The 57,671-nt window shown below is 65.4% G+C and carries 46 protein-coding genes and 1 tRNA gene (1 of these 47 running past the window's edge); 23 read left to right on the top strand and 24 right to left on the bottom strand.

From position 1 onward, the window contains the following. The 3 genes from gnd to M9921_10415 form a co-directional block, all read right to left on the bottom strand. A protein-coding gene (gene gnd, locus M9921_10425; protein MCO5297260.1) for a decarboxylating 6-phosphogluconate dehydrogenase crosses the window boundary here: on the bottom strand, positions 1-894 show its 5' portion. It extends 114 nt beyond the left edge of the window; only the first 894 of its 1,008 coding nucleotides appear in the window; the start codon lies at positions 892-894; the stop codon falls past the left edge of the window. Positions 895-984: 90 nt separating this feature from the next. Continuing rightward, positions 985-1,995, bottom strand: coding sequence for a HupE/UreJ family protein (locus M9921_10420; GenBank protein ID MCO5297259.1), 1,011 nt, complete (start codon positions 1,993-1,995; stop codon positions 985-987). Beyond that, the gene (locus M9921_10415; protein ID MCO5297258.1) at positions 1,996-3,210 is read right to left on the bottom strand and encodes a YHYH protein; all 1,215 of its coding nucleotides are present in this window, start codon (positions 3,208-3,210) and stop codon (positions 1,996-1,998) included. It abuts the gene before it with no gap. 184 nt (positions 3,211-3,394) lie between these two features. Here M9921_10415 and M9921_10410 point away from each other — a divergent pair, with 184 nt between their 5' ends. Both M9921_10410 and M9921_10405 read left to right on the top strand, forming a co-directional pair. Next, entirely contained in the window at positions 3,395-4,015 is a 621-nt protein-coding gene (locus tag M9921_10410; protein MCO5297257.1) for a DUF642 domain-containing protein, read from the top strand. 158 nt (positions 4,016-4,173) lie between these two features. Further along, a complete protein-coding gene (locus M9921_10405; protein ID MCO5297256.1) occupies positions 4,174-6,369 on the top strand; it encodes a hypothetical protein in 2,196 nt (731 codons plus the stop codon). A gap of 18 nt (positions 6,370-6,387) precedes the next feature. Here M9921_10405 and M9921_10400 read toward each other — a convergent pair whose 3' ends face one another. Next, complete coding sequence (locus M9921_10400) at positions 6,388-8,052, bottom strand: bacterial transcriptional activator domain-containing protein (GenBank protein ID MCO5297255.1); 1,665 nt, start codon at positions 8,050-8,052, stop codon at positions 6,388-6,390. Positions 8,053-8,307: 255 nt separating this feature from the next. On the opposite strand from M9921_10400, the gene M9921_10395 reads away from it, so the two are divergent. The 4 genes from M9921_10395 to M9921_10380 all read left to right on the top strand — a co-directional run bounded on the left by M9921_10395 (position 8,308) and on the right by M9921_10380 (position 10,825). Then, positions 8,308-8,730, top strand: a complete 423-nt coding sequence (locus M9921_10395; GenBank protein MCO5297254.1) for a sulfatase-like hydrolase/transferase — start codon at positions 8,308-8,310, stop codon at positions 8,728-8,730. A gap of 55 nt (positions 8,731-8,785) precedes the next feature. After that, positions 8,786-9,256 carry an excisionase family DNA-binding protein gene (locus M9921_10390; protein ID MCO5297253.1) on the top strand — a complete coding sequence of 157 codons (471 nt, stop codon included), beginning with the start codon at positions 8,786-8,788 and terminating at the stop codon, positions 9,254-9,256. A gap of 3 nt (positions 9,257-9,259) precedes the next feature. Further along, on the top strand, positions 9,260-9,730 hold the full coding sequence (locus M9921_10385) for a PIN domain-containing protein (protein ID MCO5297252.1): 471 nt from the start codon (positions 9,260-9,262) through the stop codon (positions 9,728-9,730). Between the two features lie 84 nt (positions 9,731-9,814). Beyond that, on the top strand, positions 9,815-10,825 hold the full coding sequence (locus M9921_10380) for a hypothetical protein (protein MCO5297251.1): 1,011 nt from the start codon (positions 9,815-9,817) through the stop codon (positions 10,823-10,825). 1,892 nt (positions 10,826-12,717) lie between these two features. Here M9921_10380 and M9921_10375 read toward each other — a convergent pair. Further along, positions 12,718-14,577: a sialate O-acetylesterase gene (locus M9921_10375; GenBank protein MCO5297250.1), complete on the bottom strand. Its 1,860-nt coding sequence runs from the start codon at positions 14,575-14,577 to the stop codon at positions 12,718-12,720. 165 nt (positions 14,578-14,742) lie between these two features. Between M9921_10375 and M9921_10370 the strand changes: the two genes are divergently transcribed. Both M9921_10370 and M9921_10365 read left to right on the top strand, forming a co-directional pair. Then, a tRNA-Ala gene (locus tag M9921_10370) sits at positions 14,743-14,818 on the top strand. Between the two features lie 81 nt (positions 14,819-14,899). Beyond that, positions 14,900-16,243 carry a sulfatase gene (locus M9921_10365; protein ID MCO5297249.1) on the top strand — a complete coding sequence of 448 codons (1,344 nt, stop codon included), beginning with the start codon at positions 14,900-14,902 and terminating at the stop codon, positions 16,241-16,243. An 81-nt stretch (positions 16,244-16,324) separates the two neighbouring features. Here the strand turns inward: M9921_10365 and M9921_10360 are convergent, their stop codons facing one another. The 5 genes from M9921_10360 to M9921_10340 form a co-directional block, all read right to left on the bottom strand. Further along, positions 16,325-16,576 carry a hypothetical protein gene (locus M9921_10360; protein MCO5297248.1) on the bottom strand — a complete coding sequence of 84 codons (252 nt, stop codon included), beginning with the start codon at positions 16,574-16,576 and terminating at the stop codon, positions 16,325-16,327. An 87-nt stretch (positions 16,577-16,663) separates the two neighbouring features. Then, positions 16,664-18,724 carry a hypothetical protein gene (locus tag M9921_10355; protein MCO5297247.1) on the bottom strand — a complete coding sequence of 687 codons (2,061 nt, stop codon included), beginning with the start codon at positions 18,722-18,724 and terminating at the stop codon, positions 16,664-16,666. A 4-nt stretch (positions 18,725-18,728) separates the two neighbouring features. Then, a complete protein-coding gene (locus M9921_10350; protein ID MCO5297246.1) occupies positions 18,729-20,195 on the bottom strand; it encodes a DUF1501 domain-containing protein in 1,467 nt (488 codons plus the stop codon). 2 nt (positions 20,196-20,197) lie between these two features. Then, on the bottom strand, positions 20,198-22,726 hold the full coding sequence (locus M9921_10345) for a PSD1 and planctomycete cytochrome C domain-containing protein (GenBank protein ID MCO5297245.1): 2,529 nt from the start codon (positions 22,724-22,726) through the stop codon (positions 20,198-20,200). Positions 22,727-22,812: 86 nt separating this feature from the next. Then, positions 22,813-23,265 (bottom strand): SRPBCC family protein, encoded by a 453-nt coding sequence (locus M9921_10340; GenBank protein MCO5297244.1) that lies wholly within the window; start codon positions 23,263-23,265, stop codon positions 22,813-22,815. 112 nt (positions 23,266-23,377) lie between these two features. On the opposite strand from M9921_10340, the gene M9921_10335 reads away from it, so the two are divergent. Beyond that, on the top strand, positions 23,378-24,154 hold the full coding sequence (locus M9921_10335) for a PEP-CTERM sorting domain-containing protein (GenBank protein ID MCO5297243.1): 777 nt from the start codon (positions 23,378-23,380) through the stop codon (positions 24,152-24,154). Here the strand turns inward: M9921_10335 and M9921_10330 are convergent. Further along, a complete protein-coding gene (locus tag M9921_10330) occupies positions 24,151-24,861 on the bottom strand; it encodes a DNA alkylation repair protein (protein ID MCO5297242.1) in 711 nt (236 codons plus the stop codon). The genes M9921_10335 and M9921_10330 overlap by 4 nt on opposite strands. A 29-nt stretch (positions 24,862-24,890) precedes the next feature. Here M9921_10330 and yaaA point away from each other — a divergent pair, with 29 nt between their 5' ends. Further along, the gene (gene yaaA, locus M9921_10325) at positions 24,891-25,100 is read left to right on the top strand and encodes a S4 domain-containing protein YaaA (GenBank protein ID MCO5297241.1); all 210 of its coding nucleotides are present in this window, start codon (positions 24,891-24,893) and stop codon (positions 25,098-25,100) included. Here yaaA and M9921_10320 read toward each other — a convergent pair. Continuing rightward, positions 25,097-27,436 carry a glycoside hydrolase family 88 protein gene (locus tag M9921_10320; protein MCO5297240.1) on the bottom strand — a complete coding sequence of 780 codons (2,340 nt, stop codon included), beginning with the start codon at positions 27,434-27,436 and terminating at the stop codon, positions 25,097-25,099. The genes yaaA and M9921_10320 overlap by 4 nt on opposite strands. 206 nt (positions 27,437-27,642) lie before the next feature. Between M9921_10320 and M9921_10315 the strand changes: the two genes are divergently transcribed. The 4 genes from M9921_10315 to M9921_10300 all read left to right on the top strand — a co-directional run bounded on the left by M9921_10315 (position 27,643) and on the right by M9921_10300 (position 30,096). After that, positions 27,643-28,077 carry an Hsp20/alpha crystallin family protein gene (locus M9921_10315; GenBank protein MCO5297239.1) on the top strand — a complete coding sequence of 145 codons (435 nt, stop codon included), beginning with the start codon at positions 27,643-27,645 and terminating at the stop codon, positions 28,075-28,077. 45 nt (positions 28,078-28,122) lie between these two features. Continuing rightward, positions 28,123-28,545: a CBS domain-containing protein gene (locus M9921_10310; protein ID MCO5297238.1), complete on the top strand. Its 423-nt coding sequence runs from the start codon at positions 28,123-28,125 to the stop codon at positions 28,543-28,545. Positions 28,546-28,668: 123 nt separating this feature from the next. Continuing rightward, positions 28,669-29,481 carry an MBL fold metallo-hydrolase gene (locus M9921_10305; GenBank protein MCO5297237.1) on the top strand — a complete coding sequence of 271 codons (813 nt, stop codon included), beginning with the start codon at positions 28,669-28,671 and terminating at the stop codon, positions 29,479-29,481. 141 nt (positions 29,482-29,622) lie between these two features. After that, positions 29,623-30,096, top strand: a complete 474-nt coding sequence (locus tag M9921_10300; protein ID MCO5297236.1) for a hypothetical protein — start codon at positions 29,623-29,625, stop codon at positions 30,094-30,096. Between the two features lie 8 nt (positions 30,097-30,104). On the opposite strand, the gene M9921_10295 is transcribed toward M9921_10300, so the two are convergent. Then, positions 30,105-33,059, bottom strand: coding sequence for an indolepyruvate oxidoreductase subunit beta (locus M9921_10295; GenBank protein ID MCO5297235.1), 2,955 nt, complete (start codon positions 33,057-33,059; stop codon positions 30,105-30,107). Between the two features lie 2 nt (positions 33,060-33,061). Beyond that, positions 33,062-34,654, bottom strand: a complete 1,593-nt coding sequence (locus M9921_10290) for a thiamine pyrophosphate-dependent enzyme (protein ID MCO5297234.1) — start codon at positions 34,652-34,654, stop codon at positions 33,062-33,064. A gap of 113 nt (positions 34,655-34,767) precedes the next feature. Here M9921_10290 and M9921_10285 point away from each other — a divergent pair, with 113 nt between their 5' ends. Both M9921_10285 and M9921_10280 read left to right on the top strand, forming a co-directional pair. Beyond that, entirely contained in the window at positions 34,768-35,232 is a 465-nt protein-coding gene (locus M9921_10285) for a (2Fe-2S)-binding protein (GenBank protein ID MCO5297233.1), read from the top strand. Then, positions 35,229-37,268, top strand: coding sequence for a molybdopterin-dependent oxidoreductase (locus M9921_10280; GenBank protein ID MCO5297232.1), 2,040 nt, complete (start codon positions 35,229-35,231; stop codon positions 37,266-37,268). Before M9921_10285 ends, M9921_10280 begins: the two co-directional genes overlap by 4 nt. A gap of 72 nt (positions 37,269-37,340) precedes the next feature. Here the strand turns inward: M9921_10280 and M9921_10275 are convergent, their stop codons facing one another. The 3 genes from M9921_10275 to M9921_10265 all read right to left on the bottom strand — a co-directional run bounded on the left by M9921_10275 (position 37,341) and on the right by M9921_10265 (position 40,646). Further along, the gene (locus M9921_10275) at positions 37,341-38,234 is read right to left on the bottom strand and encodes a hypothetical protein (protein ID MCO5297231.1); all 894 of its coding nucleotides are present in this window, start codon (positions 38,232-38,234) and stop codon (positions 37,341-37,343) included. Continuing rightward, a complete protein-coding gene (locus M9921_10270) occupies positions 38,227-38,571 on the bottom strand; it encodes a helix-turn-helix transcriptional regulator (protein ID MCO5297230.1) in 345 nt (114 codons plus the stop codon). The genes M9921_10275 and M9921_10270 overlap by 8 nt, the downstream gene beginning before the upstream one ends. 77 nt (positions 38,572-38,648) lie before the next feature. Next, complete coding sequence (locus tag M9921_10265) at positions 38,649-40,646, bottom strand: hypothetical protein (protein ID MCO5297229.1); 1,998 nt, start codon at positions 40,644-40,646, stop codon at positions 38,649-38,651. A 54-nt stretch (positions 40,647-40,700) separates the two neighbouring features. Between M9921_10265 and M9921_10260 the strand changes: the two genes are divergently transcribed. The 5 genes from M9921_10260 (at position 40,701) to M9921_10240 (ending at position 46,703) form a co-directional block, all read left to right on the top strand. Beyond that, on the top strand, positions 40,701-40,886 hold the full coding sequence (locus M9921_10260; GenBank protein ID MCO5297228.1) for a hypothetical protein: 186 nt from the start codon (positions 40,701-40,703) through the stop codon (positions 40,884-40,886). After that, a complete protein-coding gene (locus M9921_10255; protein MCO5297227.1) occupies positions 40,883-41,470 on the top strand; it encodes a hypothetical protein in 588 nt (195 codons plus the stop codon). The genes M9921_10260 and M9921_10255 overlap by 4 nt, the downstream gene beginning before the upstream one ends. 66 nt (positions 41,471-41,536) lie before the next feature. After that, positions 41,537-44,683: a DUF1553 domain-containing protein gene (locus M9921_10250; protein MCO5297226.1), complete on the top strand. Its 3,147-nt coding sequence runs from the start codon at positions 41,537-41,539 to the stop codon at positions 44,681-44,683. A gap of 2 nt (positions 44,684-44,685) precedes the next feature. After that, on the top strand, positions 44,686-46,146 hold the full coding sequence (locus M9921_10245; GenBank protein ID MCO5297225.1) for a DUF1501 domain-containing protein: 1,461 nt from the start codon (positions 44,686-44,688) through the stop codon (positions 46,144-46,146). Positions 46,147-46,304: 158 nt separating this feature from the next. Then, on the top strand, positions 46,305-46,703 hold the full coding sequence (locus M9921_10240; GenBank protein ID MCO5297224.1) for a hypothetical protein: 399 nt from the start codon (positions 46,305-46,307) through the stop codon (positions 46,701-46,703). A 56-nt stretch (positions 46,704-46,759) separates the two neighbouring features. Here the strand turns inward: M9921_10240 and M9921_10235 are convergent, their stop codons facing one another. Further along, positions 46,760-47,146 (bottom strand): type II toxin-antitoxin system death-on-curing family toxin, encoded by a 387-nt coding sequence (locus tag M9921_10235; GenBank protein ID MCO5297223.1) that lies wholly within the window; start codon positions 47,144-47,146, stop codon positions 46,760-46,762. Positions 47,147-47,148: 2 nt separating this feature from the next. Next, the gene (locus tag M9921_10230; protein MCO5297222.1) at positions 47,149-47,355 is read right to left on the bottom strand and encodes an AbrB/MazE/SpoVT family DNA-binding domain-containing protein; all 207 of its coding nucleotides are present in this window, start codon (positions 47,353-47,355) and stop codon (positions 47,149-47,151) included. Positions 47,356-47,643: 288 nt separating this feature from the next. Here M9921_10230 and M9921_10225 point away from each other — a divergent pair, with 288 nt between their 5' ends. Beyond that, on the top strand, positions 47,644-48,573 hold the full coding sequence (locus M9921_10225) for a cysteine synthase family protein (protein MCO5297221.1): 930 nt from the start codon (positions 47,644-47,646) through the stop codon (positions 48,571-48,573). On the opposite strand, the gene M9921_10220 is transcribed toward M9921_10225, so the two are convergent. Genes M9921_10220 through M9921_10205 form a run of 4 tightly spaced genes read right to left on the bottom strand, consistent with a single transcriptional unit; the run spans position 48,515 to position 54,773 of the window. Next, positions 48,515-50,500 (bottom strand): right-handed parallel beta-helix repeat-containing protein, encoded by a 1,986-nt coding sequence (locus tag M9921_10220; GenBank protein ID MCO5297220.1) that lies wholly within the window; start codon positions 50,498-50,500, stop codon positions 48,515-48,517. The genes M9921_10225 and M9921_10220 overlap by 59 nt on opposite strands. A gap of 56 nt (positions 50,501-50,556) precedes the next feature. Beyond that, positions 50,557-51,903 (bottom strand): hypothetical protein, encoded by a 1,347-nt coding sequence (locus M9921_10215; GenBank protein MCO5297219.1) that lies wholly within the window; start codon positions 51,901-51,903, stop codon positions 50,557-50,559. 34 nt (positions 51,904-51,937) lie between these two features. Continuing rightward, positions 51,938-53,041 (bottom strand): mandelate racemase/muconate lactonizing enzyme family protein, encoded by a 1,104-nt coding sequence (locus M9921_10210; protein ID MCO5297218.1) that lies wholly within the window; start codon positions 53,039-53,041, stop codon positions 51,938-51,940. Between the two features lie 58 nt (positions 53,042-53,099). After that, complete coding sequence (locus M9921_10205; GenBank protein MCO5297217.1) at positions 53,100-54,773, bottom strand: DUF885 domain-containing protein; 1,674 nt, start codon at positions 54,771-54,773, stop codon at positions 53,100-53,102. Between the two features lie 74 nt (positions 54,774-54,847). Between M9921_10205 and M9921_10200 the strand changes: the two genes are divergently transcribed. Next, a complete protein-coding gene (locus M9921_10200) occupies positions 54,848-56,119 on the top strand; it encodes a hypothetical protein (GenBank protein ID MCO5297216.1) in 1,272 nt (423 codons plus the stop codon). A 1-nt stretch (position 56,120) separates the two neighbouring features. Here the strand turns inward: M9921_10200 and M9921_10195 are convergent, their stop codons facing one another. Next, positions 56,121-57,428: a Gfo/Idh/MocA family oxidoreductase gene (locus tag M9921_10195; GenBank protein MCO5297215.1), complete on the bottom strand. Its 1,308-nt coding sequence runs from the start codon at positions 57,426-57,428 to the stop codon at positions 56,121-56,123. Between the last annotated feature and the right edge of the window lie 243 nt (positions 57,429-57,671).

Genomic DNA, 57,671 nt, shown 5'->3' with positions numbered 1-57,671 from the left:
GGCGGCGCTCAGGACGGGTGCCGGCACGGAGGCGTCCACCGCGGCTTGTACGGTCCAGCGTCCCTCTCCCGAGTCCGACACGCGTCCAGCGAACTTCTCGAGACCCGGGCTGTCCAGAAGCGCGGCCGCGGTGAGGTCGAGCAGCCACGAGGAGATCACGCTCCCGCGGCGCCAGACTTCGGCGATATCCGGGAGGTTCAGATCGTACTGGAAGTGCTCCGGGTGGCGAAGGGGGGTGGTCTCGGCATCTTGAGTTCGCTCGCGCTTCCCCGCGTTGGCGTGGTGCAGCACGTTCATCCCTTCCGCGTAGGCAGCCATGATGCCGTACTCGATGCCGTTGTGCACCATCTTCACAAAGTGCCCGGCTCCGCTCGGACCGCAGTGGAGGTAGCCGCGGGTCGCGGTTCCGCCTTCGCGGCCGGAAGTCGGCGGCACCTCGCCCTGGCCCGGCGCCAGGGTTGCGAACACGGTGTCGAGCCGAGCCACGGCCGCCTCGTCGCCCCCGATCATCAGGCAGTAGCCGCGCTCCGCACCCCACACGCCTCCGCTCGTTCCGACGTCGAGGTAGTGGATTCCACGCTGCTTCAATTCGGAGCTGCGGCGAAGGTCGTCGTGGTAGTAGGAGTTTCCGCCGTCCACGAGCACGTCACCCTCCTCAAGCAGCGGAACGAGTCCTTCCAGAGTCGCGTCCACGACTCCCGCGGGGACCATCATCCAGACCGCGCGCGGTTTCGCCAGGGTTTGGACGAACTCTTCGAGCGAGGCCGCGCCCACGGCGCCCTCGCCTTCGAGAGCCTTCACGGAGCCTGGCTGGAGATCGTAGACGACGCATCGATGCCCGCCCTTCATGAGCCGGCGCACCATGTTGGCGCCCATCCTTCCGAGTCCGATCATTCCGATTTCCATTTGCATTGGCCCCCGTCACTATGAACGCACAGCGGCGCGCCTTCGCACCATTGCCAACGCGTTGCAAGAGGCCGAACGCTAGCCGATCATTCGGGTCACGAGCCAGAACGTGCCCAGACCGATGACGCCCAGGGCAGAGGCCGCCTTCATCCACGCTGTCGGGTTCGGGTGCCGCTTCAGCAGACCGGCGAGGAGCGGGAACGTGGCCAGAATGATCGCGACCTGGCAGACCTCCACCCCCAGGTTGAACGAGCCCAACGCGACCGGGAGCGCCTCCCGCGGGATGCCGGCCTCCGCAAACGCCCCGGCGAACCCGAACCCGTGGATGAGCCCGAACAGGAAGGTCAGCACCGGCCGCCAGTTCTCTTTGAGCGAGCCGTGGAAGTACTCCACGCCCACATAGACCACGCTCAGCGCGATGAGCGGCTCCACCAGGCGCGGCGAAAGCGACGCGTAGCCCAACGCGGCGCACGACAGGGTGATGCTGTGGGCCACGGTGAACGCCGTGACGGTCTTGAGCAGCGAGCGGACGGTTCCGCCGAGCAACACCAGCCCGACGATGAAGGCGAGGTGGTCGTACCCCTGGGCGATGTGGCTGATTCCCATCAGGAGAAACTCCACAAACGGGCTGCGCGAGGGTGCGTCCTCGCTGCCCGGGTGGGTCCGGTCCAGGACCGTCTCGCCGACCACCTGCCCGTTCCGAATCACGGTGAACACCGTCACGGATTGCGGTTGCTCGGGGTAGAAGCGGGCCCGAAGCGAGGCCGCCGGGAGGGCGCCTCGGTACGACCGCTGGAGGGTGACCTTGTCTCCGGCGACATCGAGCATCACTTGGCTCGAGACGCGCTCGCCCGAGGCAAGATCCAACTTGAGGCGCGCATCGAGGGCCTGCTCGGCGCGGCCGAGGTCGATGGACTCGACCTTCCACCCTGTGCTCTCCGCAAGCTTGGAAAGGGGCGTCTGCGCCACGACCAAGAACCCGTCGGGCCCTTCGATGAGGCGGACCGATGTGAGGTTCAGGTCGTGCGCGATCGACGCGGCGGGAAGAAGGACCGCAACGACCAGCCACAGGGGAATCCGGAGTCTCATCTACCCGCCACCGGGGCCCCGCCCCCCGTCCGCGATCCGTCGCTGCTCCTGGGTCAACACCTGGTCGGGTTTCTCACCCTTTCCGAGCCTTTCGATCTGGCCCGAGGTGAGTTTCAGAGGTTCGACGAGGTGGGGCATCACGCCCGCGTCGCGCAGAGCGGCGACGGCTTTCTTGTAGGTGGCCAGCCGCACTTTCTGTTCCGCGCTGAGTTGGAGGTACTCGCCCAGCGCGTCGGCAGGCACAAGGCCCGGAGGGGGCCCCATGGGTCCGCCTGGGCCGCCAAAGCCGGGCCGTCCAGGTCCACCCTGGCCAGGTCCTCCGGGACCACCCGGTCCCCCGCCGGGGCCACCGGGACCCTCGCGTTTGAGGAAGCTGGGATCCACCTGTCCCTTGAGTTGCCGCGGGATGAACGGGAACGTATCCGTTAGCACGTAGTAGTAAGTGCCCGCGGGGAAGTCCGGGGTGACCCCGGTGCGGCCGTTGAACCCGTCGAGGTCGCCCGCTCCCTTCACGTACTCGAAATCCGAGGCGAAGGAGCCGTCGTAGGCGCCGCCGGGCCCGTCGGGTCGGGTGCCGGTCTTCATGCGGTAGCTCGACGTGAGCTTGCGCATCGGGCTCTTGGGGTCGTTCGGATCGGTCGTGCCGTAGTTTCCGTAGACCGGGTAGCCGTCGGCCGCCCACCCCACGATCGCCATCTTGTTCTTGTAATCGAGTTTGGCGAGGAGCCCCATCGGGAGACCGTGGTAGTGGTAGGCCCCGTTGGGCTGGACGTGGGCAAAATTCGCGTCGACGCCAAGTCCGCGCCCGTTGGCGATCTGCCCGCTCAGCGCCTCGTAGTGCCAGGCGAAGTCGTTGTTCCAAAGCTCCGCGGTGCCGGGATCGAACGGAACGCCGTTGACGGCGACTCCGAACAAGGCGCCTCGGGCCTGACGTGTGGCTGGAGTCGGCTTCAGCGGGACTTCGAACTTGTAGTTCTGGGGCCGAATGGCGTTGGGGTTTCCCGCATTCGGGAACCGACCGACGGCGTGCTCGGGGATGCCGTTGGCCGTGATGACGCGCTTGCCGCCTTCGACAACGATTTTGACCTCGCTGGCGTACGCGGGCTGTTGCGTGGCCGGTACGAGGCGTGTGACCTGGGCGACGATCACCGCCGCCAGTGCGGCGAGGACCACCGTGAGCACGATCAGTTTGGGGGAGTCCATCGTTGGTTTCATGGCTGGGGCAACTCTAACGGGCGGTTGTTAGGGTTCCGTGAGTCTACTGATGCTCCATCATCGCCCAACTTTTCGAAGCCCGGTAAATCTACCAGCTAAGGAGGGTGCGGGCTCTCCCGGTGCCAAAAACCTTGTATAGTCAAGGCGTACGCGGTGCGGTTGGTACTGCGTTTGGAGGAGAGTGATGCGATCGACCTTTCGGATGGTAGGCATAGGCGTTGTCCTCGGGGCATTCGCCGCCGTTAGCCACGCCGCGGCGTTTCAAAACGGCGGTTTCGAGTTCAACAACGTACCTGCAGGCGACTACAAGTACGCACCAGGCGTCAGCGCGCCGGGCCATGAGAACGTGGCCGCGACGGGTTGGACGTTCGTCGGAGGCACGGGGGTCAGCCACAACTCGAGCGCGTGGACGAGTTTCACCGCTCCCGAGGGCACCTCGTACGCTTTCATCCAGGGCGGCTCCGGCTCCGTGCTCACGCAGACCTTCGACGTTGCGAACGGCCAGACCTACCGGGTCACCTTCAAGTCCCTCACCCGCGTTTACCAGAACAGCAGCGGCACCTACACGTACGGTATCGGCGCCACCGTCTACGGCAACTCGCCGGTGGATACGAGCGGATGGAGAGACAACTCGTTCGATTTCACCGCGACCGGCGCGAGCGCCACGCTGACCTTCACCGGTGACAGCACCGGAGACAACAGCGCCTTCTTGGATCAGATCACCCTGACGCCGGTGCCCGAGCCCTTCACCATGGGCCTTGGTGCGGCGGCCATCGCCGTCGCCCTTCGCCGGCGCAAGAAGTAGCAACCGCTTCTCTTCTCCGGGCCCCCGAAGCGACGCTTCGGGGGCTTTTTTTGTTGGAGGCAGAGGGAGCGCGCAAACCGGTTTAGCGCGGATTTAGCGCGAGCGGGTTATTGTCTTCGTGCCCTGCCGCTCGGGCAGCGCGCCTATCGGAACTCGCAATGGAACAGATCTCTCGACGCACGTGCCTCATCACCCTTGGCTCTTCGACCCTCCTTGCCATGGGTGGGTGCGGCGGCTGGCTCGGCGGCTCGTCGGGGGGCTTTGGAGCGGGAACACTTGCGTTGCGGTCGTACTCCGGGACCGTCCTGTTGCCTTCCGGCATCGACACGGCGAATCTCCGCGTGATGGGACCGTTCTCGACCTCGAAGATCACGGGATCCACGTTTGCGGCAAAGGGGATTCGGGACTTTCCGGGCCCGGTCTCGATCGTCGATATCACCACTGGGAAGACCATCCTGGTAGGCACCCTCGATCCCGACACGAACAACCAACTCCTCGATGCGGCGAACTGCGCGGCCACCTTGCTCCTCTACGCGCTTGGCGGCTCCCAACTCTTCGGAGCAGAGCGGCAGACCGCTTGGAGTGCCCTCTTGGCAGACACGGCAACGTCCGGGCTGGCCGACGTCGTTGCGGCCCGCCTTGCAGCGAATGCCCTCGCCCTCGAAGACGGCGACGCGGCGATCGTGGATGCGCTTGACCAAGCCGCGCACCAGGCAGGTCCTATTGGCCGTGCGGCGAGGCGTCCTACCGGCGCCCAGTCCGGCACTCGGGAGCCCTCGTCGCTGGAGATCGCCATCCCGAACCTGTATCCCGTCAACGGCCTCGATCTGATCAACGACAACGACCAAGGCGTGTTCGCGAGCAACTTCACGCGGCGCGAGGGCATGGCACGGATCTATTTGGCCCTCAAGACGGACGAGAACAACGTGGACACGGTCCCCGATCCACCTCGACAGATCGTCGAACCGATGATCGTTCCCCCCAAAGGCAACACCAAGGAAGTTCCGATCCAGCTCGATGGACAGGATGTCGCGGACAAGTTCGAAATCATCTATGTGACCCCCGTGTTCGACGCCCCCGAACCGGGGATCTACACCAACAACGCGTACGAAGGGGAGAAGGCCGCTTGGCGGGCGGACCACGCGAAGCTCTTCCAGCGAGCGGAGATCGGCCTCGTTTCGAAGATCCTGCTCGAGTCGGTCGGGGTATGCGGCATCCCGCTGGACTCGGCGGCGCTCGAACGGACGATCGACGCGATGCAGGCGATTAGTCCTGCCGCTTCGGATCTCGTGCTGGCGGCCCGCAACGGCACCGGTCTGTCTGCGGGTGTGAAGAGTCTGATTCAGTTGGCAAGCGGCAGCGATCAGGGCGCCCTCGACTTTCTTGCGGCCGTCGCGCCCCTCATCGAGAAGGTCCATCCGGTTCTGGCGAGGGACTTGGCGCAGCGGAACTTCAAGTCCGCGGACCTGGCCCGGGTCCGAAGCGCCCTTCGGCTCGTCTCGATCCTTGGCGCGATGGCGCTCTCGCTCGAACTGGGGCCGGAATACAAGGACTTGACCGAGGGGGAGAGCGGCAACCTGTTGCACTTTCTGGCCTACCTCCCCCACGTCAGGCTCAGCCCCAATGGCGGCAACTACACTCCGGGGGACACGATCCAGTTCACGGCCACCGCCGATCACGCGAGCCCAAACGCCACGTACAAATGGAACCTCTACGGGATCTCCGCGGCGACACTGGACGATCAGAACGGCCAAACGGGCATTGAGTTCGAGACCTCGCACAACCAAGTTCTGCTCAAGACGAATCCGAGTTCGATCGGCAACGCCGCGGTAAACGTGGAGGTCTTCGAGGGCACCGGGTCGGAGAGGTATTCGATCGGCAACGCCACCACGATTCTTCTTCACACGGGAAGCGCAAGCCTCTTCATCGAGGAGTTCACCCTGGGCGGCACCACCTATGTGGACCTCATGGCGGTCTTGCCCAAGCCGCATACGCCGGAAGGGGGCAACCACTACGTGGGTGGCACCGTCCGAGCGGACATCATCTACAGCGACCTCGCGCAGAACATCCACGACACCCGGCACATGGAGTTCATCGTGCCACCTTTCACGGGCTTGCCTGGAAGTTCCGAGACGCCGCCGCAGTTTGCGGGCCCGAAGATCAACCCCTCGGTGGGTGGCGGGACGAGCGGATTTGCCGGCATCGATTGCTACGACCTCGGCGACCGGCTTGTGTTGATCAAAATGGTCGGCATCTTCTTCCCCGGCAGCAGCACGCCCGACCAGATCCAGCAAACCCGCGAGGCGGTCATGAGGCATCAGACGAACACCACCCTCTCGGCAACCTTCCCATAGAAGCGGGGCCGTTGGGCGCTAGGGCCGGTCCAGGGCATCGCACGCCCGGGCGACCACTGCGGCCACTCGCGCTTGCGCAGAAACCGATCCGTCCGGCACCGCGTCGCCGCATTGAGCCTCGACCCACGACGCGAACCGACACTCGGAGACCGATCTGGCATGGCTTGTCCGTTCGCGAAACGACGCGTACACGTTCAGCACGGCCAATGCCAGGGGCTCGAAGCCTGTCCTGGCCAGCGCGCCTGCGGCATAGTCGGCGGCCACTTGGTGCGCTCGACGATAGTGGGATCGGAACGTATGGCTCATGCCGAGCGATACCAATCGGCGCCCTTCGGACTCCCTGCCTGCCATGATCAGCGAGAGCCCGTGTGGCGCCATGACGAGACCTCGGACGTGGTCGAACTCGTTGGCGAGCGCCATGGAGTAAGCCTGAGAAAGCGACTCCCTCGCTCCGACCCAATCTCCCATGACGGTCAAGAGGATACCGATGTTCGCCCGCAACGTCGCCGAGTTGTGGAGGCCGCGCGTCGTGGGGTCGTGGTCGAACAAGGCGAGTTGATCGCGGTATTGACCAAGGGCAAGTTCCAACTCGCCTCGATGCCAATGGAGCGTGGCGATCTGACTCCTCGCGGTCGCGATATCCAGTGGGTCGCCATGCGCTTCGGCCAGTTGTTCGAACCGGCGAAGATACCTCCAAGCGTCGTCCCATTCGCGTACATCGAAGCTGATAAACCCCAGGATGTTGATCGCGTACCGATGTTCTCGTCGCCCTTCGGGGAGGTTATCCACCAGCCACTCTGCGTATTCGAGCCCTTTGCGGTATGCGTCCACCATGTCGGCAAGGCTGAGGGCGAGCATCATGACTGCGACGCGTTCCTCCGATATCCCGGAGGTGCTGTCCACGGCTTGCTGAACCAGCTCCCACGCCTGGGTGGGCGAGCCAAGAGCCTCCTTTCGAAACGAATCGCTCGCAAACAAGGGCAGCAACGAGTTGGGATCCGTGGCGAGTTGGCGCTCCATCGTCCTCGCCATCAGTTCCCGCGCCGGTGCGCTGGTGGTTGGAGTCCGCCGTCTCGCTGGAACTTGGCCGAGGGACACACGCCTCGCCAGGTTGAGCAGGTCGGGCGAGAAGTCGAACCCAAACTCCGCAAGATGGCGCCGGCGCGCCGACTCGAACCGCTTAGCCGCTGCCGGGGATTTCCCCGCCGCGGCAAGAGTATGCAAATAGGTGGTCCAGGCTTCTTCATGATGCCCGTCCGTTTCCAGCGCCCGAAGAGACTCCGACTCGGCGAGTTCCAACTCGTCCTGGGAGATGCCGATGCGGGCAAGTCGAAGCGCGACCTCGATCCGCCTTTCGCGCCAATGTCCGCGCAGCTCGTCGGCCCACGTCCATCGTTCCCCTTCGAGGAAGTCCACCCCGATCATGTCGAGCAGTCTCTCGAGGCTCCTCTTCTCCTCCTCCAGACTCTCCGCGATCCGACCGCACCTGTAGAGCCCTTCGGCTGCATGGACATCGATCGATGCTTCGACGCTCGAGAAACAGAGGGTGCCGCCCTCTGCCCTCAGAGGTTGCCAAGGGGCAAGACCCTGGCGCGCATGGACCAGAGCGGTGCGCAGTCGGTTTGCCGCCACCTCGATCTCGACATCCGGCCAGATTGCTGCGGCGAGCTCAAGTCGAGGCACGAGCCGATCGGCGCGACTGGCAAGGAACGCAAAGACACTCGCTGTCGGACGCGTTGAGAATGCAACGACCTCGCCGTCCCGGACCACGCGAAAGGCTCCGAACAACTGAACGATGCAACTCAAAGAAGATCTCCGCCCCGAATCATATCACCGGCGGATCGTCAACACGTCCCCGCGCTCCGTACTCGCTCGTGCGGGAAGGACCTTCGCATGCCGAGTGGAATCTGACGGGGTGGGAGAAGATCGCCGCCGACCATGATGCTCACCCTTGCCCTTCTCGCAGGAACGCTCGCTTCGCCGGACCCGGTCCATGCCCCTGCGCCGGACAAACCCAACATCGTGGTCATCCTCGCCGACGACCTGGGCTACGGCGATCTGCGCTGTTACAACTCGGAATCCAAAGTGGCCACCCCGAACGTGGACCGGCTCGCGCGCGAGGGGATGCGCTTCACCGACGCGCACGCGCCCTCCACGGTGTGCACGCCCAGCCGGTACGGCCTGTTGACGGGCCGGATGACCTTCCGCATCCCCTACCGCAGCGTGTTCGAAGGCGTGGGCGGACCGTGCCTCATCACAAAGGACCAGCTCACGTTGCCGCAGATGCTTCGCACCCAGGGCTACGCCACGGCGATGACCGGCAAGTGCCATGTCGGCCTGACGTTCTTCGAGGGAACCTAAGGAACCCGCAACCCTACTAGTTGCGTTTATAGCGAATAGAGGCAATAATGGAACTATGAGCGCACTCGTAGAGAACCGAATCGGACCGTCTGACATGTCGGACGAGCAGTTGAAGAATCTCCTTCAGGTCGTGGAAGGAGGTGCCCGCCCGGTGCTTATCGGGCCGAACGGCGACCCGATCGCGCTGCCCAAAGTGCTGAACGACCTGTTCGTCGCCGTCATCGAAGCGATGAAGCGCAAGGAGGCAGTGTTCCTCATGCACGAGAATGAGGCGTTCACCACGCAAGCGGCTGCGAACTTTCTCGGTGTTTCTCGGCAATACCTTGTTCGACTCCTTGAGGACGGCAAGATTCCGTTCCACCATGCTGGAACCCATCGAAGAGTCTTCTTCAAGGACCTGGTGCGTTTCCAACACGATCGAAGCATCGCCAGGCGTGCGAAGCTGGATTCGATGACCGATGAACTCGTCGAGGCGGGCGTCTACGATCGGCACGTCCCACTGGAGCGTGAAGGTTCGGAGAAGTAGCCATTGAGGGCCGACTTCCCAGTCGTCCTTGACGCTTGCGTCCTTGCTGAAGCAGCCGTCTCGGATCTCTTCCTGCGGCTCTCCGAAGAGCCGCGCCTTCTCTTGCCCAGATGGTCCGAACCGATCTGGCAGGAAACCCGCAGGGTCTTCATCGACAAACTGGGCTGGCCCGAGGCACTGGCCGACTCACGCATCCAAGCCGCCACAGAGGTCTTTCCGGAAGCGATGGTCTCCGGATTCGAGCACATCATTCCAGCCTGCACGAATCATCCCGACGACCGCCATGTGCTCGCGGCCGCGATTCACTCCAAGACCGAGACGATCGCGACCTTCAACGTGAAGGACTTCAAGCCGGATGCGCTCGACCCTTGGGGAATCAACGCGACGCATCCGGGAGATTATTTGAAGGTGCTCAACGACCGATTTCGGAGACACTTGACGTCCAGGTTCGCTCGCCTTCGTTCGAGAGAGTGAATGAGTGGGTCTTCCGCAACAAACCCAAACCGATGTACACTCTACGCATAATAGTCCCCTGGCATCGGATGCCACGGTTCGGTAATGACCCACGTGCTCGCATTTCTGATTGCTTTGCTGATTGCGCATCAAGGCGCCTGTGTGGAAAGGCTGGGATTGGCGGCTGAGCCTCGCTTCGTCGAAGTTGGGCATCGCGCCGAATCTGCCCCTTTGCAGCCTCAAGGCCTCTCAAACGCCGCCTATGAAGAGTTGCGAACACGCCGCCCATGTGCTGGTGCCTATACGCTGACCTACAACGTCGTCGTCGACGCGTACGACCCGTCCGACAAGGTGGCGCCCCAGCATCCCAAATCGACCGCGAGCTACTCCGTGGTCCTCGCCATCGACGGGCGCCGCGTGTCGTATGTGGCCAAGGCTGGGCAACCGGCGCGGATGCCGGAGGTTTGCGTCTACTACAACGGAATCCGAACCTATGCCTTTCTTGGAGGGCACCTGACGGTGCACACAGGCAAGCAGCTTGGGGGAATCCAGCATCCGCCCCTCTTCGGCACATCCATACTTGGATCGCCCTTGTTCCAAGCAAACGCCAATCCCGAGCTGTACGAAAAGCTCCACCTGCCACCAGGCCCCCACCGCGCCGACGTCTACTACCAACCGGGCAACCTCGATCCCCCGTCCTACCTGGTCGGCTTCGTGAAGGCGACCGAGGGCCCGTCGGGTCCCCGCCTTAGCGCGCTTTATGCAGTGAGTCCGACGCAGCCGCTACAGTCGATTGCGTTCGAATACACGCGAACCTGGGCCGGCTTCGCGCCGATGGCGTCCAAGACCGTGGTTACCATGTTCCGCCACGACGATCCAAACTCGATGCCGACTAATCTCAAGCTCAGGTCGGAGTCCTATTCGCTCGAGCAGGCGTCGAAGGCCTATCAGGGCTATTCGATCAAGGACGTCCTGTCGAGAATGCACGCAGGCGATACCTTCGAGGTCGTCGACGAGGCAGGCCATGCATCGAGCCTGCCCTTCGTTCCGGGAAGCCTCGGGATCAAAGAGCTTTTTGCCGATCCTCCCATTCGACCGGAGGCCGTCGAAGAGTAATGCTGGCCTGTTGCCTGGCCCTGATCGCCGTGGGGAATGCACGCGCCCCCGCCCCATCCCTAACCCTGGAACGCCCTGCAGTCTCCCTGCGCCGACTCCTTCTCGAAGTGAGCGACCGCACCGGAGGCGACCTCCGATGCGACGACCGGCTCGCCTCCGAAATCCTCGTCACAGCAGTTCAGAGTGTCCCGGTCGAGGAGTTCCTCGATCGACTCGCTGCCGTCGTAGGTGCCCATTGGCGCGACGGACAAGGCTACAGGGTCCTATCCCAGACCTCGGACGACGTCAAGGAGGAGGAGAAGGTCTCGCTCAAGGGACGGGTTCAAGCGATCAATGCGGCACTGGAACGTGGCCCGAAGCTTGACGACGCTGGGCTCTCGGACGACGAGGCGCGGGCGACGATCAAGAACCTCCTCGTCCTGCGCGGCCAGATGGACGCCGAACCGACGAACGACACGTACCGTGGCGCCTACGCCTCGTCGATTGCCCGTTCTCCGATGAGCAGGTCCCTCGCCTTGCTCGTTCGAACGATCCCCCCTGAAGCATTGGCCAACATCGGTCGGCGCAGCGTGTTCTCCCTTCACCCAACTTCAAAGCAGGGGAGGCTGGGCACCGGCGCCGAAGCCATCTTCGATCAGATGCGAAAGGAGCAGTCTCTCTGGGCAAAAGAGCTGGCTCAGCAGGACCCCGACGGACGGATACTGCCGATCGGAACGCCGTTGCGAAGGGGGCGGGACCCGGTGCCGCCAGAGTCGGACTTCAGGGTTATCGCGACCGAGGTTGGACCCGGAAACATTGCCTTCGAACTGGCTCTCGTCGAGCCCGGGTCTCCCGAAGTGGGCGAGGTCGTCGCAATCTGGCAACTCCCTTTCCCAAGGATCACGAGGGAAAGCGGGCAGGAGAAGGACCCTGCTGGAGATTCGCCCATCACCCTCTCTCATCTCTCCTCGGAGTTTGCCGTCTGCTTCAACGAGGTGTTCGGCCAGAAGCAGATTCACCTGCCCGCGGACCTGCGGGCGGTGCTGCTCGATCCGGTGGCCCACGACCCCCTGCAACTGCTCGCATCCGACTGTCTGATCGGTGTCGGACGGGTACGGGAAAGGCCCCTCATCGCGTGGGTGTCGGACAGCGAGTTCTTCACGTTCAACGCGGCGGCGAGCCGGCCCTTGCGCTGCCGCGACGTGGAGAGGCTTTTGGAGGCGAGGCCGTACGGGTTGGCGCTGCGGGAAGAGGACGGGTGGCTGCTAGGCCGTCCGACCGACCCGGTAGGTGCCCGAAGGCTTCAAACGAACCGAGAGGCGCTTGGGGTCTTTGCCCGAGCGGTGGATTCGAAAGGCCGCGCTACGTTGCGAGATTACGCAGCCTTCGCGCAAAGCCTGCAGGAGCGCACAGGGCATCTCGGTGCGATCCCCATGCAGTTCTTGGGCGCCTATCCTTCGCTGATGCAGTTCACGGCCGATTGGGAGGGTGTCCGCGTCTTTGGAGCCCTTACGGATGACCAGGTGAGAGCCCTTGAGGGCGGCCGGACCCTGCGGTACGGCGAGGCGCCCCCGCGCCTAAAGGAGTTGATCGCGGAGTGGGCATTCTCCCGCGAGATTCAAGCTGGCGTCGACTATTCAGACCCCTCAAAACCTCGACGGGTGGTTCTCGAACCCACTGTGACCTTCGCGTCGGGAATCCCGGGGGACACCGAGATTTCGCTCGAGAACCTAAGGTCGCCAACTCCGATCGCCTTTATCAGGCGAGGCGAGACGGTGGTTCCCTTTCGAGGCGTGTCGCCAAGCGACATCGCAGGCTATGAGTCACCTAGCGCCATCGCTCGATACGGTGGCCCATTTGCGGCAGGTTACGCGATGGGCCAGGTCGAGCAGTTCCATCTTCGCGTCCGCTACTCAGACCGGGCCGGACAAGAAGCGGTTCTGTCGGATTTTGAGGTCGACGATCACGCGAGGCCCGTCCCTTGGAACGAACTGCCAGATCCAGTCGCCACCGCGGTCAGGGAGATTGTGGGGCGGCAGAAGCCACCGCCCGTATTCCGGGGTAGAGGTCCCTTCCCTAACTCCCGGGGAGCGCTGAGCAATCCCGGTTCCTAACGGCTCCGGCCTGCGGTCGAGGTAGCTTCGGGCAAGCAATTCCCCCAACTGGACGATCCCGGGCGTGGTCACGACCAGTTGCTCGGGTTGGGGTGGCAGATCGAAGGCCTTGAGGTGGATGAACGCGGGGTCGGCGGCCGCGAGGGCATCGAGATCCGCGGTCACGTCGATGGCGTTCAGCCCCTTCTCGTCGATGGGCGGCTGCTGGCTGACGAACCACTTCAGCGAGGGGAGCCCCAGATCCCGGCGGCTCCCTTCGACCGTGGCCTTCAGCCATTTGGCCGCGTCCCTGCGGTACGCGCCGAAGGACATGTCGTTCTCCCCGACGTGGTAGAAGATGCCGGCCAGCTCCACGGGATGCCCCTTGGCCTCGAGTTCCCTGATCGACTCTCGGACGAAGGCGATGAACTTCGGATAGAGGTTCCGGTCGGGGGTAGTCGTCCCCTGGGGAGTCCAGTCGTTCATCTGCGAGCCGCTGTGGGTGAACTTGGCGATCGCGATGTTGCCGATCCCCCCGGCCTGCAGCGTTCGGCCAAAGCTGAGCTCGGGACCGAAGGTGTCGTAGAAGCCTGCGGGCTTCAGCGGCACCCAGCCTGGCGAGGTCTTGTAGCGGCCCCCGATGCTGTACCGGAACGCGATCTTGTCGTTCGCCTTGGCCAGCGCCGCGCCTCCCGGCAACCCGGGCAGTTCCTGAACGAACGCGCGCTCGCCCTCCATGTTGCGGTGTCCGGCGAGGATGAAGAGCTTGACGGGGCTTCCCTTGGCATAGGGCAGGGTCTTCAGCGTGCGCTCGGGGGCGGGCTTCTTGCCGATCGTTCTCAGGTACGCGTCGGCGTAGTTCACCCCGTGTTCGAGCTGCCCCAGGGTTCCGTAGTGGTAATGCAGCCCGGCCCCGCCGCCGATCTCCACCGCGTCGTGAGAGGTCGGGATGTACTCCGCCAGCGGATCGGAGTCGGTGACGGCCTTCTGCCCGACGCGGATGGCGTCCATGTTCTCGCGGTTGTCCATCCCCCAGACGGTCTTGGTGCAAAGCTCCCCGATGTAGAACCTCAGACTCGGGGTGTGGAGGTCGCGCCGCCATTTGGCCAGGAAGTTCTTCAGGTTCTTGCCGTAGTTCGGCTTGAACTCCTGGTCGAACATGTCGTTCTCGCCCTGGTGCCACATGAAGCCCTCGATGCGGTAGGCCACCTTCCGCCGGTCCAGCTCCGCCAGGGAGGAACGGACCAGCTGCAGGGCCAGCGGGTAGAGCTTGTAGCCGCTGGGATCGTCCGGATTCCAATCCGCGCCCAAGGTCGTGCCACCCGAGGCGCACTTGATGATCGCAATGGGCGCCTTCGTCTCCTGCGAGACCTTCCGGGCGAAGCTGAGCTCGGGACCGACGACTTCGTCCACCGGCTGTAGCGCGACCCATCCGTTCGACGTTCGCTTCTGCTCGCGGCCGATGTTGTAGGAGAACAGGACCTTGTCCTGGGGCTTGTCCAGGCCAACGAAGGGCGGGAAGCGCTGGATGTCCTTCACCTTCGAATCCGAACCGACCATGTTCGACTGCCCCGCGAAGATGAACACGCGCACGGTCTTCGTGTCGGATTGCCGCGGCCCGGCAGAGGCAGCCGCGGGGACCAGCAAGAGGGACGCTACGATCAGGACGGTGTGTTTCATGGTCGAAGAACTCGAAGGCTCAGTATGCCCGGCCACCCGCGTTTCGCCTTGCCCGGCGACCGCGACGCTCGCCCTTTGACAACGGTGGAGAGGTGCGATCCAACCGTCGAAAGCGAGTTGCCCAAGCCGCGCCGTTCCGGGTGCGGTAAAATGAAAGCCGTTCGTGGGGACATAGCTCAGCTGGGAGAGCGCTTGCATGGCATGCAAGAGGTCAGGGGTTCGAGCCCCCTTGTCTCCACCATCTTCCTTTCGCCGACTCGGCACGTCCTGACTCAGAGGCCGCACTGGGACGTCGAAAAGCTGGGAGGATGCTTTGAACTGCGTGATTCTTGCTTTGAGTGCCGTCTGGACGGGAACAGCGGCTCCGCCACGCCCCAACCTGCTCTTCATCCTTACCGACGACCAGCGGTTCGACGCCGCGGGGTACCTGGGCCATCCCTTCCTCAAGACCCCGAACCTCGACCGCCTCGCCGCCGAAGGCGTCCGATTCCCCAACGCGTTCGTCACCACGCCCATCTGCGCCGCGAGCCGGGCGTCGATCCTCACCGGCCGCTACGAGCGCGCGCACCACTTCAACTTCGGCACGCCGCCGCTCGCCGAGCGGTTCTGCGAAAGCAGCTACCCCGCCCTTCTCCGCCAAGCGGGCTACCGTACGGGCCTCATCGGTAAGTACGGAATCTCCACGGCGAAGGGCGAGAACGCGAAGATGTTTGACGTCCTCTCACCCATCGGCTACCCCTTCCTGCGCAAACAGCCCAACGGCGAGACACGCCACATCGACCAGATCGCCACCGACCGCGCCATCGAGTTCCTGGAGCAGCAGCCGGCCGATCAACCCTTCTGCCTCTCCGTCAGCTTCAACAGTCCCCACGCCGAGGACGGCAGCCTCGACAACCTCTACCCGTGGCCCTCGACCGTCGACGGGCTGTACGACGATGTCCCCATCGCCGTCCCGCCCCCCGAAGAGGAGCGGATCTTCAACGCCGAGCCCGCGTTCCTCCAAAAGGCCATGAACCGCATCCGCTGGTTTTGGCAATTCGACACACCGGAAAAGTACGTCAAGAACGTGCGCTCCTACTACCGCATGATCTCCGGCATCGACCACGAGATCGGACGCCTCACCAGCGAACTCGACAAACTCGGGCTCGCCAAGAACACCGTCCTCGTGTTCATGTCGGACAACGGCTACTTCCTCGGCGAGCGCGGATTCTCCGGCAAGTGGGTGCACTACGAGGAGTCGCTTCGGGTTCCCCTGCTCGTCATCGACCCCCGCCACCCGGAACAGAAAGGACGGTCCGTGGAGCAGATGGCGCTGAACCTCGACATCGCCCCGACCTTGCTCGAGTACGCCGGAGTCCAGCTGCCCAAGGGCTTCCAAGGCCGCAGCCTCGTGCCGCTGGCGCAAGGCAAGAAACCATCCTGGCGGAAGGACTTCCTTTGCGAGCACCTGCTTGTGAACCCGGACATTCCGAAGTGGGAAGGGGTCCGCGGCGAGCGCACCGTCTACGCCCGCTACTTCGAGCAAGAGCCGGTCTTCGAGTTCCTCCACGACCTGAAGCAGGACCCGCGAGAGCTTCGCAACCTGGCGAACGATCCCGGCCATGGCAAGACGCTCGATCAGATGCGGAAGCGGCTGGGCGAACTCGTCTATGCGGCCGGTGGGTGATGGCCGCCGAGAGGGCGCGCGCGTACGAGTTGAAGCCGGGTAGACGCCGGCCTTCGTTCAGCGGACGCTAGGGATTTGGGATCAACTCGCCTGGGCGATGGGGGCCCGGGTTTCCTTTTTCGCCGCCTCACCCGTTTCCTTTCGCCCGTGCAGGACGCTGGCCATCAGGGGAATCGTTGAAAGCAATCCCGCCCACAGAAGGCTCTTGCCGATCGCCTTGCGCTCTTCGTTCGGCAGTTTCGGACCCAGCAACAGTGCGACGCCCGCCCCCAGCATCGCGCGTGTTGCGGCCACCAACGCGATCTTCGGAAGGCTTACTTCCACTTCTTTCATGGCAATCTCCTTGGGGACCACGGGTCCCCACTCCTTTCTGCGTGCGGAGGCAGGGGATCGCTCCCTCTCTGACGGTTTCTTGAGCGATCAGAGGTGTGGCGCAGTCCCGCCCACTCGCACCACTCGCACGGGCCGCGCCAGTTCCCTGACTCCTCCGGCCCGATGCGTCGGCGTCGCCTTGTCCCCGACGACCTTCAGCTCGAACAGCCCGAACGCGCCCTTCTCGAACCCGAAACCCACGCCGTCATCCTCGAACAGCCACCCACGCCACGGGCCGGGGCCGTAGCATCGCAGCGAGATCGGTGTCGTGGACGCCAGGTGCGCGACGTTCAAAACGCCTTCGAAGGTGGGCACCGCCGCCCCCTCCCGCACGAACAAGGGGATCTCGTCCAACGAGGGGCTGACCTGGATGGTCTCGCCCGATCCGACCAGCCGACCCGTTCGGTAGTCGAACCATTTGCCCTTGGGCAGACGGACGCTTCGCGACTTCTCGCCCGCGAACATTGGGGCGACCAGCAGGTCGTCTCCCAGCAGATACTGGTCGGTCTCCAAACCGCCATCGACCAGCGACATGGGACGTATCGGGGGCACGCCGTCCCGCCAATACTGCGAGAACGTCGTGTAGAGGTACGGCACCAGCGACTCGCGAAGCAGCATCGTGTCGCGCACCTGCTTCTCCACCTCGGGGAAGCTCCACGGCTTCTTGCCGCTGTCCCACGCGTTCAACTGCGCGATGGGCGCGAGACACGCCGACTGCATGCGCCGCACCCACTCCTCCCCCGTCCCCGCGGACCGGATCTCCGCGCACCAGAGCACGCTGGCCAGCGAGCTGTTGGTCAACGCCGTCACGTACTGCCGGTGATCGTAGGTGTCGCTGTAGATGGCGAACGGAAATCGGCTGGCCGCTCCGTTCGAACCCCGCACGAGCCCGAAGGTCCGATTCCCGTCGGTGCGGAACATGCGGTCGATCTCCTTCTGCCACAACAGACCGTAGATCTGGCGCATCTGGAGCCCGGAAGGCCCCGAAGGAAACGTGGCGTGGTCCGGCCACAGCCACACGTCGAACCCGTCGACCTCGTCGATCTTGTAGCCGCTCACGCCCAACGCCAGGTGGTGCTCCTTGTGGAAGGCCCGGACGATCTCCGCGGCCTTCCGGTCGTAGAGGTCGGGCGCCGCCCCCAGCCACACCGTATGGGAGCCGAACTTGGTCCCTAACTGCCGGAACAGGTCCGACCCCGGCGCCACGTACGGGTTCTCCCACAGATTCACGTGCAGACCCCGCTCCGCCATCGCGGCCATGAGCTTCGCGGGGTCGGGAAAGCGCTCGGGACTCCACTCCATCGTGCCGGGATACGAACGGGACTGCCACCCGGGCTCGAGCCCCACCACGTCCAACGGGAATCCGCGGGTGTGGAACTCGTCCACCTCGGCCACCACCTCCTCGGCGGTTGCCAGCGAACGCAGACGGTGCCAAAACCCGAGCGCCCACCGGGGCGGCATCGGCCCACCCCCACAATAGAGGTTGTAGCGCCGCAGCGCATCCATCGGGGTTGGACCCTCGAACACGAGAACCTCGAGGCCCGGCGCCTGGACGCTGGCCTCGACCTTCCCGCTATCGGGTTGCGCGTCCCACTTGCGGTCCGTGTTCCGATCTCGGAACGGCGGCCGATCGGGATCGTCGAGGCGGTTTCCCACGCCCGCGTACACGTTGATGGGTCGCGACGTGTTGAAGAACACCGCGTACCCCAGGCTGCTCACGTAAAGCGGCGTCGGGGCGTGGAGGCGATCGTGGCCCGACGCGTAGTGGTCGACCTGGAGGTGGTAAACCCCGCCCCTTCGGTCGCTGCCCGACATCTGCAATCCCAACCCGAAAATCCGCTCCCCCGGCTGGAGGGGGATCTGGGCCGTGGCATAGTCCTTGTTCGCAGCCAACCGGACGCTCGCAACCTCGAACGGGAGTGCGCCCGTGGGCATCTCGGAGAGCCGGTCGGCCCGCGGTTGCGACTCCGCGGCTTCGGTCAGCGTGGGGCGGTCCCGCTTGCCGACCTGCGTCCGCCAGACCCCGGGTTGAACCTCCTCCCACGAGGCCGCCGCGCTCGCAGCGAGGGCGAAGGTGATCGCGGTCCATGCCGCCAGCGTGATCGTCATCGTTCTAGGCAAGCAGCCCAGGCACCACTTGGCCCGCGACGTCCGTCAGTCGGAAGTTCCGACCTTGATAGTTATACGTGAGGCGCTCGTGGTCGATCCCGAGTTGGTGAAGCAAGGTGGCCTGCATGTCGTGCACCCCCACCGGGTCCTTCACCACGTTGTAGCTGAAGTCGTCCGTTTCGCCGTAGACGTGACCGCCCTTGAATCCGCCGCCGGCGACCCACAGGCTATAGCACGAGCCGAAGTGATCGCGGCCGTGCCCGTTGGGTTTCTTGATGTCGCCCTGCACGAACACCGTTCGCCCGAACTCGCCGCACCAGAGCACGATCGTGTCGTCGAGGAGCCCCCGCTGTTTGAGGTCCTTCACGAGCGCCGCCGAGGGCTGGTCCGTGTCGCGGCACTGCAGCGCCAGTTGCGTATCCAAGTTGAGGTGCTGGTCCCAACCCGAGTGCATGAGCTGGACAAACCGCACGCCGCGCTCGATCAGTCGCCTCGCCAGAAGGCAGTTGTGCGCGTAGGTGCCCTTCTTCTCCACGTCGGGGCCATACATCGCCAACACTTCCTTCGGCTCCTTGGAGATGTCGGTCAGCTCGGGCACGCTGGTTTGCATCTTGAACGCGAGTTCGTACTGCGTGATACGGGTCTCGATCTCCGGATCGCCGTAATCCTGCAGCCGTTTGCGGTCCAGCTCCGCGATGTCGTCCAGCACGCCTCGCCTCAGTTCGGGGGTCATGCCCGGCGGGTTGGAGAGGTAGAGCACCGGGTCGCCCTCGGGCCGGAACCGTACGCCCTGGTACTTCGAGGGGATGAACCCGCTGCCCCAGTAGTAATCGTAAAAGAGTTGCCCGCACGTCTTCTTCTCGTCGCTCGACGTCATCACCACGAACGAGGGCAGCTCGTCGGTCATGCTCCCCAGCCCGTACACCGCCCAGGCGCCCATACTCGGACGGCCCGGAATCTGGCTTCCGGTGAGGAAGAACGTGACTCCCGGCGCGTGGTTCACGGCATCCGTGTGCATCGAGCGCACGAGGCAGATCTCGTCGGCGATCGAGCCGGTGTGGGGAAGCAGGTCGCTGAGCCACATCCCGGACTCTCCGTGCTGGTGGAACGGCTTGATCGCGGGCAACACGGGGTACTTGCCTTGCCCCGAGGTCATGGTGGAAAGCCGTTTCCCCTCCCTCAGCGAGGCCGGCAGCTCCTCCAGGCGGTGCGCTTCGAGTCCGGGCTTGTAGTCGAACAGATCCACCTGCGACGGGGCGCCCCCTTGCCACAGCACGATCACGCGCTTGGCTTTGGGCGTGAAGTGCGGCACGCCCGGAAGGCCCTGGGTTCCATGCGTGCCTGGAAGCAACGCCCCGAGGCCGTCGCGCGCAAGGAGCGAGGTCAGCGCCACCGCACCCAACCCCTTGGCGCCGGCCGAGAAGAACTGGCGGCGGGAAAGTCGGAGGTCTCGCTCGAAGAAGGGGTTCATCGTTACTCCTTGGTCAACGCCTCGTCGAGGTTGAGGATCGAAAGGCACACGGCGGCGTAGGCGGCGTGTTCCGGGGCTGCGAGGCGGCTGTCGCGAACGGAGTCGCCCTGGGAGAGGTAGTGCGCCGCCTCGTCGGGGTGGGCGCGGTAGTAGTCCAGTCCGCGCTGAACCCCGCGGTTCAGCACGGCCATCTCTTGCGCATCGGGGGTCCTTGCGCATACGAGCCGGAACGCGAGGGCGAGGCGCTTTTGGCGATCCTTCTCGGCGAGCATGACCCGTTGGGCAAGGGCGCGGCCCGCCTCCACCCACGTCGTGTCGTTCAGGGTCGTCAGCGCGTGCAGCGGCGTGGAGGTTTGGGACATGCGCACGGTGCACACCTGGCGAGACGCGGCATCAAACATGTTGCCGGGCGCCGCCGTGCGCCGCCAGAAGGTGTAGAGGCTGCGGCGATAGAGGTCCGCACCCTTGGATTGCGGGTAGCGAAAGTCGCGCTCGTCCGTGATGCCGAGCCCGTCCCAGATGCCGGTCGGCTGGTACGGATAGACGGGTTTGCCCCCCATCCGCAGGTCGATCAATCCGCTGGCCGCCAGAGCCTCGTCGCGCAGCAGCATCGCCGGCAGGCGGAACCGGGCGCCACGGGCCAGCAGGGCGTTGGAAGGGTCGCGCTGCTGCAGATCCGGGCGGAGCTTCGAACTTTGGCAATACGTCGCGCTGGTGACGATCAGCCGATGCATCGCCTTCACGTCCCAACCCGACTCCATGAACTCGACCGCGAGCCAATCGAGCAGCTCGGGGTGCGTCGGAGGTTCGCCTTGGACGCCGAAGTTCTCCGGAGTGCGCACGAGCCCGTGGCCGAAGAAGGTCTGCCAGTACCGGTTCACCTGCACCCGGGCCGTGAGCGGATTGTCGCGCGACACGATCCACCTGGCCAGACCCAGCCGGTTGGGCGGAACGTCTCCCTTGGCCGGCGGCAGCGGCTCGGGCGTCCCACACGCCACCTCGTCCATGGGCGAGGTGTAGTCGCCACGCGAATAGATGTGCGTGACGCGAGGCTGCTGGTCGGACATCACCATCGGGCGAGGCAGCGCGGCCTTCAGCGCCGCCAATTCGGCCTTCAGAGCCTTGGCCTTCTCCCAACGCGCCTTCGATTCGCCCGCAAGGCCATGGTCCATGAAGTACGCGTGGAGCTTCTTCGCCTGCTCTGGGGAGCGATCCTTGACGGCGAGCACGTTTCGAATCTCTTCGGGGAGCCCGTTGTCGGAGCTCGCGCCAGACAGCCACTCCGCCTCCGCGCGCCGGGTCTCGGGCGCTCGCTCCATCCACGCCGCCAGGTTGGCCGCAGCGGCCGACTGCGCCTCCAGCGCGTGGAGGCGCCGCATCTGCTCCGGCGTCCCGGCGTAGATCCACGGTTTGGCGATGCTGTACGGCACGCCGCCTTCCGGCACCCCGGATTCCGGCACGTTGTTGAAGTAGGCGAGCAGCTTGTAGTAGTCGCGCTGCTTGAACGGGTCGTACTTGTGGTCGTGGCAGCGGGCGCACGCCATGGTGATCCCGAGCCACGTGGTGGACGTGGTGTCCACGCGGTCAAAGAGGAGCACGTTGCGCTGCTCTTCGGCGATCGCGCCGCCTTCGCCGTTGAGCATGGGATTGCGGTTGAAGCCGGTGGCGATGAGCATGTCGCGCCCTTCCGGCGTGGCCTGCGTTGCGCCCGGCATCAGGTCTCCGGCGATCTGCAGGAGCGTGAACCGGTCGAACGGCATATTGGCGTTCATGGCGCGGACCACCCAGTCGCGCCACACGTACTGGTAGGTGTCGCCCTCCATCTGGAAGCCGTTGCTGTCGGCGTAGCGCGCGGCGTCGAGCCACGGCAGGGCCATCTTCTCGCCGTAGTGCGGGCTGGCCAGGAGGCGGTCCACGACCTTCTCGTAGGCGCCGGGCGACGCGTCGGCAAGGAACGCGTCGACCTCCGCCAAGGTGGGAGGCAGACCCGTGAGGTCGAGGGTGACGCGACGGATCAGGGTTGCCCGGTCGGTCTCGGGGGAGGTTTTGAGCCCCTCTCGTTCGAGGCGGGCGAGCACGAAGGCGTCGATCGGATTGCGCACCCATCCGGGGGTCTTCACGGGGGGGAGCGAGGGGCGCACGGGCGCCACGTAGGCCCAGTGCTGAGGTCCGGCCGCGACCTGGTTGGGGCATCCGGCCGCGATCCACCTTTCGAGCGTCGCGATTTCGGTGGCGCCGAGGGGTGCGAACCCGAGCGGCATCTGCGGCTTGCCGTCGGTTCCCTTCACGCGTTGGATCAAGAGGCTGGCGTCGGGTTTGCCGGCGACGACGGCCGGGCCCGTCGCTCCCCCGCGCATCACGCCTTCGAAGGAGTCGAGCGCCAGGCCTCCCGAGGGGCTGGCCGCGCCGTGGCAACCGATGCATCGGGCTTTGAAGAGGGACTGGACGTCCGCGAAACCCACCTGCGATGGGGACTGAGGCGTTTGCGAGGGCACCGCCAAACCCAACACACCGAACACGGCCAAGCTCACCGGGAGCAGTGCCCGAAAGACGCAATTGGGAGCCGTGAAGGTCAGTCCACCCCGCATAGAGCCCTCTGCGGCAATATGGCACATCTTCAGCGATTCTCAGCCTCTTGCCTAATCGCTTCCCCGCGCTGTCGCAACAGGCGTTCGAGATAGCGGTTCAGCACCAGCGCTTCGACAATTCGCCCAAGGACGCCAAGCGGCGCCTCGTAATTGACTCGATCGATCATCCGCGTACCCTCCCCATCGGTCTCGAAGAGATGATCGTGGGTGAAGGTGCGGAACTGACCCTTCACCATCTCGTCGCGAAAGTGGCGAGGCGGATCGAACGCGGTGATGCGGGACGTGTGCGTGAGCGAGACCCCAAAGTGGCGCCCGCGAAACGTCACCTCTTCGCCCATCCCGATCAGCCCCGTCGTGATCCCGGCGATCGCCTCTTCTCCCGAGCCCTTGAGCGAGCGCGTGTGGAGATCCATATCACGAGCGAGGTCGAAGCAAACCGAGGGGGGAGCGGCGATGGCGGTCAGGACCTCAAGGGTGGCCACAACGTGATTATGAAGGCGCAAACCCGCAAAATTGCGGGTTTGTGACTGAGGATCACCGCCGGACCATCGTATTGGGTTACGATGGAGCCTCGGACTTGCGGAGGATCGGTTCATGAAAGGGCTGGGAGTTTGTCTCATTATCGTTGCGGGCGCGTCGCTGGCCTCGGCTCAGGGGCGCTTGATTGTGTGTGGCGACGAGTGGTCTCTTTCGGACTACGCCTTCACCAACAACGCCGCGTCCACGAACGCGTTTGCCAACAACGTTGCTCAGCAGCTCATCGGCTCGAGCGGGAGCATCCTTCGGAAGTCTAATAACGGTCTCTTCAATGGGACGACACTTGCTACCACGTTGACCACGGCAGGCTACTCCTTCACCACCGACACCTCGACCACGTTCACCCTTGCTCAGCTTCAGGCCTACGATGCGGTGTTCTTGGCGGGCGCCATCGGTCGCGCGGATGTCGCCGCGAACCTGACCGCGCTGACAACCTACATTGTAGGAGGCGGATCGGTCTATCTGGCCTGCGGGACGGGAGACTTTGGAAATGCGGCTGCTGAATCCGCCGCATGGAATAGCCTGACTTCGCTCTATGGCATCTCCATCGGGGGTGCCTGGATCGATCCGTCGAGCACGCTCAATGTGACGGTCGATGCGGGTGTCCATCCTCTGCATGCCGGCGTAACCACTTTCACCTACGGTTGGGGCCACGACATCTCGGTCACCAGCGGCGCAACGGTCGCCCTTAGAGGCGGCCCCGAGCTCTCGCAGAACATCGGCTTGGTGGCGATGACCAACAGTCCGGTTCCTGAGCCGATCACGATGGCGCTGGGAACCATGGGCCTCGGGGCGGCGTACCGACGGCGACGAGCCTCGCGAAAGCAGTCCTAGGGAAGTCCTAGGTCGGCTCGCATCGCAGGAGGCAGGTACTTGGCACCCTCTCTGAGCGTCAATCCCGAGACTGCGCTCCGGTGCTCCATCAGGAACTCGAAGACGACCTGAGGTTGACGCTTGCCGGTCTCGCGGAGCACCCACCCGATCGCCTTTCGGATGAAGAACTCCTTCTCGCCCAGTTGGGGAGAGGCGTACGCGACGAAACGCTCCCATTGGCCCAAGTCACCGCGCCTGAGTGGCAGGAGGAGCGACAGCATCGCGGCTCTGCGGACCCAAAAGTTGGCGTCCAGTGCCCAGCGATCCATCACCGTAAGCGCCGATGGGTCCGCGGCGATCACCGCGGGCAGTATCGACGTGGCGATCGTGTCGACGTGCGCCCAGCCATTCGACTCGATCACCCAGCGACGCAGGAGCGGAAGATCGCGCTTCGTGACGAGCGCAGGAGCGAGGGCCAACAAGTCCAACGCCACCCCGCGGATCTCGTGGACACGGGTCTTCCACATCGCCTCGACGAGGCCCCACATCTCCTGCCGCGAACACCCTTTGATCGCTCGCCAGAGCGCCTTGGCGAGCTTGGCCTGTTCGGGCACCGGCGCGCCGATGAACTCCAAACTGCTTTTGAGATACCGCTTCTCAAACTCGGCGCGCCCCGGCTTGGAGACCTCCAAGAGATCCATGCGAACCTGCTCGACAACCGCCTCCACGTCCACACCTAAGTATGCTCTTGGCAACCGTGAAGACCTTCACTCTGAAGACCGAATACATCACCCTGGGGCAACTCCTCAAGGCCGCCCACATCGTGGGTGGAGGCGGCGAGGCCAAGGCGTTGCTCGCCGAAGGTGGCGTGAGGGTCAACGGCGAGGAGGACAACCGCCGCGGCCGCAAACTCCGTTCGGGAGACGTGGTCGTGCTTGCCGACGGGACGGAGATCCGAATCGATTAGCCGCCCCTGTGAGTCGTGGTTTGTGGTTTGTGGTTTGTGGTTTGTGCGGACAGTTGCAGCCGTTCCGTTCCGGCCAGCAACAAGGCTCCGACCCCGAACGTATCCGTATCGCTCGCCTTCACCGTCCGCGGGTCCTGGCCAATGGGCTGCACCCATCCCAGACGGCCGTTCGGGTCCACGGCTCCCACCAGTGCGGCGAAGGAGCGGTCCGAGGCCGTTCGGAATTTGGGTTCGGGCAGCACGCCCGTTCGCACGCCCCAGCTGAGCGCGTAGCAGAAGAACCCCGTGCCGCTCGTCTCCTTCGCCGGGTAGGACCCAGGATCGAGAAGGCTGGAACGCCACATGCCGTCCGGCTGCTGGATCTCCACAATCCGCGACGCCATGGCCCGGAACTGCTCCACCCACTTCGCGCGCAAGGGATCGTCCGGTGCCATCGCGTCGAGCACGCGCGCGAGGCCCGCGAGCACCCACCCGTTCCCTCGCGCCCAGAAGACCTTCTCTCCGTTCGCCTCCCGGGGCTCGAAGTAGCGGCTGTCGCGGAAGAAGAGCCGCTCGCTCGGATCGTAGAGGTAGTCCGACGTCTTCCACCAGAGGCGGCTTGCCAGCTCCAGGTAGCGCCGGTCGCCGGTCTCTTTCGCCAACATCGCCAGCACGGGCGGCGCCATGAACAGCGCGTCGCACCACGCCCACTCGCGGTTGTGGATGCCGTCCTTCCACTCGAGGGATTCGTCGTGCGATCGGGCGAGTTGGGCATCCGCCCACTTCTTCACCGCCTCGATGCGCTCCGGTTTGCGGTCCCGATGATAGAGCGAGAGGTAAGCCTGTCCCACGGCTTGGTCGTCCGCCATGAACTCCCTTGGTCCCAGTTTCCAGGACAAGCCCTCGGCGATGCTCTGCACCCACTCGCTCGGTTCGTCCTGGCCGGTCTGATCGGCGTACGCCAGCACCCCGGCGTAGAGGGGGGCGAGCATCCACTCGGTCTTCGTATAGGGCGAGGGGTTGCTTCGCACCCATCGCCACACGGCATCGAGAACCCGACGGGGTTGGTTTGCGCTCCAGGGCCCGCGATCCTCGTCCGCCGCCTGCAGCGTCGATCGATAGTCGGTGTAGTGCACGTAGCGGTTCGCGTTCATGAACACCGCGACGGGGCCTGTGGCCGGGCGGGTGCCCCGGGGCACGAAAGGCCTTACGCTGTCGTGCTTGCTGTTGCCGGTGAGCGCCACGTGACTCCACGTGTCGCCCCCGTCGGGGGTGAACCAGCGCTCGACCTCGAAGCGCCCGTCGATGGGCCGCGAGAGGTACACGAAGCGGGGGTCCTGCGGGTCCAGCACCACGCCGCCGGAGTAGTGCGGCTCGGGTTCGCGCTTGCCTTCGGGTGTCGTGGGGAACCACTTCCCTCCATCCGTGATCAGCCGGTCCACCCATCGGCGACCATTCCACCACGCGTAGCGGTAGACATGGTGGTCCTCGCCGGGCAGCCGGGCGTAGACGATCACCGGGTTTCCACGATCGTCGGCGATATCCCAGATCCACGCCCGTACGTTTTCGGCGCGACCGTCGTAAACCACGTCGGCATCGGTGGGACGGAACGGCAGTTTATCGAGGCTGGCAAGGAGCGATCCGTCGATGCGGTGGAACGCCCCTTTCTCGTACCGGGCGTAGTAGATCGAATTCGTGGGCTCGTTTCGCGGATGCCCGTCGGTGAACGCAAGATGCACGCGCGAGCGGCCGTCGCCCGCCACCTTCACGTAGGGGCGGTTGTTGGTGTCCTCGTTGGCCGGAGACACCACGATTCGGCCTGTGGCCCACGTCTCTCCATCGTCGTCCGACCAACTCAGGGTGGGTTTCCAGTTCATGCCGCGCCAGAAGAGGAGGATCCGGTTCTTCTCGGAAGCGAGTCGCTGCGGATTCGGGTAGGTGTAGGTCGTCAGGGCGCCCTTCGGGCCCTTGTAGTTCGGATCGTTGGGCGAGATGCTGCGGGCGGCGCCCCAGGCGGTGGGATCGCCGGCTCGCTCCGAGACGCGCATCCAGAGGTCCTTCCCGGTGTGCTTGGAGTAGAACGCGGCGATGCGGCCATCGAGCAGCGGGAGAAGGGCCGGGACGGCGTGGTCGTCTCGCTCAAATCCCTTCTCGAGCGTTGCGGTCTGGGCCGTGTGCGTCCTCGGGTCGTAGCGGTTGACGAGGAGGTCGCCTTGCGAGGAGACGCCTCCGGCTACGATTCGGCCATCGACCCAAAGGGCCCGGGGATCGGCGAACCAGCACCAGGCGCTGTCTTGCGCCACGTAGTGGTCGTGGCCGAAGGGGCTGGCGGCGAGCAACAGCAAGAGTGAGACCACGGTTCATTATGGGTTTGTGGTTTGTGGTTGGTGGTTTGGGCTGACCGTTTTCCACCGCCTGGACCTTGCAAACACCCCTCTTGTCGGACCATAATGGGGATGACGCTCGCGCATGGCTCGACCTCTGGGAGAGCCCCCTACGAGAGACGAGCGGAAGGGTCCTCCTTGGCGATTGAGCCACACCGCGAGCGTGAGGAGGAACGACAATGATCACCCGTTACCAGGGATGGCCGGCGTTCCGCAACGCCGACAGGCTGGCCAAGATGTTCGATGAACTCTGGCCCAATGCCGATGAAGCGCGCTGGGCGAATCAGCCCCAAGTCGATATCCTCGAGACCGAGAAGGACCTCACCTTCGTGATGGACCTGCCCGGCGTCGAAGAGAAGGACATCGACGTGGAGGTCGTGGGCGACAGGCTCACGATCCGCGCGCAGCGGGAGCTCGAGAAGGAGGAGAAGCGCGACGACTACGTGCGCATGGAGCGCACGTTCGGTTCGTACCAGCGCAGCTTCAACCTTGAGTTCCCCGTGGAGTCCGACAAGGTGGACGCCCAGTACAAGAAGGGCGTGCTCACCGTGATGGTGCCGAAGGCGAAGGGTGCGAAGTCGCACCATGTGCCCGTGCGCCGTATCGAGAAGTAACAACGCTCGGCGGACCCACCGCTCGGGCCGCCAAGGAGGATCGCCATGAGTCTCAAGACAATGGTGCGTAAGGACGTAGCGACGTTCGAAATGGATGTGCCGGTCATCGAAGCGGCCCGAGCCATGGAGGAGCGCAACATCGGCTGCGTGGTCATCGTAGATCAACGTCGGCCGGTGGGCATCCTCACCGATCGCGACCTTGTGGTTCGCGTGATGAACAAAGGCAAAGACCCGCGAACGATGCGCGTCTCCGAAGCCATGACCCGCAACCCGACGATCCTGAGCGAGGACCTCGGCCTTTACGAGGCCCTCGAACAAGCCCGGGGCAAACCGATCCGTCGGTTCCCGGTGATCGATTCCAACGGTCACCTGACGGGCTTCTTCACGGTCGACGATGTGCTGCGGCTCGTTGGAAAGGAGATGGGCGCGGTCGCCAGCATCCTGGAAAAGGAGATGGCGTACGCATAAGCCCCTCGGCTCGCGCCGAGGCGAAGGGAGCCGTTTCGGTCAGGCCAAGCTTCGGCTTGGAATTGGCTGGAACGCTCCCTTTCGCATTTCGGGGTCCCGCGCGCGCCGCGGTAGCCTTGGCGTATGCAGATAGGCCGCTACACGGTTCGAGCCCACAACCACGGTTTCTTCCGCCTCGACGGCGGAGCGATGTTCGGGGCGGTGCCGAAGACCATGTGGTCGAGGGTCGCCCCTGCCGACGACGCCAACCGCATCTTGATGGCGACCCGTTCCCTGGTGATCGAGGAAGGGCCTCGCCGCATGCTGGTCGACATCGGGTGCGGCGACAAGTGGAGCGAGAAGACCCGCGCGATCTTCGAGTTTCCAGCAACGCCCTACGAGCCGGTCGCTGGGGTCACCGATGTGCTGATCACGCACTTCCACTTCGACCACGCGGGCGGCATTTCACGCCTCGAGGGTAAGACGGCAGTCCCCAACTACCCCGACGCGGTCCACCACGTCTCTCGCGCGAATCTGGAGAACGCGAGGCATCCCAACGTCCGCGAGAGGGCGAGCTACCTCGCCGAGAACCTCGACGTGCTCGAGGCGGTGGACCACCGGCTCCTGGAGGACGGCAACGAGGTCTTGCCCGGGATCACGGTGCACCGATCCGACGGCCACACGAGGGGATTGCATTGGGTCAAGGTCACCGACGGCGGGCAGACCCTCGCGTACCCCACCGATCTCATCCCCACGTCCCACCACCTCCCGATTCCCTATCCGATGGGCTACGACATGTGCGCCCAGACCGTGATGGAGGAGCGAGCATGTTTCCTCCAGGCGGCGGTGGCCGGGAACTGGGTGGTGGTCTTCGAGCACGACCCGGAAGTCGGAGCCACCCGGTTGGAGTTCGACGAACGGGGAAGGGCGCGGGTCGCGGAACGACTCGACCTGTAGTGGCCCGCACCGCCCCCCGGGTCATCTCGAGCGCAATCGAGAGATCTGGTGCCGCGTCCTTCGCGTGCCCCCTCCGCGCACCTGCGCCTCAGCGTGAAACTCCCCCGTCCGCGCCCTCGCATCCGCGGGTAGCCTCGCGTCATGAACTACCGCGATCAGATGATCCGCCTCACCCAAGGCGCTGCAGATCACTTCGTGCACAGCATCAAGGCCATGCCTGCCGAGAAGCTTGAGTGGAGCGTGAACGACGCGGGACGCACGGCGATGGACCAGTTTCGCGAGATCGCTCAGTCGCCCATGTGGGCCGTTCCCCTGCTGAAGGCCAGGTCGTTTCCACCCTTCGACCCCGAGGTGATGGCCAAAGCCAAGGAGGAGCGCGACCAATGGGATCTCGCCACATGCGAAACCCGCTATCGTGAAAATCTCGAGGCCCTGTACGCAGAGATTCGAGCGCTTCCCGACGATGAGCTGGCCATCGAGATTGTCCTCCCGTTCGCCGGTGGAATCACCCAGTCGATGGCGGACATCATGGCGTACCCGTACTGGAACACCGTGTATCACCTAGGCCAGATCAACTTCATCCAGATCCTCTACGGCGATCACGAGATGCGGTAGGTGCCGCCTCAGGCTCCATGCCATAGACAAGGAGCGCGCGCCACCCAGCGGGCGAGCGCCGCCACGGCTTCGTCGGCGTAGCGGAAGACCGGAACCCCTTGCCCCCGCAGCGCGGCGGCCAAGGGGTCGTACAACGGGCCCGCATCCACGACGAAGACGAGCGGTTTGTCGCTCAACGCGCGCCACTGGGCCGCCCGAGCGGGAAAGGCCGCAGGGTCCCCCAGTTGGCCCTCGAGCGTCCGCAGACTCGGCGCAAGCGGCACGCAGCCCACCACCAAGGCGTCCACGTCCTCCCGATCGAGCGTCAAACGCACGAGCGCATCGTACGCGTCCTCGTCGGCCGCTGGGGTGACGTCGAGCGGATTGCGTGCCGAAACCAAAGCATCCAACCCAAATCGACCCAGCGTTTCCTGGAGCACTCCCTCGAAAGGCCCGTCGAGCCGGGTCCAATCGGCGTGGGCGTCGGCCATGCCCACCGCCTCCATCCCCGCGTTGGTGATCCCGAAGAACCGGCTCCCCCGCACGTTCCACTCCGCGCCGAGCGCCGCGACCTCCAGCAACTGCCCAAACTCGCGGAACGAGTGCGCCACGAGCGCCCCCGCACTCTCCAGCGCGGCGAGGCACACGTCGTAGTCGCCCGCCACGGCGGCGGTATGGCCCGCGGCCGCGCTTCGGCCGGTCTCCGTGCGGCCAGCCTTGTAGAACACGACGGTCTTCCCCGCCGCGCGCCACCTCGCGATCGCGCGCACGGTCTCCAACCCGTCAAGGTTCGCGAAGCCCTCCAGGTACACGCCGGCGACCGATACCTCGTCGCCCACGGCGAGCGTGTTGAGCAGATCCGAGACCGTGACGTCGGCCTGGTTGCCGATCGACACCGAGACTCTCGGTTCGAGGTAGTGCAGACTGCTGAGGCGCGCGGCGATGAACGCCCCGCTCTGGGAGAGCAGCGCCAGGGGTCGTCCCTCCCCTTCGCGAGATCGAGGCAGCTTGTCTTCGGGAAGGAAGAACGCGTCCACCTTGCCCGGGCGAGACCGCAATCCCATACAGTTCGGACCGAGGAACACCGCGCCGCTCTTGCCGCTCTGGCGACCGGAGCAGATGGCCTCGCGAAGTTCGGCACCGATCTCCTCCGAACCCGGGGTCTCCCCGGCGCCCCCCGAAATGATGATCGCGGAGCGCACCTTCCCCGACCCATTCGCCTCTCGGACGATCTCCGGCACCGCGGCCGCGGGCGCCGCGATCACCAGCAGGTCCGTCGGGCCGGGCAGCGCGTCGAGAGACGGCACGCAGCGCACCCCGTCGAGGCACTCCACGCCCTCCTTCACCACCGTCACGTGCTCGGGGTCGAATCCCGCGGCCAAGACGTTCCCCAGAAGAATCCTCCCAAAACTCCCGGGCTTGCTCGAGACTCCGGTGAGCGCGATGGAACCGGGTTTCAGCAGGCACGCCACCTGATCCGCCGGCCGAACGGGGGCGGCGACCGGAGCGGTGCCCAACCGGCCTCGACCATCCAAGGGCACCAAGCGCTGGTTGCGGAACGCGAAGGGGTTCACCTCGAGCTCGGCCAGATCGGGCCCCTCCTCGCCGCGGTCCACGCAGAACCGGCGCGCGATCGAGAGGAACACCTGGAAGCAACGCAGCAGCTCGGCATCCGACACCACGCGTTCGTGCCCCCGCACGTTGCCCGCGAGCACATCGTAGGCCGCGGTCGCACGGAACATCTCCAGAAACGTCTCGGCGTCGGTGTCCATGGCCACGGCCTTGGCCACCGCCACGCCGGGGCGCATCTTCGTCGCCAGATACTCCGTGTCTTGTCCCCCCAGACCCGCCGCGATGACGGGACCGAACTCCCGCGAAGCGCGGATGCCGACGAAAAGCTCCCCGCCCAGGCCCCGCGTGTCGTGCTCCACGAACTCGACGACGAGCGTGCCGGCGACCCTGGCGGACTCCCCGACCTTTGCCAGCAGGCGCTTGATCGTCTCGTCGACCGCGTCCGGGTGCTTCGCCACAAAGGCCACCGCTTCGGCCTCGGTCTTGTGCACGACGTCCTGCGACACAAGCTTCACCACCACGCGATCGCCCGGATACTGCGCCAGCACGTCGGGGTCGATCGTCGAACCGCGGGGAACGAACGTGTGGCGCGGAGGCGAGATCGCACCCACCAACTCGATGAGGTTGTACACCTCGTGCTCGTAGAGCTGGGCGCGCTCCTCCTCGTAGGCCTCCTGGAGCAGGTTCTCGAAGGCGTGCGCCTCGGCGCCGGTGAGGCGCGTGGCGTCCTCGGCCGTGGGAACTTCGGCTTCCGGAGATTCGAGGTCCTCGGGCGGCATCGACTCGATCCACTCCCGGGCGACGCGTGGCGTGGCGCCGCGCTGCAGCGCCTCGGTGTACCGCGTGGCCGCCAGACGCCCGAATCGAAACGCGCGCACGTTGGTCTCGACCACCCGCGGCGCCTTGGCCGTGAAGAGGGCGACGACCGCCTCCTCCAACTCGTGGGCGGAGAAGCCTAGGAACAGCGACGCCGCGCCCAGCGCCGCGATATTCGCGGCCAATGGGCTTCCTGCCGCGCGGCCCAATCGGTCCATGTCGAACGCGACGTGGCGCTCGAACGCGCCGATGTGCGCGAGCACGTCTTCGATCGACGGGTAGTTCGGGATGTTGGTGAGGGCCTTGCTGTTCGAAACCACCGCCCCGTCGGGGCGCAGCATCGGCACGTAGCGAAGCGCCTCGACGGGCTCGACCGCCAGCACCATGTCGGCCCGCCCGCGCGGGATGAGGTCGCTGTAGATCTCGCCGTCGGAGATGCGCAGGTGCGAGTACACGGCCCCGCCCCGCTGGGACATGCCGTGCACCTCGGCTTGTTTGACGTGTAAGCCCTTGGCCTCGGCCGCCAACGAGAGCACGCGCGCGATGGTGAGGATCCCCTGCCCCCCCACGCCCGCCAGCACCAGATCGTGTCGCATCGCTACTCCACTGGAAGGTTGGACGACCGCTTGCTCGGCCGAATTTGAATGCACGCCCGCCGGGCGACGATCACGCTCAACCCCTTGTGATCGATCGCCTTGCGCAGGACCTCGACGTTCTCCGCCCGGTGTTTGGGTAGAGGCTCCACCAAATGCAGGTCCTTCACCCCGAGGCCCCGCAGAATCTCAAGCAGCGGCTCACCGGTGGCCATCGAATCCTGAGCCCCCGTCATCGCCGTCGTGGCGTTGTCAAGAATCAGGACCGTGATGTCCGCATCCGAGTGCACCGCCCCCAACAGCGCCGACATTCCCGAGTGGGCGAATGTCGAATCGCCGATCGCGCAGAGCACGGGGTACGCGCCGGCGCGGCGGGCGCCGTGCGCCATCCCGACGGACGAGCCCATGTCCACGCACGAGTGCACGGCCTGGTACGGAGGCATGATTCCGAGCGCGTAGCATCCGATGTCTCCAAACATCAGGGCGTGGGGAAACTCCCGCGTGGCGTCGAGCATCGCGTTGAACGTGTCCGAGTGGGGACACCCCTTGCAGAACTGCGGCGGCCTCCCGGCCACGATGGGATCTTCGGGGGCACCCTCCGCCAACGGGACGCCGAGCGCGCGGGCGACGGTTTCCGGCAAGAGCTCGCCGTCGGGGGGCAGGCTGCCGTCGAGTTTGCCGCGCACGTCCTTGCCCGAAAGGCCAAGCAAGCCGTTCAAGCGCTGTTCGATGAAGGGATACCCCTCTTCGACGACCACGATCTCGTCGCAGTGCTGCACCAGCTTGCGGATCAGCGCCTCGGGAAGCGGGTAGAGGCCGATGCGCAGCAGCGAGTCTTCCGGTTCGGCGCCGAGCATCTCGCGCACGTAGTTGGAGCCGGTCCCCGCACAGATCACGCCCCGCTTGCCGCCGAGTTCGAGCGTGTTGTACGGCGAGGTTTCGGAGGCGGCTCTCAGCGCAGGCTGAAGGTCCAACAAGTGACGGTAGCGCCGACGCGCGTTGATCGGCACCAGCGTCCAGTCGTTCGGATTGGGAAGCGGAAGGGCCGTTTCCCGGCGGGCGCGCTCGTCCTCCGGCCACTGGTGCACGCCGGAGCGGCTGTGCGCGAGGCGGGTGACCAGCCGCACCATCACCGGCACGCCCCACTCTTCGGAGAGCCGGAAGGCGTCGCGCGTCATGTCGTAGCACTCCTGCTGGGTGCTCGGTTCGAAGCACGGGAGGTGGGCGAACTCCGCATAGAAGCGGGAGTCCTGCTCGTTCTGCGAAGAGTGCATGCCCGGGTCGTCGGCGACCACCAGCACCAAGCCCCCGTTCACCCCGGTCAGCGCCGAACTCATGAAGGGGTCGCTGGCGACATTGAGTCCGACGTGCTTCATCGACACGAGCGCGCGCTTGCCCGCGTAGGACATGCCGAGCGCCTCCTCGTAGGCGACCTTCTCGTTGGCCGACCACTCGGCCCAAACGTCGGGCGCCATCGCCTGAATCGATTCGAAAATCTCGGTCGCGGGGGTGCCCGCGTAGGAGAACGCGCCGCCGATCCCGGCATCGACCGCGGCCATCGCCACGGCCTCGTCGCCCAACAACAGTCTTGCGGTCATAGTGGGCATGCTTCTATGTTGGCCCGAGGTCCCGAGGAGCGATATGACAGGGCTCATGGCGGCGGAACACGGCCGTGCGCCGATCGGGTAGGAAGGAGCGGGGGAGCCACGCCATGCGACTCAATGTGAACGGGAAGGAGCACACGGTCGACGCGCCGCCCGAAACCAAGCTCCTCGAGGTCTTACGCGACGATCTGGGGCTGACCGGCGCGAAGTACGGGTGCGGCGAGGCGCAGTGCGGCGCGTGCACCGTGCTCCTCGACGGGCAACCCGTGCGCTCCTGCATGGTCCCGGTCTCCGCCGCAGAGCCCGCCAAGATCTGGACGATCGAGGGGCTAGAGCAGGAGGGCAAGCTGCACCCCCTCCAACAGGCTTTCCTCGACGAGGACGCCATGCAGTGCGGGTTCTGCTCCACAGGAATGATCTTAGTGGCCGTGGCTCTGCTCGAGCGCAACCCCAATCCCACGGAAGCGCAGATCGCCCAGGGGATGCAAGGCCACGTGTGCCGGTGCGGGGTCTACCCGCGCATCGTCGCGGCCGTGAAACGCGCGGCCGCAGCGAAGGAGGCGACGCGATGACGTTCGAGAGCCGCATGGAGCTGTCCCGCCGCTCGGTGCTGAAAGCCCTCGGCGCAGGCATGGTCGTGCTTGCCGTCGGCCCTGTGGCCTCTGCCCAGCGCCGCGGTGCAGAGGCACCGCAGACGATCGACGCCTGGCTGCACATCGGCGAAGACGGGCAGATCACGGTGCTCACCGGCAAGGTCGAGGTGGGGCAAAACGTGCGGACGTCGCTGGCCCAAGCCGTCGCGGAGGAGTTGCGCGTCCCCATCGACTCCATTCGTATGGTGATGGGCGACACGGCCCTGGTGCCGTACGACATGGGAACGTTTGGGAGTCTAACGACCCCCACGATGGCACCCCAACTGCGTCGCGCAGGGGCCGCGGCCCGCGAAGCACTGCTCGATCGCGCCGCCGAAAAGTGGGGTGTGGACCGCGCGCGGCTGCGTACCGAGGATGGGCGCATCACGGACCGCCCCGAGCACTCCGCAACCTACGGCGAACTGGTGGCCGGAAAGCCCTTGGACGGGGCGATCCGCTCGGACATCGCACTCACCGCGCCCCAAGAACATAAGGTTCTTGGCCGGTCGGTACCCAAGGTCGACGGCCGCGCGATCGTCACCGGGAGCCACCGGTACAGCGCCGACCTCGTGCGGCCCGGCATGCTCCACGCGGTGGTTCTCCGCGCACCCTCCCTGGGCGCAATGGCGGCGTCGATCGACGAGGCCGCAGCGCAAGCGCTGCCCGGGACCCACGTGGTGCGCGACGGCGAGTTTGTCGCCGTCGCGGCGCCTACCCGCCGGCAGGCCGAGGCCGGCCTTGCCGCGCTGAAGGCCAAGTGGAACGAGGTCCCAGGCCCTTCGGCAAGCACGTTGTTCGAGGACTTCCGCAAAGCGCTCGGCGACCCCGGCTCCATCGCCGGAGCCCACGTCCTGCGAGCGACCTATACGGCGCCCTACATCGCGCACGTTCCGCTCGAGCCGCGCGCGGCGCTCGCCGAATGGGTGGACGGCAAGATGACCGTACACACGGGCACGCAACGTCCCTTTGGCGTCCGCACCGAAGTGGCCCAGGCACTGGGGATCAACGAGGATCTGGTGCGCGTCCTCGTGCCTGACACCGGTTCAGGATATGGCGGCAAACACACCGGTGACGCGGCCGTCGAGGCCGCGCGGATCGCGAATGCGCTCGGGGAGCCGGTGAAAGTCGCGTGGACCCGCCCCGAGGAGTTTCGGTTCGCCTACTTGCGCCCGGCGGCGCTTATCGAGATTGCCGCTGGCGTGGACGCGCACGGGATGTTGACGGGGTGGTCCTTCGAGACCGTGAATCCCGGGGGTGCCGGGTTGCGCACGCCCTACCGCGTTTCGAATCCGAGAGAGCGCTCGACCAATGGTCCTTCGCCACTTCGCCAGGGCTCGTATCGCGCCCTCGGGGCGACCGTCAACCACTTCGCGCGCGAGTCGCATATGGACGATCTGGCGCGCCTCGCTGGTTTGGACCCGGTGGCGTTCCGGCTGAAGAACCTCACCGAGGATTCGATCCCCACGGGGCCCACGCCCACAACGCGCCTGCGGGCCGTGCTCGAACTATGCGCGTCGGAATTCGGCTGGAGCACGCCCGCCCCGGACGGCCACGGCTTCGGCATCGCCTGCGGCGCGGAGAAGGGCGGGTTCATCGCGACCGCGGTCGAAGTCGCGGTGGACGGCAAGGAGTTCCGCGTCGTGCGCGCGACCTCCGTATTCGATTGCGGCGCCGTCGTCAACCCAAAGCACTTGGAGAGCCAGATACTGGGCGCCCTCGTTCAAGGCCTCGGTGGGGCCCTCTTCGAGAGGATTGACTACCGAAACGGCAAGCTCCTCACCGACCGCCTCTCGCGTTACCGGGTCCCGCGTTTCGGGGACGTGCCGAAGATCGAGGTCGTCTTGCTCGACCGAAAGGACCTCCCGTCCTCCGGCGCCGGCGAGTGCCCGATCGTCGCCATCGCTCCGGCGATCCGCAACGCGCTGCTGGCAGCGACGGGGCAGGGGCTTCGGGACTTGCCCTTGCGGCTGGTGTAGGGGGAGTTGCACGCAAAGAACGCTAAGATCGCTAAGGTTTCACGCAGAGTCGCAGAGGCGGGGAGGGTGGGGCTAGGACACTTTGGGCAACACCTTCCTTCGGTGAATCAAATGGCGGCGAATCGCGTGGAACTTAAGGAGGCACCCATTGAGTAGCGCGAACACGCTGAGTTTCCAGCAAAACGTCGAAGTGACGATCAACAGAAGCTGGAGTAGCACCCGGTCCATGAAAGCTCCGCCCTCCGACTTCCATCTCCTCCGTGCCTCTTGTGCTCCAAGGACGGTGTCGTATTCATGCACTTTCAGATTCCAATGAACACCGAATCCATAGGGAAGTCTCCGTGGAAAGGTCAGGGATCGCCGTCCAGGCACGTAGTATCTGTGTCGGTCCGCTGTCTCGCCCACCTCAACTGCGGTGTTTGCTGGTGGAGGCCATGTTCGGTAGACCCTGAGTGCTTCTACCTTGCCATCCATCGCCTGCCTGTCGTGGAGGACGGGGCCAGTGGTAGCCATTGACACCAGCCCTATCCCATCGATCAATAGAAGCGCCACGATGACTGGTAGGAGGAGCCACCGGCGCGAGCGCCAGACGCACCATGCGAAGGCTGCAAGGATCACGTACTCAGAGCCGATCTGCACGGTCGTGTAGGGGAGGCTCTCAAAATGCAGCACCCAAGCCATGAACAGCGGAATGGTTGAAGACAGGACCAGCAACACCAAAGGAAGGGCCGCCAACCGCCACGGCGACCTGACATCCAAGCCCGATTCGCTGCGGATGAGGTCCTCAGCCACGAGCTCCACGGGCCCGAGGGGTTGGAGGGCCTCGGATTCGCTGCCTGTGTCATTGGCATGAAGGTGCAGGTGCGAACGCAGTTCGGCGATCAACTCGCCTCGGCGAGGCTCGGCGACACGGCGCGCGAGGCGGCGGTCGAGTTCGGCGAGATAGGCTTCGCTGCGGCTACTCATGGCCGGGCTCCAGGGTGCGGCGAGGGGGCGGCTGCAGCACGGTGCCTACGGCCGACACGAATGTCTCCCACTCCTTCGAACGGCGCTTCAGCTCACCGCCGCCCTCCTCCGTGATCGAGTAGACGCGGCGGGGCGGGTCTTCGTCCTGCATCTCCCACTCCGCGGTGACCCACCCCCGCTCCTCGAGCTCGTGGAGGATGGGATACAGCTGCCCTTCGCCCATTTTGAGGACCTTGCTCGAACGGGCCTTGATCGCCTTGGAGATGCCGTAGCCGTGCAAAGGCTCTTCGGCCAGCACCGCAAGAACCAAGGCGCGTGTGTCGGTTCTGTATCTCATTGACGTACATCATAACACGATGTACATCGAATATCAAGAAGATAGGGGGAGAATTTTGCGAGAAGGCGCAAAGGACGCTAGGGGTATGCGCCTTGGCCCGGAGGTGGGGAGAGCGCGTGCATTACGCGGGTGCGCAGGGCTTCGGGCCAGTCTTTGAATGCGACGTCGGTGGCGATCTTCTTCGAGGCGTCGTCTCCCAGCGTCTCGCCCACCCATTCGACATAGCCGAGTCTGGCCACCGCGGTGGTGGAGGTGGACGCGATCAGGTCGTACCGGCCGTTGAGGAGGCTCGAGAGTTTGTCCGGGGTGATCTTGCTGGAGACCAGCGATTCGATGATTTCGCTCAAGCGCCTGGGGAACTGCGGGTAGTTGGCCCACGCACCCTCCCCCAGAGTGGTGCAGAGCACAAGCGGGTCGTCGGACACGTCGAAGTACAACTGGTAGTCGTAGATCGCGTTCGACGAGGTCACCGAGGGCTCGTACTCGTAGCGCCCGGGTCCCCCATACTCGAGCCACCTTCGAAACGCGAGCTTCTGAGCCATCGGGAGGTTTCGGACCGCAACTCCCCTTCCAGCCTCCAACTCGGTCCATATCGGATCGCCGAGGCCCCCGAGGAGCGCACCCAACCAGTATCGGAGGAACGCCCCGCGGAGGGGCACCAGCGGAACAAGGCAGTGGCGGAAAGCGCTTGAGACGGGGCTTGCGAGTACCCCCGGCCCACCCTCGAAGTAGAACGTGCACTCTATTCTTGGCGTCGTCCCTTGGTGCTCCAAAACCTGACGGGCGTAGTGGTGAAGACCGAACCTCCCAACCCTGCCGTGACGTGCCCTCGCGGGATTCTCTGGCCGCACCACGAGGGCGTCCGGGCCTGACACGACCTCCACCAGTCCGCTTGCGAGGAGGTTGCTCCAAAGGCCCTTGCCCTCCACCGCACCCTTCTTGGACAAGGACACGGCGGCTCGGATTGCGGTGTCCGGGAGGTAGGCCACGATTGATTTCGCCGATCCATCCGACATGTCCGTGAACAGTTCGCCGAACCCGACGGTCAAGGGCTCGAACGTCTCCAGCGTCAGCAGCTTCGCCTGGGGCGGGTCCCGATGGCGCGAGATGTCGGTATTGTAAAGATCGGCCTCTTTGGTCAACCGCATGAACTCGGCGCTTGAGTCGGTCAAGGGAATGTGCTCCGCCGGCGCCTTCTCGGCATCCTCGGGGGATCGGAGGGTTGTTGTCCTGTAGGGCTCGAGGAGCATTGCGGTATCGACGAGTTCGCCTCGTCGATCGTAGACGCGCAAGCGATACGAACTCACGAAATTCGGCAGGACCGTGAGAAGAACCCGGCAGGAGGTGCGGTCCCTGCGGAGATTGTCGAAGAACTCTTCCCAAGGATAGGTGTCCTTGGGCATGTCCTCTTTGGCCAGGGCGCTGGCCACCTTCTCGGAAACACTCTGGAACGTGGCAAGCGCGCTCTGAGAAGCAGGAGGAAACCGCTCCTGCTCCCCGACCGGCACGTTGCTCCACGTTTGGGTGTCGCCAAGCGGGATCTTGGCAAGGGTGGTCGGGCCCAGGTCGAGGAGCAGCGCCGTCAGGAGTTCGAGAGCCGGCGTGGGGGCGTGGTACGAGAACCCACCTGCACGAGTGAACTCGCCGGCGGCGGCCCGACGGTCATAGGAGGACACTTCTTCGAGCAGCCTTGCGACCTGCTCCTTGGCGGTCGCCCGATGGGTGCGCTTCAGCTCTTTGAACCAAGCGGTGAGGGAGTCTGTTCTCTGCTTGAGGTCCCGCTCTGCGAGTTTGGCCGCCGTCGCGCGCCCGATTTCCAGCCGAAACTGGTTGGGGCGCGTTTCCACCCACTCGCCCTCGACGGCCTGAGCCACCAGTTCGCGGATGCGGGGCGACTCGAGGGCGAGATCGGGGGAGCGGATGAGGATCGGCTCGTGCTGGAGGGTGGCGTCAACCGAATACCGAGTCGCGCCAGTTTCGCTGATCTTCGCCGCGTACTCCTGGACAGAGCCGTCGAACGAGGTCGGGGCATAGTTGGAGTAGCAGACGGTTGCGAGGATAAGCGAAGCCAGCATCGGATTCCCCTAGTGATTCCATTGTACAGGGATCACCTCCAGTACACTTCATCCGTGTTCCACCGTCCCCATCTCCGGCGAACCGATCTCTTGGACACGAGCGATCTTGCGCACCGCCGCTTCGTGGAACTGTTGCGCCAACTGACTCCCGAGCAGCGTCTGCGCATGGTTCTGGACCGCATCGCTTTTGGCCGTCAAATCAACGAGGCGGGGCGCAAACACCTCGAACGCCACGCGTGAACGAGTCGTTCGCTCTGGTTGTGCTTGCGGACGTGGTGGCCCGACTCGAGAAGCTGGGTTCGCCCTACGCGCTCGGCGGCTCGGCAGCAAGCGGCGTTTGGGGACAGCCCCGATACACAAACGACTTTGATATCAATGTCGCGCTATCCGAGGAACGCGGTTTGGAGTTCTTGGCGGCGTTCACTCCCGACTACCTCATCAGCGAGTCTGAACTGCTTGGCGCGCTTGCCATCAAAGACGACTACCGCATGGTCCAGGCCCTCCACGTCGAGCACGTGTACAAGATCGATTTCTTCCTCGTGGGCGACGAGCCGTTCGGCCAAAGCGTCCTGGATCGAGCCAAGCCCGTCGTGCTGGCCGAAGGGTTGGCATGCATGGTCCAGACGCCCGAAGACATTGTGCTGAACAAACTGCGATGGTACGAATCGGGTAACCGGGCCAGCGAACGGCAGTGGAACGACGCGGTGCAGGTGCTCGAGGTGCAGGCAAGTCAACTCGACGTCGGCTATCTGAGGGAGTGGGCTACTCGCCTCGATGTACAAGCCTTGTTGGAAGCGAGCTTCAAGGAAGTGGGTCTGAGCTAGGCGCCGGCGCCCTGCCCCACAAACCATTAACCACAAACCACCAACCACCCCTCGTATACTCAAACCATGACGTCGCGCACGTGGTTGCCCCTGGCAAGCCTCGCCCTTCTCACCGCCGGACTCGCCTCCCGCCCGACTCCCGCCCCGAAGCCGGAAGCGAAGATCGAATTCAACCGCGACATCCGGCCCATCCTCGGCAAGTGCTCGTCGTGCCACGGTCCGTCGACGGGAGACGGGTTCGCCGGCCTGCGGCTCGACACGTTCGAACGCGCGACCAAGACCCTGCCCAACGGCGAGCGCGCGATCGTCCCCGGCCACCCCGAACAGAGCGAGCTGGTGCGCCGGATCCGACTCGACGGCCCCGGCCAGATGCCGCCGCCCGATTCGCACAAAACTCTCTCCGACGACGAGAAGCAGGCGCTCGAGGATTGGATCAAGCAGGGGGCCGAGTTCAAGGAGCACTGGGGTTGGGTCAAGCCCGTCAAGGCGCCGCTGCCGCTCGTCAAAGACACGAAATGGCCGCGCAACGAGATCGACCGCTTCGTCCTCGCCCGACTCGAAGGCGCGGGTCTCCACCCCAGCCCCGAGGCTGACAAGGCCACCCTCCTGCGCCGCGTGGCGCTCGACCTCACGGGGCTGCCGCCCACTCCCGAGGAGCTCGCCGCCTTCCTGCGCGACAAGAGCCCCAACGCCTACGAGAAACAGGTGGACCGCCTCCTGGCTTCGCCCCGCTACGGGGAGCGCATGGCGATGGACTGGATGGATTACGCCCGGTACGCGGACAGCAACGGCTACCAGGCGGACTACGAGCGCTACCAGTACCGCTGGCGCGACTGGGTCATCGCCGCGTTCAACAAGAACATGCCGTACGACGAATTCACAATCGAGCAACTCGCCGGCGACCTGCTCCCCAATGCGACCTTCGACCAGAAGCTCGCCACGGGCTTCAACCGCAACCACCGCATCAACACCGAAGGAGGCGTGATCGCCGAGGAGTGGCGCGTCGAGAACGTGATCGACCGCGTGGAAACGACCTCGGAGACGTGGCTCGGCCTGACCGCCGGGTGCGCGCGCTGCCACGACCACAAGTACGATCCCATCTCGCAGAAGGAGTTCTACAGCCTCTTCGCCTACTTCAACAACGTGCCCGAAAGCGGCACCGGAGAGGAGCGGCCGGTCAACCATCCGCCCCTCATGCGCGCGCCGTACCCCGAGCAGCGGACCGAACTGGCGCGGCTGATGGCGCTGGTTCAGAAGCAACAGGCGGTGGTCGACCAGCGCATCGCAGGGAGCGTCGAACAAGCCGCCTCCTGGAAGGGAGCCGCCCACCCGCCCGCACCCGTTCGGGAGAGCCTCGTGGCGCGTTACGTTCTGGGCGCGCACTCCAAGGTTGCCGCAGGCCAGGCGCCCGAACCCAAGTCCGAGGGTCCCGTGGCCGACGATCTCGGACGCTCCACCGGCGCGGTGGTCACCAAACCCGACGCGTACCTCGACCTCGGGCAGGTCGGCGAATTCGACTCAAAAGACGCTTTCTCGTACGGCGCGTGGATCTACCCCGAGGACGGGAACGGGGCGGCCATCGCCCGGATGGACAGCCCGAACGACTTCCGCGGCTGGGACCTCTTCTTCGCCGCGGGCCAGCCGATGGTCCACCTGATCGACAAGTGGCCGGACGACGCTCTCAAGGTCACCTCGAAAACCAAGATTCCGCTCAAGCAGTGGAGCCACGTGTTCGTGACCGTGGACGGTTCGCGCAAGCCCGATGGGGTGAAGATCTACATCGACGGCAAGCCCGTGGAGAAAGAGGTCGAGCGAGACGCCCTGAAGGGCACGATCCGCACGACGGTGCCCCTCACCGTGGGGCGGCGCACGGGAGCGAACATGTTCAGCGGCCGGGTCGACGACCTGGCGATCTATAGCCGCGCGTTGAAGCCCGAGGAGGTCGCTCGCCTGGCCGATGTCCGTCCCGCGGCGCGGTTGCTTGCGATCCCCGCGAAGGACCGCACCCCCGAACAGCAGAAGCTCGTCGCCCGTGCATGGCTGGAGGAGACCGACCCCGCGTTCCGCAAACAGGTCGCCGAACTCGCGACCTCCGAGGAGCGGCGCAAGAAGGTCGATTCGGAGATCACGACGGTGATGGTGATGGAGGAGATGCCCACGCCGCGCGATTGTTTCGTGTTGATCCGCGGGCAGTACGACCAGCACGGCGACAAGGTGACCGCCAGTGTTCCCGCGTTTCTCCCGCCCCTGCCGAAGGGCGCGCCCGACAACCGTCTCGGTCTCGCGGAGTGGATCGTCTCGAAGGACAACCCGCTGACCGCGCGCGTCGCCGTGAACCGCATGTGGGCGCGTTGCTTCGGCACGGGCATCGTGGAGACCAGCGAAGACTTCGGCACGCGCGCCTCCTTCCCCACGCACCCCGAACTGCTCGACACCCTGGCGGTGGACTTCATGGAGTCCGGCTGGGACCTCAAGGCGATGTGGAAGAAGATCGTGACGAGCGCGGCCTACCGCCAATCGTCGGCGGTCACTCCCGAGCTGCTCGAAGCCGATCCGAAGAACCTATTGGTGAGCCGCGGCCCACGCCATCGGCTCCCTGGCGAGGTGTTGCGCGACCAAGCGCTGTTTGTGAGCGGGCTCCTGGTCGAGAAGTTGGGCGGGCCCTCCGTGCGCCCCTATCAGCCCAAGGGCATCTGGGACGAAACGAACGTGTACGGCAACCTGCGCAACTACATGCCCGACAAGGGGGACGGCCTCTACCGGCGCAGCCTCTACACGATCTGGAAGCGCACGGCCGCGCCGCCGAACATGCTGCTGTTCGACGTGCCGTCCCGCGAGACGTGCCGCGTGCGCCGCGCGATCACCGACACGCCGCTCCAAGCGCTCGCGATGATGAACGACCCCACCTACGTGGAGGCGTCGCGCGTCCTCGCCCAGCGCGTGATGAAGCTGGGGAGCACCCCGCGGGAGCGGTTGGCCAAGGCGTTCGAACTCGCCCTGTGCCGCCCGCCGACCGACAAGGAGTTGTCGATCCTCGAGAGCGGCTTCGCCAAGCGCCTCGCCAAATACCGCGCCGATCCCGCCGCGGCCAAGGAACTGCTGGCCGAGGGCGACGCGCCGATCGACCCATCGGTCGAGCCCGCGGTCCTCGCGGCCTACACGATCGCGACCAGCACCATTCTCAACCTCGACGAGACCGTGACCAAGGAGTAGATGTGAATCCCCTCTTCCAACTTCAGGACCAGTTCAACCGACGCACGTTCCTCAAGGGCACGGGCGGGCTCGGGATCGCGGCGCTCGCCGGTTTGTTGACGCAGGAGGGGTTCGCAGCGCCCTTGCAGGACGCCAAGCGGTTCGGCGGCCTGCCGGGCGTGCCCCACTTCGCGCCGAAGGCCAACCGCGTGATCTACCTCTTCCAGTCCGGCGCCCCCAGCCAAATGGAGCTCTTCGACCCGAAACCGAAGTTGGCTGCGATGCGCGGCGAAGATCTGCCCGCCAGCATCCGCATGGGCCAACGGCTCACGGGCATGACCAGCGGCCAGAAGAAGTTCCCCGTCGTGAACTCGATCTTCAAGTTCTCGCAGCACGGCCAGGGCGGGGCGTGGTTCAGCGAACTGCTGCCGCACCTGGCGGACATCGCCGACGAGCTGTGCGTGGTGAGGTCCATGTACACCGACGCGATCAACCACGACCCCGCGGTCACGTTCTTCCAGACCGGATTCCAGCTTGCGGGCAGGCCGAGCATCGGCTCGTGGCTCAGCTACGGGTTGGGCACGTTGAACAACGACCTGCCCGCCTACGTGGTGCTCACCAGCGTCGGCACCGGGCGCAAGGACGACCAGCCTCTCTACGACCGGTTGTGGGGCTCGGGCTTCCTGCCCACGACGCACCAGGGCGTGAAGTTCCGCAACACGGGCGATCCCGTGCTGTTCCTTTCGGACCCGCACGGCGTGGACCGCGAGACGCGGCGCGAGATGCTCGACGACCTGATGGGGCTGAACAAGATCCGAAAGGCCGTGAGTGGGGATCCCGAAGTCGACACCCGCATCAGCCAGTACGAGCTGGCGTTCCGGATGCAAACGTCGGTTCCCGAGCTGCTCGACATCTCGAAGGAGCCGGAGAGCGTGCTCGAGATGTACGGCCCGGAGGTCAAACGCCCGGGCTCGTACGCCTACAACTGCCTGCTCGCACGGCGAATGGCGGAGCGCGGCGTACGGTTCATGCAGCTGTTCCACATGGGTTGGGATCAGCACTTCAACCTTCCGAAGGCCATGCAGGGCCAGGCGTTCGACACGGACCAGCCTTCGGCGGCGCTCGTCAAGGATCTCAAGCAGCGCGGGATGCTCGACGACACGCTGGTGGTGTGGGGCGGGGAGTTCGGGCGAACCGTGTACTCGCAGGGCACCCTCACCGACACGGACTACGGTCGCGACCACCACCCTCGGTGCTTCTCGATCTGGCTCGCCGGCGGGGGCATCAAGGGCGGCGTGTCGTACGGCGAGACGGACGACTTCTCCTACAACGTGGTGAAGGACCCCGTGAGCGTCCACGACCTGCACGCCACGCTGCTGCACCTGCTCGGCATCGACCACGAGCGCCTCACGTTCCGGTATCAGGGTCGCGATTTCCGGCTCACGGACGTGTCGGGCTCGATCGTGGACGATTGGCTGAGGTAGGTGGGGGCGAGTCTCACGCAGCGGCGCTTCGCGCCCGAGACGCATACTTACAGCCCCTTGTGGCTGGCGAGGCAGGCATCGAGGAAGCCTTCATCGAAGAGGCTATCCGACGCCTCCATGGGACGCCGCCCAGTCGAAGGTCCATCGAGAGTCCTCCCTTGGCTACCACAACGGCCACGTGTCTTGTGGCCGCGTTCCTTGTTGCCCAGTGGCTGGGGTTGTTCAGCATGATGACTGGCATGCTGACCGAATGGAACGGCCTCCAGTGGTGGCTCGCCATCGGCCTTTGCTTCACCTTTGGGGCGGTCCTCTCGCCGGACCGGCGGCATCGGTTGTTCTCTGTGGCAACGGTCCTTGGCGCCACGGTCGTGCTCGCGCCGCTGTGCGGCGGGTTCGTCCGCTGGGTCGTTGGCGAAGTCATCTCCAACTGGCCGTTGTACCTCTCTCGAATCGTAGTAGCGGAACTGGCTGCCACGGGCGCCGGCTGGTTGGCGGGAATCGGCATCCGACGCTGGCTACCCGGGCCAGCCCCGCAATTGGAACTTCCGAACGAGTAGTCCGGTTGGCAACTGCGGGTTTGGATTGCGTCGCTTCAGCGCCACCCGGCTGTTTACTACTCCATCGGGCGAGCGGCAGCTTCCACCCGACTGAGGACGTCGGCCCGATCCAGCGTTCCATCGGCCATGCCGAGTCCGATCTCAATGATCTGGTCGTCGTCCAAAGCCAGTTCCCACCGGTTCTTGTGGGCGAAGTAGGCGGCGGCGATCGCCGCAGTGCGCTTGTTGCCGTCCACGAACGGATGGTTTGAAGAGAGCGAGTGCCAGAGTGCGGCGGCGACCGACCCGATCGTGTCGTAGAGCGGACGACCGTCGAAGGTCTGGCGCGCGGCGCCAATCGCCGATTCGAGGCGTCCGAAATCCAGAATCCCAGGGGAGCCGCCGTTCAGCCGTAGAGTCTCCGCGTGGATGTCCACTACCTCCTCGACCGACAGGTACTCCACCGCTACTCTGCCAGACGCTTCATCGCCCGTCCGTGCTTGGTGGAGAACGCGCGTGCAAACTCGGAGGCCGGGGTGTCGGGGTTCGTAAGGAGGATCCCGCCCTCGATGTAGCGCACCTCCACCACCTCGGCGACGCCGAGGTGGCGCAGCATCTCCTTGTTGATGATCAGCGCGCGCGAGTTGCCCGTTTGCTGCAGTTTCTTCCTCATGGCCGTTTCCTAATGTTATGACGTCGTCATGACTCTGTAGGTTCCTTGAGAGGGCAGCACGGAACCTAGTTTGTCCGTGGGCCTAAGGGAGGAGCCACAGAAAGCACAGAAGGGAAGGACCACGGATTGGCGCGGATCGACACGGATGGGCAGGCCACGTTCAGTGCAATCCCTGCTGATCCGCGGTTCCGTTGCAACCCCATATTCTGTGGTTTCTGTGCCTTCTGTGGTTCCACATCAATCCCGTTTCTGTGGCTTCTATGGTTCCCCCTGGTTCATCATCCACGCATGCCTCGACGCTCTATCCTCTCCACGATTGGCAACACGCCCTTGGTCCGCCTCGTCCGGATGCCCGATCCTGACGGTGCCGAGATCTTTGTGAAGCTCGAAGGCACCAACCCGACTGGCAGCATGAAGGACCGTATGGCGCTCTCGATGGTCGAAGGGGCGGAGCGGCGCGGCGAGTTGACCGCGGGCGGTCGCGTGGTGGAGTACACGGGCGGCAGCACGGGCTCTTCCCTTGCGATGATCTGCGCGGCCAAGGGGTACCGCGCGCAGTTCTTCGCGTCCGCCGCGTTCTCGGAGGACAAGCCCAAGACGATGCGCGGGTTCGGGGCGACGGTCGAGATCATTCCGAGCGAGAACGGCAAGGTCACCCCCGAGTTGATCCAGCGCGGTCTGGCCAAGGTGCGCGAACTGGCGTCCGAACCCAACACGTTCTGGACCCAGCAGTTCGAGAACCCCGACAACCGAGCGGGGTACCACGCGATGGGTCACGAGATCCTCACGGAGTTGGGCAACGTGGATGCCTTCGTGATGGGCGTGGGAACGGGAGGGTGCTTCTCCGGCAACTCCGAGGTGCTGAAGGCGGCGAACCCGTCAACCCGATGTGTGGCGGTCGAGCCTGAGAAATGCCGAGCTCTGGCGGGGGTGGGGCCTTATTTGGGCCACCGGCTGGAGGGCATGGGCGCCGGGTTCGTCCCAGCCGGTTGCCGTCAGGACTTGATCGACGAGATCGTGGCCGTCTCCGACGAGGACGCGTTCGAGACCGCCCGCCGCCTATGGCGCGAGGAGGGCATCTACTGCGGTCCCACCGCGGGTGCCAACGTGTTCAGCGCAATCGCCGTCGCCCGGGCGTTGGGCCCGGGGAAACGTGTGGTCACGGTGATCTGCGATTCGGGTCTGAAGTATCTGGCAGGGGATCTCGTCGGGGCCTGACCCCCACTTTCCTCAAGTCCAGGGGCACGAAACCGATGGCCTTGGCGGGCGAGTTCGGCGCCAAGCGGAAGTCTCGGGCCTTGGCATCCACGAACAAACCCTGCACCAGGCGGTTGCCCGAAACGCCCGGCAAGGCGCTCCACTGGTCGAACGTCATCCCCGCCCACGAGCGGCCGGCTCCCTCGAGGGGCTCCCACAGCACATCCTTCGCCTGCAGCCTCACCTGCGACCACGGTCCCGCGAGGGGCTGGCCGCGGTCCCACACGACGAGGCAGCGATCCAGCGTGAAGCTGAGATGATCCTCCACACGCGTGGCCTGCAGCTGTTGGTCCCGCGCAAACGCGAAGAGGCAGTTGCGCACGACGTTCTCCTTGCCGTAGTGCTGGTGGAACCCGCCGCTCGTCGTGTCGTGCACGAGGCAGTTCTCCATCACGATGCCGGTGCTTCCCTCGTCGGTGTAGAGACCCCACCCGCCGTAGTGCCGGGACTGCACGTCGTGGATCCAGCAGTTCGCCACGACGGTTCCCTCGGACGGCCCCAAGGTGTACACCCCGGCCATGTCGGACAGCAGCCCGTGCCCGAGGTCGTGGATGTGGCAGTTCCGGATCACGTTGCGTTTGGCGAAACTGGGGTTGTAGCCCCAGCGCCACCCGATCGAGACACCGCTGTAGCCCAAATCGCCGATGTCGCAGAAGCGCACGACATTGTCGCTCGCGTGGCCGATCCACACGCCGACCGCGCACGGCGCCGTGTGCCCCCCGGAGCGGATGATCGAGTTCTCCACGACGCACTCGCGCGTCACGGCCTGGGCGCCCGAAGGCTCCGAGGCGGTCCCGATGCGAACGCCGCCCGCCCCAAGGTCTTGCATCACGGAGTCGAGCACGCGCCCGCGCAGGCAGCCTTCGCGAAACCACACGGCGTACTCGCCCACGTTTTCGACCCGCACGCCGCGTAAGGTCACGTCCCACGCGTAGTCGGCCTCGATGGCCGCGCCAAGGTTGGAGGCCGCCTGCGCGGGTTCGAGGCCCTCCTCCGGAATCGCGAAGCGCGCATACCTGAAGGCAAGGCCGACGAAAGAGACGTCTCGCACCGGGCTCCCCGGCTCCCCTTGGATCTGGAGCAACCGATCGAGCCGGCCCGCGACGGGAGTCGCCTGGGTCTTGGTCTGGCCCGGAAGAGGACGGTAGAGAACCTGGCCGTTCGCACGCTCCACATAGGTGCCCGGCCGACCGAGCCCAGCCGGCACGTTTTCCAGCACATAGTCGGTGCTGGTGTCCAGCACGTTCCACGGCTTCATGCCTTCGCCGACACTGACCAACACACCGTCTTCGATCCGGAGGTTGGAACGACGCGTCGTGTCCCATTTGTGATAAGCCACGAGATCGACCAGCGCCAGGTCCTCGGCTGGCATCCGTTGGAGCACCGCCATCCCCTCGGGGCCGAGGTCGATCCGGAGTTCGGTTCGCTGGGGCTTGCGGCCGTCGCCCTTCTCGAGGACCCTTTCGCTCACGGACTTGAACTGGACGAGATGGCCAGGCTCGGGCCAGCGTGCCCGTTCGGCCCGCTTCCCATCGACGAAGAGCTGCCGAACGCGGGTTCCGGCTGGCTGGGTCTCCCACAGTTCACCGGGTTCCGGATTCCAATTCACCAGCTGCTGTCCGCCATCGAGAATGGGAGACTCCCCGGGGACAGCCTCGAAGGTCGTTCCCGAGTCTTCGGGGGTCACCTTCCAGGTCCTTTCGAGCCAGTACACCCCGCCCATCAGACGCACCGTTCTTCGCCCCTTCACTTTTCTGGCCGCAGCCTGGGCCTCCGGGAGCGAATAGGGCGCCTCCCGGCTCCCGTTGCCTCCGCGTGCACTTGGTGCGGCGAAGATCACAACCATGCCCGACGCGGGAGCGGCCAATGCGAGTGCACACCACACCATGGCCTAGTGTAGCGTCGGCCGTTCACCTTCGCCCACGGCCACCGCTTGGCCGGCGGTCATCGTTTGTCGTCTATCGTTTGTCGTTTCCAACCCAGCAGGACGAGCCCTCCGCACGCAACCAAGAACCAATCCCCCAGCGAGCGCACGACGGTCCAGTGCGAACCGGGAACGACCGAGCCCATCAGGACGGTCTCGCCCGGCGCGGCCTCCGCCACGATGCGCCCGCGCGCGTCCACGATCGACGAGTAGGCCCCGCCGTCGGCGCGCACGACGGGCACGCCCAGTTCCGCGGCCCGGAACGGCGAGTAGGCGGCGTGCATCGCGGCCATGAAGTGGTGCGGCGCGCGCGGATCGATCGTCGGAAGCGCCAACAAACCCACGCCCTCGAGGCGCGCCGTTTCCCGCATCACGGAGGGGAAGCACGAATCGAAGCAGATGTTCAGACCCACCGACAGCGGGCCCAGGGGCGCCGCAACGGGTTCGGTGCCCGCGGCGTGCATCGCCCGCTCCGCGCCAAATGGCTTGCGTTTGAAGTACCGCTCGGACTCCCGCCCTCCGTCGAACAACGCCGCGGCGTTGTGGGGCAGGGGCTTGTGGTCGTCGCGGAAGCTGGTCACGAACGGCGAGGCGCGCTTGGAGAGCGCCTTCAGGGGGCCCGTGTTGGGCAGACCCATCGCCAACCCGCTGAACTCCGGCCACACCACCAGCGCGGGCTGCCGCTGGGATGCGCGAAGGTGCAGGGCGGTCAAGGTCTCCGAGTCGTCCCCTTCCGTTTGGATCGCCGCCACGAAGATCGCCGTCCCCGATGGAACGGGGAGCCAAGCGGATCGGAGCAGGAGCGCGGCGGCCGCCATCGCCACGGCCCATCCCGCAGCACGGCGCATCGGCATCGAGGCGACCCAGAAGTTCGCCCACCACAGCACGAACGACACGGCCCAGACCCCGCCCACCGACGCGAGCATCAAAGGCAGGGGTTGGCGGTACTGCGTGAGCGCAAGATGTGCGGGAAGCTCGACGAGGAGGCACGCCTCGAGCAGCACGGCGACCGCCGCGAGCCACCAGAGCGGCCTTCGCCCGAGCTTCGGATCCGCCCAAACCGCCACCGCTCCCGCGAGCGCGAATCCGAACAGCCCCATCCCCGTTGCGATCCAAGCCGCCTCGCCCTCCGGGTCGCGCGATGCGTACAGGAGCCCGTGGGTCGCGATCCACGCCGCCAGGAACACCGTGCCGATGGCGGCGACAAACCCGATGAGGAATCCGCGCGCCCGCACCGAGGCGAGCAACGGCGCGAGCGCGAACCAACCGAGGAAGGCCCTTTCGCCGAGAGGCAGCGCAAGCACCAGCAGGACCGCGCTGACCGCGGCGCCGACCGGAATCGTCCAGAAACGCCTGACGCTCGGCATAACACCCCTCAGACGGGTTCTTCCCCTGAATTCGTTATGAGAGTTCGACCAACGGCTCGCCCAGCAGGCCGAGCATCGGATCCACACCCAAACCGGGTGCCGCCGACGCGGCCATCCGACCCGCGCGGCGTTGCGGCGCGCCGTCGGCGAACGGGACGGTCACGTAGCTGTTGAAGTCGGTGGAGGTAAACAGCAGCTCCGTAGGCGTACTGTGCGCGAGGTGGGCGATCGCGGCGGTCACGATGTCGCCGCCCCAACTGTCCTCGATGGTCATCGCAATGCCGAGGGCGGCGCACAAATCCCGGGCCTGCCGGGTTTTCGTCAGCCCACCGAACTTGCTGATCTTGAGGTTCACCACGTCCATCGCGAGGTCGTGGTGGCCGCGCATGAGCATCGCCAGCGAATCCACGTTCTCGTCGAGCACGAACGGACGGTCGGTGTGACGCCTCACGGAGAGGCACTCTTCGTACGTGCGGCACGGCTGTTCGAGATAGACGTCGAGCGAGCGCACGGCATCCGCTACGCGCATCGCCTCGTGGCGCAGCCAGCCCGTGTTCGCGTCGGCGATCAGCTTGTCGCCCGGTTGGAGTTGTGCCGCCGCCGCGCGGATGCGTTCGATGTCCGTATCGGGATCGCCGCCCACCTTCAACTGGAAACGCCGGTACCCTTCGTTCCGGTAACCGGCGATCTTGGCCGCCATCGCCTCGGGCGACTCCTGCGAGATCGCTCGATACAGCACGAAATCCTCTCCGTAGCGCCCGCCCAGCAACACGCAGACCGGCTGGCCCGTGGCCTTGCCCAGAAGGTCCCAGCACGCCATGTCGATGCCCGATTTCACGTAAGGGTGACCTTGCAGGGCCGCGTCCATGCGTCGGTTCAGCTTCTCGAGTTCCATTGGGTTCTCGCCGAGCAGATGCGGCCCCAACTCGCGGATTCCCGCGCGCACCCCTTCCGCGTAGGCGGGCAGATAGAACGGTCCGAGTGGGCACACCTCGCCCCAGCCCGTGAGCCCCTCGTCGGTCACCACCTCCACGACGGTCGAGTCGAACACGGACACGGATTTCCCACCCGACCAGTTATAGGAGCCCTCTTTAAGGGGAAGATCGATGCGGTAGGCGCGAATGGACTGGATGTTCATACCGCAGCTAGCATAGCCCCACACGAAAAGCGACAAGCGACCAACGAAAAACGCTCCCCTAGAACTTCCAGATGCTGTGGAAGTCCGGTGTGAGCTTCTGCTTCGTGAGGATCGCCCGCACCATCTCCACCGGCATGTTGTTCTCATGCAGGATCGCGTCGTGGAACGCGCGGTTGGTCATCTTGCCCGACTCGACCAGCTCCTTGTGCATCGCGCGAAACTGCAACCCGCCGATCATGTAGGCGAGTTGGTAGAGCGGGGGGTAGGAGCCGTTGAACGAGCGGCGCACTTCCCCTTCCGCGCTTGCGCGCTCGTGGCCCACCTTCTCGACGAGGAAGTCGATGCACTCCTGCGGGGTCATCTCGCCCAGGTGGAACTTGAGCGAGAAGATGATGCGCGCGCACCGGTGCATCCGCCAGAACAGCATGCCCATGCGGTTCTCCGGCGTCTTCGGGAAATCGAGGTCCCAAAGCAGCATCTCCCAGTACAGCGCCCACCCCTCGGTCCAGAACGGCGTGCCGAACATGCGGCGGTACGGCTTGTAGCGGGCGTTCATGAAGCCCTGAAGGTGGTGGCCGGGGATCAGTTCGTGAAACACCGTGGCGCGGGAGAAGTGCTTGTTGTTGGCGCGCAGGCTCATCAGCTTCTCTTCGTGCGTCATCGTGTCCGTCGGGAACGAGACGATGATCGACTCCCCGCCAAGGAAGAACGGGTTGACGCGCTGGCGCTCCGGCGACATCATCTCCATCCGCCAATCCTCTTTGGCGAGTTCGGGAACGGTGATGAGGTCGTGCGCCTCGAGAAAATCCACGGCCTCGTTGGCGAGAAAGCGGATGTACTCCGGCTGCTCTCCGGGGGCCACGTGGTCGTTCTTCACCCGCTCCAAGGCCTTCTTCCAGTCGTCGCCATAGCCCATGTCGTGCGCGGCGCGTTTGGCCTCCTTCTCGCACCACGCGTATTCGCGGTCGGCGATCTTGAGCAACTCCTCGGGCGTGTAGGGAATCAGCTCGTACTTCAGCTCGGCGATCAGCGCTTCGCGTCCAATCGGGTTCCCCACGATGGCGTCCTCGTCGTCGGCCTTCACCCCGACGATCTTCTCGCGCACCGCGTCGCTGTAGCTCTTCAGTTCGGCATCGGCGAGTTTGAACGGCTCCGCGCACCACCAAGTGAACATCGGGTTGTAGCCGTTGAAGTACTCGAACCACGACTTCAACGTGTTCCGCAGGCCGCGGATCGCGAGGAACGCCTGGTTTCCCTCGTACTTCTTCGCCTTGAGTTTCTCGCCGAGTTGGGGCTTCAGCTCTTTGAGGGTCTTGATGAGCGCGTTCAGGACGCCGGCGGCCTTCTCCGGATCGGGCTCCTCGAAGCGGCGCCGCGACTCCTCCAGCTCCACGATCGATTTCGCAAACGGGATCAGCGGGGCGTAGCGCGCCTGCTCCTTGGCGTCGAGTTCGAGCTGGTGTGATTCGCGCTCGATGTAGTTGCGAAGGAGCACGGAGTCGACCTGCGCGTCGAAGCCGAGCGCACCGAAATCAAGCGTTTGAAGGGCCTTCAGGCGGTCGGCGTAGAACGCGCGCAATCGCTCTCGGCGGTTCTCGGACAGGGGTTGCGCGTACACACGCTGCAACCCGCTTTCGTCGGCGCGGAAGACCTCGATGGTCTCGCGCAGGTTGGCGGGGGCCTCGTTGGTGGATTTGGGCATGGCGGCGACAAAGAGGAGGAGGGGAAGCATGACTCAGTAGGAAGACGGGTTTCCTTTCGTGATCCTGACACGAACTCCTGCCTGGCGGGGTAACAAGGAGATGCATGGAATCGCACCTTTCGGCGGCCGAAGCCGTCCGCCTCATCCCCTCCAACTCCCGAGTCTTCATCCAGAGCGTCGCCGGCGCACCGCAGGCGCTGATCCGCGCGATGACGGCGCGCGCGCCGGAACTGCGCAACGTGGAGATCGTCCACCTCCACACCGAGGGTGCGGCGCCCTACGCCGACGCTGCGCTTGCCGAGAGCTTTCACGTGAACGCGCTTTTCATCGGCGCCAACGTGCGGGACGCCGTGGCGGCGGGGCACGCGGACTACATCCCCGTGTTCCTCAGCGAGGTGCCGGGGTTGTTCCGAAGGCAGATTCTGCCGCTCGACGTCGCCCTGGTCCAGGTGTCGCCGCCGGACCGGCACGGGTACTGCTCCCTGGGCGTTTCGGTGGACGCGACGGTCGCGGCCGTTCACAGCGCGAAGATCGTCATCGCCCAGATCAACGCGCGCATGCCGCGGACCCACGGAGACGGCCACGTTCGCCTGTCGAGGTTCGCCGCCACGATTTGGGAGGACGAAGAGCTGCCCGAAGTGGCCGTTAGGGAACCTAACGATATCGAACGCCGAATCGGGGAGCACGTGGCCTCGCTGGTGGAGGACGGCGCCACCCTGCAGCTCGGCATCGGTACGATCCCCAATGCGGTGCTCTCGTCGCTGCGGGGACACAAGCGGCTAGGCATCCACACGGAGATCTGCTCGGACGGTGTGGTGGATCTCGTCGAGGCCGGGGTGGTCACGGGCGAGGAGAAGCGCCACCACCGGGGCAAGCTCGTCACCGGTTTGATCTTGGGCACGCGGCGGCTCTATGACTTCGTGGACGACAATCCGCGGGTGGCCGTCCTGGACATCGGCTACATCAACGACACGGCGGTCATCCGCAAGCAGCCCCGCATGACCTCGATCAACAGCGCCATCGAGGTGGATCTGACCGGTCAGGTCGTCGCCGACAGCATCGGCACCTTCCAGTATTCGGGCATCGGCGGCCAGATGGACTTCGTGCGCGGCGCGGCGCTCAGCGAAGGGGGCAAACCGATCATCGCCCTCCCTTCGACCACGTCGAAAGGCGAGTCGAGGATCGTGGGCATGTTGCACCCGGGCGCGGGCGTTGTGACCACGCGCGGGCATGTGCAGTTTGTGGTGACCGAGTACGGCATCGCCGACCTCTACGCGAAGAACCTCCGCCAACGCGCGCACGCCTTGACGGCGATCGCGCATCCAGACCATCGAGAGTCGCTCGAGCGCGCCGCGCACGAGCGGTTCCATGGCTGAACTACAGCATCCAGCCCGCGCGATACGTCGGGTGGATCACCTTGTCGAACTCGGGCCGCCCTTTCACGCGCAGCCGCCGCGCGTCCCATTCCAGGCGCTCGCCCGAAGCCCACACGGCCAGGTTCCCCATCAACACGGTCTCCGTCAGCGGCCCGGAGTAGGCGACGATATCGCCCTTCGACCGCGGCCCGCCCGAGGCGGCAACCACGAACTCCTTGAAGTGCCCTGGCGACTTCTCGAACTCCACCGTCGGCAGTCCGCCGCCGCCCGCGATGTGGCAGTTCGACCCGTACTCGGCCGGCGCGTGCAGGTTGGCGTGCTCGCACACCAGGATGCAGCCGTTGCCGCCCAACGCCTCGCCGTTGGCGAGCTCCGCCGGCGGCTTCTTGCCCCCGTCGTACCACGTGAGCGTGACCGGGGGACGACCGTTGCGTTCGGGGAACTCCATCTTGACGATCGACCAGCTCGGGTAGCTGTCCTTGTTGTGGCCGGACGTCTCGGACTGCACGGCCGTCGGTTCGCGCAAATCGAGCGCCCAGAACGGCAGGTTCATGCAGTGGCAACCGATGTCTCCGAGGGCCCCGGAGCCGAAGTCCCACCAGCCGCGCCAAGCGAAGGGGTGGTAGCCGGGCGCATAGGGTCGCTCCGGCGACGGGCCGAGCCACAGGTCCCAGGCCACGGTTTCGGGGACGGGCTTGGGCTCGGGCCGCTCGACGCCTTGGGGCCACCAGCCGCCCGCCCGATCGGTCCAGCAGTGGACCTCGGTGACGGCGCCGAACATTCCCGTCTGGATCACGGCCGCGGCGTTGCGAAGATCGTCGCTCGCCGTGCCCTGGTTGCCCATCTGGGTGGCGACGCCGGCGCGTTTGGCGATCTCCTGGAGGCGGCGCGCCTCGCCAAGCGTGCGCGTCAGAGGCTTCTCGCAGTAGACGTGCTTGCCCATCTTCATCGCCATGGCCGAGGCGGGGGCGTGCACGTGGTCCGGCGTGGCGACCACGACGGCGTCGATCTGGCCGCGCAGGGTCTCGAGCATCTCGCGAAAGTCCGCGAAGGCCGCCGCGTTGGGATAGTCCGCGAGCACCTTGGTCCGGGTCGTCGCATCGATGTCGCAAAGGGCGACGATCTCGCCGAGTTCGGCAGCCGGCTTGAGATGGGCACCGCCCCGCCCGCCGACGCCGATCATCGCGAACTGAAGCCGCTCGTTCGCCCCGCGCCGCGCCTGGGCGAACGCCTTGGGTCCCGCCGCGAGGCCGGCGGCCGCCGCTACCGAAGCCTTGAGCACGTCGCGTCGAGTGGGTTTGAATGCCATGGAATCCTCCGGACGCAGTTTAGCCGACCCCCGGCGCTTTCACTCAAGGGGTGGGAGTGCTCACGAAGTGCTCATCGCATGCCACGCCCGCTGGACGGGCGTGACACCCGGTGCGAATCCGCGCACGCCCGACAAGCGGGCGTGGCACCCGGTGGGCACTGCCGCAGGGCTACGCGCGTCGGCGGCGGGCGGCGGCCAGCAGCGCCATCCCGGCGAGGCCCAGTGTGAACGGTTCCGGGACCG

The organism is Fimbriimonadaceae bacterium, from assembly GCA_023957775.1.
GTDB lineage: Bacteria > Armatimonadota > Fimbriimonadia > Fimbriimonadales > Fimbriimonadaceae > JAMLGR01.
This window is presented reverse-complemented; position numbering and strand designations above follow the sequence as displayed.

Excerpts from the sequence above, each read along its gene's own strand:
- M9921_10420 (MCO5297259.1), bottom strand. The coding sequence starts at position 1,995 with ATGAGACTCCGGATTCCCCTGTGGCTGGTCGTTGCGGTCCTTCTTCCC.
- M9921_10415 (MCO5297258.1), bottom strand. The coding sequence starts at position 3,210 with ATGAAACCAACGATGGACTCCCCCAAACTGATCGTGCTCACGGTGGTC.
- M9921_10410 (MCO5297257.1), top strand. The coding sequence starts at position 3,395 with ATGCGATCGACCTTTCGGATGGTAGGCATAGGCGTTGTCCTCGGGGCA.
- M9921_10405 (MCO5297256.1), top strand. The coding sequence starts at position 4,174 with ATGGAACAGATCTCTCGACGCACGTGCCTCATCACCCTTGGCTCTTCG.
- M9921_10395 (MCO5297254.1), top strand. The coding sequence starts at position 8,308 with ATGATGCTCACCCTTGCCCTTCTCGCAGGAACGCTCGCTTCGCCGGAC.
- M9921_10390 (MCO5297253.1), top strand. The coding sequence starts at position 8,786 with ATGAGCGCACTCGTAGAGAACCGAATCGGACCGTCTGACATGTCGGAC.
- M9921_10380 (MCO5297251.1), top strand. The coding sequence starts at position 9,815 with ATGACCCACGTGCTCGCATTTCTGATTGCTTTGCTGATTGCGCATCAA.
- M9921_10375 (MCO5297250.1), bottom strand. The coding sequence starts at position 14,577 with ATGAAACACACCGTCCTGATCGTAGCGTCCCTCTTGCTGGTCCCCGCG.
- M9921_10360 (MCO5297248.1), bottom strand. The coding sequence starts at position 16,576 with ATGAAAGAAGTGGAAGTAAGCCTTCCGAAGATCGCGTTGGTGGCCGCA.
- M9921_10355 (MCO5297247.1), bottom strand. The coding sequence starts at position 18,724 with ATGACGATCACGCTGGCGGCATGGACCGCGATCACCTTCGCCCTCGCT.
- M9921_10350 (MCO5297246.1), bottom strand. The coding sequence starts at position 20,195 with ATGAACCCCTTCTTCGAGCGAGACCTCCGACTTTCCCGCCGCCAGTTC.
- M9921_10335 (MCO5297243.1), top strand. The coding sequence starts at position 23,378 with ATGAAAGGGCTGGGAGTTTGTCTCATTATCGTTGCGGGCGCGTCGCTG.
- M9921_10315 (MCO5297239.1), top strand. The coding sequence starts at position 27,643 with ATGATCACCCGTTACCAGGGATGGCCGGCGTTCCGCAACGCCGACAGG.
- M9921_10310 (MCO5297238.1), top strand. The coding sequence starts at position 28,123 with ATGAGTCTCAAGACAATGGTGCGTAAGGACGTAGCGACGTTCGAAATG.
- M9921_10305 (MCO5297237.1), top strand. The coding sequence starts at position 28,669 with ATGCAGATAGGCCGCTACACGGTTCGAGCCCACAACCACGGTTTCTTC.
- M9921_10300 (MCO5297236.1), top strand. The coding sequence starts at position 29,623 with ATGAACTACCGCGATCAGATGATCCGCCTCACCCAAGGCGCTGCAGAT.
- M9921_10295 (MCO5297235.1), bottom strand. The coding sequence starts at position 33,059 with ATGCGACACGATCTGGTGCTGGCGGGCGTGGGGGGGCAGGGGATCCTC.
- M9921_10290 (MCO5297234.1), bottom strand. The coding sequence starts at position 34,654 with ATGACCGCAAGACTGTTGTTGGGCGACGAGGCCGTGGCGATGGCCGCG.
- M9921_10285 (MCO5297233.1), top strand. The coding sequence starts at position 34,768 with ATGCGACTCAATGTGAACGGGAAGGAGCACACGGTCGACGCGCCGCCC.
- M9921_10280 (MCO5297232.1), top strand. The coding sequence starts at position 35,229 with ATGACGTTCGAGAGCCGCATGGAGCTGTCCCGCCGCTCGGTGCTGAAA.
- M9921_10275 (MCO5297231.1), bottom strand. The coding sequence starts at position 38,234 with ATGAGTAGCCGCAGCGAAGCCTATCTCGCCGAACTCGACCGCCGCCTC.
- M9921_10270 (MCO5297230.1), bottom strand. The coding sequence starts at position 38,571 with ATGAGATACAGAACCGACACACGCGCCTTGGTTCTTGCGGTGCTGGCC.
- M9921_10265 (MCO5297229.1), bottom strand. The coding sequence starts at position 40,646 with ATGCTGGCTTCGCTTATCCTCGCAACCGTCTGCTACTCCAACTATGCC.
- M9921_10250 (MCO5297226.1), top strand. The coding sequence starts at position 41,537 with ATGACGTCGCGCACGTGGTTGCCCCTGGCAAGCCTCGCCCTTCTCACC.
- M9921_10230 (MCO5297222.1), bottom strand. The coding sequence starts at position 47,355 with ATGAGGAAGAAACTGCAGCAAACGGGCAACTCGCGCGCGCTGATCATC.
- M9921_10225 (MCO5297221.1), top strand. The coding sequence starts at position 47,644 with ATGCCTCGACGCTCTATCCTCTCCACGATTGGCAACACGCCCTTGGTC.
- M9921_10220 (MCO5297220.1), bottom strand. The coding sequence starts at position 50,500 with ATGGTGTGGTGTGCACTCGCATTGGCCGCTCCCGCGTCGGGCATGGTT.
- M9921_10215 (MCO5297219.1), bottom strand. The coding sequence starts at position 51,903 with ATGCCGAGCGTCAGGCGTTTCTGGACGATTCCGGTCGGCGCCGCGGTC.
- M9921_10210 (MCO5297218.1), bottom strand. The coding sequence starts at position 53,041 with ATGAACATCCAGTCCATTCGCGCCTACCGCATCGATCTTCCCCTTAAA.
- M9921_10205 (MCO5297217.1), bottom strand. The coding sequence starts at position 54,773 with ATGCTTCCCCTCCTCCTCTTTGTCGCCGCCATGCCCAAATCCACCAAC.
- M9921_10200 (MCO5297216.1), top strand. The coding sequence starts at position 54,848 with ATGGAATCGCACCTTTCGGCGGCCGAAGCCGTCCGCCTCATCCCCTCC.
- M9921_10195 (MCO5297215.1), bottom strand. The coding sequence starts at position 57,428 with ATGGCATTCAAACCCACTCGACGCGACGTGCTCAAGGCTTCGGTAGCG.